54 protein-coding genes (1 of these 54 running past the window's edge) are annotated in these 57671 nt (G+C 56.7%); 15 read left to right on the top strand and 39 right to left on the bottom strand.

Annotation, left to right across the window (positions count from 1 at the left end; genetic code table 11):
• Positions 1 to 539, bottom strand: the 5' portion of a protein-coding gene (gene nadX / locus B0B07_RS09635) for an aspartate dehydrogenase (protein ID WP_076758558.1). It extends 241 nt beyond the left edge of the window; the window shows 539 of its 780 coding nt (coding positions 1–539); the start codon lies at positions 537 to 539; its stop codon lies beyond the left edge, outside the window.
• 389 nt (positions 540 to 928) lie between these two features.
• Here nadX and B0B07_RS09630 point away from each other — a divergent pair, with 389 nt between their 5' ends.
• From B0B07_RS09630 to B0B07_RS09615, 4 genes are all read left to right on the top strand, one after another.
• Complete coding sequence (locus tag B0B07_RS09630) at positions 929 to 2248, top strand: purine/pyrimidine permease (RefSeq protein WP_076758557.1); 1320 nt, start codon at positions 929 to 931, stop codon at positions 2246 to 2248.
• 172 nt (positions 2249 to 2420) lie between these two features.
• Positions 2421 to 4046, top strand: coding sequence for an ATP-binding protein (locus B0B07_RS09625; RefSeq protein ID WP_076758556.1), 1626 nt, complete (start codon positions 2421 to 2423; stop codon positions 4044 to 4046).
• Complete coding sequence (locus B0B07_RS09620) at positions 4043 to 4729, top strand: response regulator (protein ID WP_076758554.1); 687 nt, start codon at positions 4043 to 4045, stop codon at positions 4727 to 4729. The genes B0B07_RS09625 and B0B07_RS09620 overlap by 4 nt, the downstream gene beginning before the upstream one ends.
• A gap of 124 nt (positions 4730 to 4853) precedes the next feature.
• Entirely contained in the window at positions 4854 to 6191 is a 1338-nt protein-coding gene (locus B0B07_RS09615; RefSeq protein ID WP_076758553.1) for a CitMHS family transporter, read from the top strand.
• 55 nt (positions 6192 to 6246) lie between these two features.
• On the opposite strand, the gene B0B07_RS09610 is transcribed toward B0B07_RS09615, so the two are convergent.
• From B0B07_RS09610 to B0B07_RS09585, 6 genes are all read right to left on the bottom strand, one after another.
• The gene (locus tag B0B07_RS09610) at positions 6247 to 7044 is read right to left on the bottom strand and encodes an ABC transporter ATP-binding protein (RefSeq protein WP_076758552.1); all 798 of its coding nucleotides are present in this window, start codon (positions 7042 to 7044) and stop codon (positions 6247 to 6249) included.
• Between the two features lie 195 nt (positions 7045 to 7239).
• Positions 7240 to 7908: a phosphate signaling complex protein PhoU gene (gene phoU / locus B0B07_RS09605; RefSeq protein ID WP_076758550.1), complete on the bottom strand. Its 669-nt coding sequence runs from the start codon at positions 7906 to 7908 to the stop codon at positions 7240 to 7242.
• A gap of 12 nt (positions 7909 to 7920) precedes the next feature.
• Complete coding sequence (gene pstB, locus B0B07_RS09600) at positions 7921 to 8739, bottom strand: phosphate ABC transporter ATP-binding protein PstB (protein ID WP_076759235.1); 819 nt, start codon at positions 8737 to 8739, stop codon at positions 7921 to 7923.
• Positions 8740 to 8769: 30 nt separating this feature from the next.
• Positions 8770 to 9675, bottom strand: a complete 906-nt coding sequence (gene pstA, locus B0B07_RS09595) for a phosphate ABC transporter permease PstA (RefSeq protein WP_084186644.1) — start codon at positions 9673 to 9675, stop codon at positions 8770 to 8772.
• Position 9676: 1 nt separating this feature from the next.
• Positions 9677 to 10624: a phosphate ABC transporter permease subunit PstC gene (pstC, locus tag B0B07_RS09590; RefSeq protein WP_076758548.1), complete on the bottom strand. Its 948-nt coding sequence runs from the start codon at positions 10622 to 10624 to the stop codon at positions 9677 to 9679.
• A 55-nt stretch (positions 10625 to 10679) separates the two neighbouring features.
• Complete coding sequence (locus tag B0B07_RS09585) at positions 10680 to 11651, bottom strand: PstS family phosphate ABC transporter substrate-binding protein (protein ID WP_076758547.1); 972 nt, start codon at positions 11649 to 11651, stop codon at positions 10680 to 10682.
• 200 nt (positions 11652 to 11851) lie between these two features.
• Between B0B07_RS09585 and B0B07_RS09580 the strand changes: the two genes are divergently transcribed.
• Positions 11852 to 13006 carry a lactate 2-monooxygenase gene (locus B0B07_RS09580; protein WP_076758545.1) on the top strand — a complete coding sequence of 385 codons (1155 nt, stop codon included), beginning with the start codon at positions 11852 to 11854 and terminating at the stop codon, positions 13004 to 13006.
• A 279-nt stretch (positions 13007 to 13285) separates the two neighbouring features.
• Positions 13286 to 13831 carry an ECF transporter S component gene (locus tag B0B07_RS09575; RefSeq protein WP_076758544.1) on the top strand — a complete coding sequence of 182 codons (546 nt, stop codon included), beginning with the start codon at positions 13286 to 13288 and terminating at the stop codon, positions 13829 to 13831.
• A 189-nt stretch (positions 13832 to 14020) separates the two neighbouring features.
• On the opposite strand, the gene B0B07_RS09570 is transcribed toward B0B07_RS09575, so the two are convergent.
• On the bottom strand, positions 14021 to 15523 hold the full coding sequence (locus B0B07_RS09570) for a malate:quinone oxidoreductase (protein WP_076758542.1): 1503 nt from the start codon (positions 15521 to 15523) through the stop codon (positions 14021 to 14023).
• A 313-nt stretch (positions 15524 to 15836) separates the two neighbouring features.
• On the opposite strand from B0B07_RS09570, the gene B0B07_RS09565 reads away from it, so the two are divergent.
• Positions 15837 to 16259: an organic hydroperoxide resistance protein gene (locus tag B0B07_RS09565; RefSeq protein WP_076758541.1), complete on the top strand. Its 423-nt coding sequence runs from the start codon at positions 15837 to 15839 to the stop codon at positions 16257 to 16259.
• Between the two features lie 68 nt (positions 16260 to 16327).
• On the opposite strand, the gene rlmH is transcribed toward B0B07_RS09565, so the two are convergent.
• The 17 genes from rlmH to rpsF form a co-directional block, all read right to left on the bottom strand.
• The gene (rlmH, locus tag B0B07_RS09560; protein ID WP_076758539.1) at positions 16328 to 16807 is read right to left on the bottom strand and encodes a 23S rRNA (pseudouridine(1915)-N(3))-methyltransferase RlmH; all 480 of its coding nucleotides are present in this window, start codon (positions 16805 to 16807) and stop codon (positions 16328 to 16330) included.
• A gap of 80 nt (positions 16808 to 16887) precedes the next feature.
• Positions 16888 to 17061, bottom strand: a complete 174-nt coding sequence (locus tag B0B07_RS09555; protein WP_076758537.1) for a CxxH/CxxC protein — start codon at positions 17059 to 17061, stop codon at positions 16888 to 16890.
• 185 nt (positions 17062 to 17246) lie between these two features.
• Positions 17247 to 18413: a S1C family serine protease gene (locus tag B0B07_RS09550; RefSeq protein WP_076758536.1), complete on the bottom strand. Its 1167-nt coding sequence runs from the start codon at positions 18411 to 18413 to the stop codon at positions 17247 to 17249.
• Positions 18414 to 18552: 139 nt separating this feature from the next.
• On the bottom strand, positions 18553 to 19341 hold the full coding sequence (locus tag B0B07_RS09545; protein WP_076758534.1) for an MBL fold metallo-hydrolase: 789 nt from the start codon (positions 19339 to 19341) through the stop codon (positions 18553 to 18555).
• Positions 19342 to 19355: 14 nt separating this feature from the next.
• Positions 19356 to 20168, bottom strand: a complete 813-nt coding sequence (locus B0B07_RS09540; RefSeq protein WP_076758532.1) for a two-component system regulatory protein YycI — start codon at positions 20166 to 20168, stop codon at positions 19356 to 19358.
• Positions 20155 to 21489 carry a YycH family regulatory protein gene (locus tag B0B07_RS09535; protein WP_076758530.1) on the bottom strand — a complete coding sequence of 445 codons (1335 nt, stop codon included), beginning with the start codon at positions 21487 to 21489 and terminating at the stop codon, positions 20155 to 20157. Before B0B07_RS09535 ends, B0B07_RS09540 begins: the two co-directional genes overlap by 14 nt.
• On the bottom strand, positions 21480 to 23303 hold the full coding sequence (walK, locus tag B0B07_RS09530; protein WP_076758528.1) for a cell wall metabolism sensor histidine kinase WalK: 1824 nt from the start codon (positions 23301 to 23303) through the stop codon (positions 21480 to 21482). The genes B0B07_RS09535 and walK overlap by 10 nt, the downstream gene beginning before the upstream one ends.
• Before the next feature lie 5 nt (positions 23304 to 23308).
• Positions 23309 to 24016 (bottom strand): response regulator YycF, encoded by a 708-nt coding sequence (gene yycF / locus B0B07_RS09525; protein WP_076758526.1) that lies wholly within the window; start codon positions 24014 to 24016, stop codon positions 23309 to 23311.
• Positions 24017 to 24324: 308 nt separating this feature from the next.
• A complete protein-coding gene (locus B0B07_RS09520; protein WP_076758523.1) occupies positions 24325 to 25788 on the bottom strand; it encodes a M23 family metallopeptidase in 1464 nt (487 codons plus the stop codon).
• 219 nt (positions 25789 to 26007) lie between these two features.
• Positions 26008 to 27294 carry an adenylosuccinate synthase gene (locus B0B07_RS09515; RefSeq protein ID WP_076758521.1) on the bottom strand — a complete coding sequence of 429 codons (1287 nt, stop codon included), beginning with the start codon at positions 27292 to 27294 and terminating at the stop codon, positions 26008 to 26010.
• Between the two features lie 129 nt (positions 27295 to 27423).
• On the bottom strand, positions 27424 to 28773 hold the full coding sequence (gene dnaB / locus B0B07_RS09510) for a replicative DNA helicase (RefSeq protein WP_076758519.1): 1350 nt from the start codon (positions 28771 to 28773) through the stop codon (positions 27424 to 27426).
• Positions 28774 to 28784: 11 nt separating this feature from the next.
• Entirely contained in the window at positions 28785 to 29231 is a 447-nt protein-coding gene (rplI, locus tag B0B07_RS09505; RefSeq protein WP_076758517.1) for a 50S ribosomal protein L9, read from the bottom strand.
• On the bottom strand, positions 29228 to 31204 hold the full coding sequence (locus B0B07_RS09500) for a DHH family phosphoesterase (RefSeq protein ID WP_076758515.1): 1977 nt from the start codon (positions 31202 to 31204) through the stop codon (positions 29228 to 29230). Before B0B07_RS09500 ends, rplI begins: the two co-directional genes overlap by 4 nt.
• A gap of 11 nt (positions 31205 to 31215) precedes the next feature.
• Positions 31216 to 32157, bottom strand: a complete 942-nt coding sequence (locus tag B0B07_RS09495; protein ID WP_076758514.1) for a YybS family protein — start codon at positions 32155 to 32157, stop codon at positions 31216 to 31218.
• A gap of 170 nt (positions 32158 to 32327) precedes the next feature.
• Complete coding sequence (rpsR, locus tag B0B07_RS09490; protein WP_076758512.1) at positions 32328 to 32561, bottom strand: 30S ribosomal protein S18; 234 nt, start codon at positions 32559 to 32561, stop codon at positions 32328 to 32330.
• 44 nt (positions 32562 to 32605) lie between these two features.
• On the bottom strand, positions 32606 to 33133 hold the full coding sequence (gene ssb, locus B0B07_RS09485; protein ID WP_076758510.1) for a single-stranded DNA-binding protein: 528 nt from the start codon (positions 33131 to 33133) through the stop codon (positions 32606 to 32608).
• 45 nt (positions 33134 to 33178) lie between these two features.
• Positions 33179 to 33466, bottom strand: a complete 288-nt coding sequence (gene rpsF / locus B0B07_RS09480; RefSeq protein ID WP_076758508.1) for a 30S ribosomal protein S6 — start codon at positions 33464 to 33466, stop codon at positions 33179 to 33181.
• Positions 33467 to 33863: 397 nt separating this feature from the next.
• On the opposite strand from rpsF, the gene B0B07_RS09475 reads away from it, so the two are divergent.
• Positions 33864 to 34469: a DUF3267 domain-containing protein gene (locus B0B07_RS09475; RefSeq protein WP_076758507.1), complete on the top strand. Its 606-nt coding sequence runs from the start codon at positions 33864 to 33866 to the stop codon at positions 34467 to 34469.
• A gap of 52 nt (positions 34470 to 34521) precedes the next feature.
• Here the strand turns inward: B0B07_RS09475 and ychF are convergent, their stop codons facing one another.
• The 3 genes from ychF to B0B07_RS09460 form a co-directional block, all read right to left on the bottom strand.
• Positions 34522 to 35622 (bottom strand): redox-regulated ATPase YchF, encoded by a 1101-nt coding sequence (gene ychF, locus B0B07_RS09470; protein ID WP_076758505.1) that lies wholly within the window; start codon positions 35620 to 35622, stop codon positions 34522 to 34524.
• Positions 35623 to 35729: 107 nt separating this feature from the next.
• Entirely contained in the window at positions 35730 to 35933 is a 204-nt protein-coding gene (locus B0B07_RS09465) for a DUF951 domain-containing protein (RefSeq protein WP_076758503.1), read from the bottom strand.
• A gap of 50 nt (positions 35934 to 35983) precedes the next feature.
• The gene (locus tag B0B07_RS09460) at positions 35984 to 36913 is read right to left on the bottom strand and encodes a mechanosensitive ion channel family protein (protein ID WP_084186641.1); all 930 of its coding nucleotides are present in this window, start codon (positions 36911 to 36913) and stop codon (positions 35984 to 35986) included.
• Between the two features lie 90 nt (positions 36914 to 37003).
• Here B0B07_RS09460 and yyaC point away from each other — a divergent pair, with 90 nt between their 5' ends.
• Positions 37004 to 37594 carry a spore protease YyaC gene (gene yyaC, locus B0B07_RS09455; protein ID WP_076758501.1) on the top strand — a complete coding sequence of 197 codons (591 nt, stop codon included), beginning with the start codon at positions 37004 to 37006 and terminating at the stop codon, positions 37592 to 37594.
• Here the strand turns inward: yyaC and B0B07_RS09450 are convergent.
• The 11 genes from B0B07_RS09450 to rpmH form a co-directional block, all read right to left on the bottom strand.
• Positions 37529 to 38266: a DUF554 domain-containing protein gene (locus B0B07_RS09450; RefSeq protein ID WP_076758498.1), complete on the bottom strand. Its 738-nt coding sequence runs from the start codon at positions 38264 to 38266 to the stop codon at positions 37529 to 37531. The genes yyaC and B0B07_RS09450 overlap by 66 nt on opposite strands.
• A 68-nt stretch (positions 38267 to 38334) precedes the next feature.
• Entirely contained in the window at positions 38335 to 39177 is an 843-nt protein-coding gene (locus B0B07_RS09445) for a ParB/RepB/Spo0J family partition protein (protein ID WP_076758496.1), read from the bottom strand.
• Positions 39158 to 39931: a ParA family protein gene (locus tag B0B07_RS09440; RefSeq protein WP_076758494.1), complete on the bottom strand. Its 774-nt coding sequence runs from the start codon at positions 39929 to 39931 to the stop codon at positions 39158 to 39160. Before B0B07_RS09440 ends, B0B07_RS09445 begins: the two co-directional genes overlap by 20 nt.
• Before the next feature lie 156 nt (positions 39932 to 40087).
• The gene (noc, locus tag B0B07_RS09435; protein WP_076758492.1) at positions 40088 to 40957 is read right to left on the bottom strand and encodes a nucleoid occlusion protein; all 870 of its coding nucleotides are present in this window, start codon (positions 40955 to 40957) and stop codon (positions 40088 to 40090) included.
• Positions 40958 to 41045: 88 nt separating this feature from the next.
• The gene (rsmG, locus tag B0B07_RS09430; protein WP_076758490.1) at positions 41046 to 41765 is read right to left on the bottom strand and encodes a 16S rRNA (guanine(527)-N(7))-methyltransferase RsmG; all 720 of its coding nucleotides are present in this window, start codon (positions 41763 to 41765) and stop codon (positions 41046 to 41048) included.
• A 73-nt stretch (positions 41766 to 41838) separates the two neighbouring features.
• Positions 41839 to 43728: a tRNA uridine-5-carboxymethylaminomethyl(34) synthesis enzyme MnmG gene (gene mnmG, locus B0B07_RS09425; RefSeq protein WP_076758488.1), complete on the bottom strand. Its 1890-nt coding sequence runs from the start codon at positions 43726 to 43728 to the stop codon at positions 41839 to 41841.
• 56 nt (positions 43729 to 43784) lie between these two features.
• Positions 43785 to 45170, bottom strand: a complete 1386-nt coding sequence (gene mnmE / locus B0B07_RS09420; protein WP_076758486.1) for a tRNA uridine-5-carboxymethylaminomethyl(34) synthesis GTPase MnmE — start codon at positions 45168 to 45170, stop codon at positions 43785 to 43787.
• Positions 45171 to 45489: 319 nt separating this feature from the next.
• Entirely contained in the window at positions 45490 to 46428 is a 939-nt protein-coding gene (gene jag, locus B0B07_RS15430; RefSeq protein WP_076758484.1) for an RNA-binding cell elongation regulator Jag/EloR, read from the bottom strand.
• Positions 46425 to 47282, bottom strand: a complete 858-nt coding sequence (gene yidC, locus B0B07_RS09410) for a membrane protein insertase YidC (protein ID WP_076758482.1) — start codon at positions 47280 to 47282, stop codon at positions 46425 to 46427. Before yidC ends, jag begins: the two co-directional genes overlap by 4 nt.
• Positions 47283 to 47378: 96 nt before the next feature.
• On the bottom strand, positions 47379 to 47723 hold the full coding sequence (rnpA, locus tag B0B07_RS09405; RefSeq protein ID WP_076758480.1) for a ribonuclease P protein component: 345 nt from the start codon (positions 47721 to 47723) through the stop codon (positions 47379 to 47381).
• Positions 47724 to 47854: 131 nt separating this feature from the next.
• A complete protein-coding gene (rpmH, locus tag B0B07_RS09400; protein ID WP_076758479.1) occupies positions 47855 to 47989 on the bottom strand; it encodes a 50S ribosomal protein L34 in 135 nt (44 codons plus the stop codon).
• A 535-nt stretch (positions 47990 to 48524) separates the two neighbouring features.
• Here rpmH and dnaA point away from each other — a divergent pair.
• The 6 genes from dnaA to gyrA all read left to right on the top strand — a co-directional run bounded on the left by dnaA (position 48525) and on the right by gyrA (position 57348).
• Complete coding sequence (gene dnaA, locus B0B07_RS09395) at positions 48525 to 49874, top strand: chromosomal replication initiator protein DnaA (RefSeq protein ID WP_076758477.1); 1350 nt, start codon at positions 48525 to 48527, stop codon at positions 49872 to 49874.
• A 168-nt stretch (positions 49875 to 50042) separates the two neighbouring features.
• Positions 50043 to 51179 carry a DNA polymerase III subunit beta gene (gene dnaN, locus B0B07_RS09390; RefSeq protein ID WP_076758476.1) on the top strand — a complete coding sequence of 379 codons (1137 nt, stop codon included), beginning with the start codon at positions 50043 to 50045 and terminating at the stop codon, positions 51177 to 51179.
• Positions 51180 to 51341: 162 nt separating this feature from the next.
• Complete coding sequence (gene yaaA, locus B0B07_RS09385; protein WP_076758474.1) at positions 51342 to 51581, top strand: S4 domain-containing protein YaaA; 240 nt, start codon at positions 51342 to 51344, stop codon at positions 51579 to 51581.
• A complete protein-coding gene (recF, locus tag B0B07_RS09380; protein ID WP_076758472.1) occupies positions 51571 to 52698 on the top strand; it encodes a DNA replication/repair protein RecF in 1128 nt (375 codons plus the stop codon). The genes yaaA and recF overlap by 11 nt, the downstream gene beginning before the upstream one ends.
• Positions 52699 to 52794: 96 nt before the next feature.
• Complete coding sequence (gyrB, locus tag B0B07_RS09375) at positions 52795 to 54720, top strand: DNA topoisomerase (ATP-hydrolyzing) subunit B (RefSeq protein ID WP_076759231.1); 1926 nt, start codon at positions 52795 to 52797, stop codon at positions 54718 to 54720.
• Positions 54721 to 54744: 24 nt separating this feature from the next.
• Complete coding sequence (gyrA, locus tag B0B07_RS09370) at positions 54745 to 57348, top strand: DNA gyrase subunit A (protein ID WP_076758470.1); 2604 nt, start codon at positions 54745 to 54747, stop codon at positions 57346 to 57348.
• The last annotated feature ends 323 nt before the right edge of the window (positions 57349 to 57671 follow it).

The raw sequence follows: 57671 nt of genomic DNA, 5'->3' as shown, positions 1-57671 counted from the left end.
ACGTTTTTCGGAAATTTGCCGATCGCTTCTCCTGCGGGACCGTCAAACAGCAGTTCTTTCCTGTCCATCGGTTCCAGACCGAGTGATTTTGGCGACTTTCGTGTCTCGATCGTCACTTGTTCAAGGCCGCCCGCCGCATGGGCCGACTGCAGCAAGTCCAGGCCGCCGATGGCCCCGGACGGCAGGAAAACCGACCGGCCGTTCTTTTCCGCCGTCCGCCGCACCGCTTTCAGGAAAACGGGGTCCCTGAACGCCCCGATGCTGCTGGCGACGAAGTCTTTTTTCTCCTCCAGCACGCCAATCGCATGGGCAGTCACAACTTCAATGGCTGCCGCTTCGATCACCACATCCACAGGAGACTCGATGAACGTTTGGAAATCCATATGAAACCGGGCGTCGTGCTGCTCTGCCAGACGCTCTCCGGCTTCACGGTTCCGTCCGAACAATGAAATGACTTCCCCCTCGACGAGTTTTTCGTCATTGATGCACTTCAGCAGATAAGAGGCAATGTTTCCCGTTCCCATCACACCGATCTTCAATGCTTCCCCTCCCCTTTCTGTTGGTTCATGGGTGGACATCCGGTTCAAAATAGCGGTCCGGCCGACGCCGGCTCACCCCGGACTCCGCAGTATGCCGATTAAGCTCAGGTTATCAATCCCGAAATCCCGATGCAAGCCGGTTCCAGCCGTGCACGGCGTCCCGGCAGGTCCTTGCAAGCCGGTCCATTGGCTCGAATTTCCGGCGGCCCCAGCGGCAAATGAATCCACTTTTCAAATATGAAAGGCGTCGACAGACAGATTCCTGCTACTTTCTTTTTTGAATCCGGTCCCTTGCTTATTTCCTCAAACTTTCCATTTGCCACTCTCCAATATTTCGTTATACTAAGGAATGGATTTTTTACACCAGAAAACGGAAAGAAGAGGTTCTCATGAAACACATTTTCCCTGCCCTTCAATGGGCGTTATTCATCCTGATGAGCAGCGTGGTCATTCCGGTGACGATCGCGGCATCCTACGGGCTCGATACTGGGGACGCCATCGCATTCGTCCAGCGTTCCCTCTTCGTGCTCGGCATCGCCGGGCTGCTCCAGACGTTCTTCGGCCACCGGCTCCCGATCCAGGAAGGCCCGGCCGGACTCTGGTGGGGCGTGTTCACGCTATACGCAGGCCTCGGCACCGTCCTGTTCGGTTCTCCGTCCGAGACGCTCCGCGTGCTTCAGTTCGCCTTCCTGCTGAGCGGTGTGATCTTCATCGTGCTGAGCCTGTTCGGGCTCGTTGAAAAGCTCTCCGGCCTGTTCACGCCGACGGTCACCGGCATCTATCTGATCCTGATGGTCATCCAGCTGAGCGGCTCGTTCCTGAAAGGGATGTTCGGCCTGAGCGGAGGATCGACGGTGGTCCAGCCGGAAATCCTGCTGATGTCCGCACTGATCATCATCTTCTCGTATGCCTTCAGGCGGGTGCCGAAAGTCGGCCATTATTCGGTCTTGGCAAGCATCATCTTCGGCTGGTCCGCGTTTGCCCTTCTCGGACTGTCCGAACCGGTCGCCCGGGCGGGACAAGTATTCAATCTGCCCCGGCTGTTCGCGTTCGGCGCCCCCCGGATGGAGGCGGACCTCGTTCCGATGGTGCTCTTCATCACCCTCCTGCTGCTTGCGAACATGCTGGCAACGGTGAAAGTCGTCCAGGGCGTGCTCGAGCGGCAGGGCAAGAATGTCGACCGTTCCAGGACGCGGCAGACCGGCCTCGTGTCGGGGATCAACCAGCTGCTCGCCGGCTCCTTCTCGGCCATCGGTCCCGTGCCGATCTCAGGGTCCGCAGGATTCATTGCGACCACGCGCATCAGCGAGCGGCTGCCGTTCATTCTCGGATCGGCCACGATTGTGGCGATCAGCCTGTTCCCGCCGATCACGGCGTTCTTTTCCGCGATTCCGGTAGCAGTCGGGTATGCGGCCATCTTCCCGGTGTTCGCAAGCACGATCAGCCTCGCATTCAGGGAATTTGAATCACTCGAAGACAAAACAAACTTGTTCCAGGTTGCCGGTATTTCGCTGTTCGCCGGGGTCGGCTCGATGTTCGTCCCCACGGAAGCCTTCTCTTCAATGGCCCCCGTCCTCACCTCGATCATGAGCAACGGCCTCGTCCTCGGCGCCATCATCGCCGTCGTGGCGGAGCGGGTCCTCATGAGCCAGGCACGGCCGCAGAAAAAACCGGAAGCCCGGCACCAGGAATTGCGGAAGCATCTTTGAATTGATCATCTCACCTTCCATTGAGTCAGCAAAGTTCCCTGCGGGACTTTGCTGTTTTTTTATCGGGCCGATGGGGCTGCCGCCCGGATGCGCCCGTCCGCATGCCTGTTCATGTATAATCAACATAACTTTATGTCCGGTTTTTCAGTATCCGATAAAAGAGGTACTTCCCATGACAGCAAGCACTTACTCCAGCACTAAAAACAGATCCAATAAGCCGAAACTTGGCCTCCTCATGCGGATGATCGGCCTGATCAGCCTGCTCGTCATCGTCATCTGCCTCGCATTCGGCCTGTTCCTCCGCCACTTCCTTTCCGAAAGCACGGAAGACCAGGTGGGCAGACGGGCACTCGGCATCGCAGAGACCGTGGCGAACATCCCGGAACTCCGGGAGGCATTCAGCCTCGGGGATCCCGCAGCCGTCATCCAGGGCATCGTCGAGCCGATCCGCAAGAAGACCGGCGCCGAGTTCATCGTTGTCGGCAACCTGGACGGGATCCGGTATTCCCATCCTGATCCGTCAAGGATCGGCAATGAAATGGTCGGCGGGGACAATGACCGGGCGCTCCTGTCCGGCGAATCGTATGTTTCCAAGAAAGAGGGATCGCTCGGCCTGTCCATCCGCGGTAAGGTCCCCGTCATTTCAGAGGGGGAGGTGGTCGGGGTCGTATCGGTCGGCTTCCTGAACGACAATGTGCAGGCGATCGCCCGCGCACAGAGCCGCTCGATCTGGCTCACGCTCACATTTGTGGTCATCGCCGGATTGGCCGGATCGGTACTGATCTCGCGCCATATCAAATCCCTTCTCCGAAACATGGAGCCGGAAGAGATTTCACGCCTGTACGATCAGAAAGAAGCGATTCTCCAATCCGTGCGCGAAGGCATCATCGCCGTCGACGGGGAGGGGCGGATCACGTCCGTGAATGCCGCTGCGGGTGAGATTCTGACAGAGGAAGGGCTGGCGGGCTCCGACAGGATTCCCCGGCTGCCGGTCAGGGAGCTTCTCCCCTCGATCGGCGATCTGCGGATGAGGCTGGAAGACCGCGAAATGATGCTCGGCCGCCAAGTCGTCCTTGTGAACCAAGTTCCGTTCACGAGCGGCGGCACCGGTGCGGTCATCACGTTCCGGAAGAAGAGTGACCTGCAGAAAATGACGGAGGAACTATCGAGGATCCGCCAGTATGCGAACACCCAGCGCGCCCAGACCCATGAACATTCGAACAAACTGCACGTCATCCTCGGCCTGCTCATCCACGGGCAGACCGAAGATGCGATCGAGTTCATCAAAAAGGAAGAGAACATCCGGAGCAGCCGGACAAAATTCCTGTCCGAAAATGTGTCAGACCCGCTCATCGGGGCGCTGATCCAAGGGAAATTCGTACAGGCGCAGGAACTCGGGATCGACCTGTCGCTTGATCCGTACAGCCGGCTCGGGCAGCCCTTGTCAGAAGACGCACAGGACGCCCTTCTCACAGCACTCGGGAATGTCATCGAGAATGCTTTTGATGCAGTGCGGGGAAATGGAGAAGGGAACCGCCGCGTCCGGCTATACTTCACCGATGTCGGGGACGATCTGCTGTTTGAGGTGGAAGATTCCGGTGCAGGGATCCGGGAAGAGGATGCACAAAACATCTATCGGGCCGGATTTTCAACGAAAGGCGACGGTCGGGGCAACGGGCTTGCGCTGGCAATCGAGGCGCTGGGCCGGACGGGCGGCGAGCTGCTCATCGAAGACGGGGATATGGGCGGTGCCTGCTTCATCATCAGCATTCCGAAGAAATCGGGGGTAGACCAATGAACGACGATTATACCGTACTCATCATCGAGGATGACTTCCGGGTCGCCGAGGTGAACCGTCATTACGTGGAAAAAGTGGACGGATTCCGGGTGACCGGCATTGCGCGGAGCGCAAAGGAGGCGATCGGACTTCTGGAGAAGTCGGTGCCCGATCTGATCCTGCTCGACTTTTACATCCCTGACACGGACGGAGCCGGACTGTTCCATGAGATCCGCAGCCGATATCAACAGGCGGACATCATCGCCGTGACCGCGGCGAATGAGGCGGAGACGGTCCGGGAACTGCTCCGCGGGGGCGTGTTCGATCTTATCCTGAAGCCCTTTGACGACGGCCGTTTCAAAAGGACACTGGAGAGCTACCGGGCCTATCGGGAGCGGCTCTCCGGGCGCGTCGGGCTGAGCCAGGAGGAAATCGACGGATTCACCGGGCACCGGGGGCGCAGTGACACGGATGCAGCGGGACTGCCGAAGGGAATCGATCCGATCACGCTCAATGAGATCAACCGGCTGTTCCGCGAAGAAGCGATCGGCGGAATCACTGCCGCCGAGCTGAGCAGGCAGATCGGCACGAGCCGCTCCACCGCCCGGCGATATCTGGAATACCTCGTTTCGGAAGGCCTGCTCACGACGAAGTCCATCTACGGGACCGTCGGCCGGCCGGAAAGACAGTACCTTCCAAAGTGAAACTTATGAACTTTATTCCCCTTATGGAACCTATCTGATTTATGTGAAGAAGATATATTCCCCCCATGACGATATGTTATTTTCAGACTACTGAAAACGCATTCAAGCATAGGGGGTTTTAACATTGAGTCTCAGCCTTGTCGGCTTTCTCATTATCCTGGTCATCGTGGCCCTGCTCATCAGCGGGCGTGTGACCCCGATCGTGGCAATGGTATTGCCGCCGATCGTCGGGGCGATGATCGCCGGATTTGCTTTCTCCGAGATCGGTGACTTTTTCAATGACGGTGTGAAGTCCGTCATTTCCGTCGCCGTCATGTTCATCTTTGCCATCATCTTCTTCGGAATCCTCCAGGACGTCGGACTGTTTGAACCGATGATCAACAAGATGGTCGTCTTCTCCAAAGGGAACGTCGTGGTCGTCAGCCTCGTCACCGTCCTCGTGGCGATGGTCGCCCACCTGGACGGATCGGGCGCCTCCACCTTCCTGATCACGATTCCTGCGCTCCTGCCGGTCTACAAGCGGCTGAAGATGAATCCGTATCTGTTGCTCCTGCTCGTCGGCGGTGCGGCGAGCATCATGAACATGGTGCCTTGGGCAGGCCCGCTCGGCCGGGTGGCTTCGGTTCTCGAAATGGACGTCACCGAACTGTGGCGCCCGCTCATCCCGGTCCAGATCATCGGCCTCGTCGTCATGGTGATCATCGCCGTCCTGCTCGGATTGCGGGAACAGCGCAGGATCACCAGACAGTACGGGTCCCTTGAAGCCGCCGCTGCCCTCGACATTCCTGCAGAAGATCCGTTCTCGGGTGTGGCGGAAGCCGGCGAAGAAAGCGGTTCACTTGCCAGACCGAAGCTGATCTGGTTCAACGCCGTCCTCGCGGTCGCCGTCATCGGCCTCCTCGTCTGGGGAATCATCCCGGCCGGGCTCGCCTTCATGATCGGTGTGGCCATTGCACTTCCGGTCAACTACCCGAGCGTCAATGACCAGATGGACAGGATCCGCGCACACGCGCCGAGTGCGCTCACAATGGCCTCCATCATCCTGGCTGCCGGCCTGTTCCTCGGCATCCTGAACGGCACCGGCATGCTCGATGCCATCGCGGGTGATGCGGTCGGGGTCCTGCCGTCTGCGATCGCACCGTACCTGCACATCATCATCGGGGTCCTCGGCCTTCCGTTCGACCTGCTGCTCAGCACGGATGCCTACTACTTCGGCCTGTTCCCGGTTGTTGAGCAGATCGCCTCGGGCTTCGGGATCGATTCCCTGTCGACCGCCTACTCGATGATCGTCGGGAACATCGTCGGCACATTCGTGTCCCCGCTTGCGCCGGGCGTCTGGCTCGCCCTCGGCCTCTCCGGCCTGGAGATGGGCAAGCACCTCCGCTACTCGTTCTTCTGGATGTGGGGCATCGCCCTCATCCTGCTGTTCGTGTCGGTGCTGATTGGGGTTATTGCGATCTGAATAAAGGAAACAGCACAGTCCCCGGTTTGGGACTGTGCTGTTCTTTTGTCTGGGATCACTTCCGGCTCACTTCGGCCTGCTTTTTAGTCAGTGACGGACGTCCTTCCTGCCAGTCCACGGCAACCGGCAGCCCGAAAAATCCGGAGAGGCATTCGGAGCTGATCAGATCGGAAGTATGTCCGGCATCAAACACCCGTCCTTCCTTCAGAAGGAGCGTTTTATTGAACTCCGGCAGGATCTCCTCCACGTGGTGGGTGACATACAGGATTGTCGGCCCGTCCGGACGCCGGGCAATGCGGGCGACCGAGTCCAGCAGTTCTTCCCGCGCGATGAAGTCCAGGCCGTTTGTCGGCTCGTCCAGGATGAGGAGCGAGGGGTCGGCCATGAGCGCCCGGCCGATGAGGACGCGTTGCCGCTCTCCCTGCGAGAGCGTATGGAAGTTCCGGTTGGCGTAGTCCAGGCATCCGAGCTCCCGAAGGATGTCCACGCCTTTGCGGTCGATCTCCTCGGTGGTGTCCTCATACAGGCCAATCGAGGAGAACGCCCCGCTCAGCACGACTTCGTAGGCATTGTCGTCCGGCCGGAGCTTATGGGCGACCGATGAGGAAACGAAGCCGATCTGACTCCGCAGCCGCTCCGCCAGGTAGGTCTTCCCGAACTCCATCCCGAGCACCCGCACCGTCCCCTCAGTCGGGAACAGGTAGGCATTGATCAGTTCGAGCAGCGACGTCTTGCCCGAACCGTTCAATCCGTACAGCACCCAGTGGTCGCCTTTTTCCACCCGCCAGTCGATCTCCTTCAGCACCCAGCGTCCGTCGCGTTTTCTCGAGACGCCTTCCATTTCAAGAATCATGGCCATCCCCTTCTTGCAATTCTGACTTTTACCGATTTTACACCAACTCCGATGCATTCGAAAAGCCCTCCCGGCGCAGGGAGGGCTTTCTTCACATTCAAGAGAGTTTTCTTAACATACAGAAGGCCTTCCTTAACATTCAGTCGGTCTTTCTTTACATACGGACCGCTTTTCTTAACTTTCGTCCACCGGCCATCAATTCAGGTGATATTGCTCGCCCTTCGTCAGATAGAGGATGCTCTCGGCCATGTTCACCGCGTGGTCGCCGACCCGCTCAAGGTTGCGGCAGATGAACGCGAGCTGGGTGATCTGATTTACCCGCCGGGGGGTGAGGGTCATGATCTGCATGAGTTCACGGATCCGTTCACCGTACAGCCGGTCGACCCGGTCGTCGGTTTCGGCGATTTCAAGCGCGAGGCGCGGGTCTTCCAGGTCATAGGCATCGAACGACTTGCGCAGCATTTCCTGGACGATCGAGGCCATCTTCGGGATGTCGACGATCGGCTTGATGAGCGGTTCGTCCCCGATATGGAGCGTGCACTTGGCGATGTTCGCCGCCAGGTCCCCGACCCGCTCCACGTCCGTCGAAATCTTGAGTGCGGTGATGATCTTCCGGAGATCCGTCGCCACCGGCTGCTGCTGGGCGATCAGCTGGATCACCCAGCCGTTGATCTCTTCGTCGAGCCGGTTGATCTCGGCGTCGCTGTCGATGACGACTTTGGCCAGCAGCAGATTCTGCTCTTTGAGTGCCATCATCGAATCTTCCAGTGCCCGCTCCGCAAGGTCCACCATCCGGAGCAGGGTCTGCTTCAGCGCCTCGAGTTCCTGGTCGAATGTCTTCCTGACACTTTCCGTGCTTCTCATCCGCTCTCCTCCTCAGCCGAACCGGCCAGAAATATAATCCTCCGTCCGCTTGTGCTCCGGGTTGGAGAACATCTTGTCCGTCTCATCAAACTCCACGACTTCCCCGCTCAGGAAGAATGCCGTCCTGTCGGAAATCCGAGCGGCCTGCTGCATGTTGTGGGTCACGATGACGATCGAATAATCTTCCCTCAGTTCCTGTACAAGCTCCTCGACCTTCAGCGTGGAAATCGGATCCAGCGCGGAAGTCGGCTCATCCATGAGGATGACGTCCGGCTCGATGGCCAATGCACGGGCAATGCAGATCCGCTGCTGCTGGCCGCCGGAGAGCGAGTAGGCGTTCGTGTTCAGGCGGTCTTTCACTTCGTCCCAGATGGCAGCCCCGCGCAGGCTCTTCTCGACGATCTCATCGAGGATCTGGCGGTTCCGGATCCCGTGGATGCGGGGACCATAGGCGACATTGTCATAGATCGACTTCGGAAAAGGATTCGGCTTCTGGAAGACCATCCCGACACGGGTGCGGAGCTCCTCGACCGGGTAATTCCGGTCGAAGATATTGCGGCTCCGGTAAAGGATCTCCCCGGATGTCCGGACATCATCGACAAGTTCGACCATCCGGTTCAAAGTTTTGATATACGTTGATTTGCCGCACCCCGAAGGGCCGATGATCGCGGTCACTTCGTTTTCCCGGATCGGCAGATCGATGTTTTTGAGCGCATGGTGATTGCCGTACCAGAGATTGAGCAGCTTCGTATCATAGACGAGCGGCCGGACATCGGGCACCGCCGGAGCGGCGGTCTGTTTCAGCCCTGCCCGTTCGCGTGTCCGTTCCATCACTTGGACCATCTGGCATGCCTCCTTTGATTAATATCGCTTCTGGAATTTGTTTCGGATGAGCACGGCGACGGAATTCATGGCGAGCAGCAGTGCAAGCAGGACAATGATGCCGGCGGACGCAACTTCCTGGAAAGCGGCCTGCGGGCGTTTCGCCCAGTCGTAGATCTGCATCGGCAGCGCCGTGAACGTGTCCAGGACGCCCGCGGGCAGGAATTGGATGATCACCGGCACTCCGATCACGATGAGCGGTGCCGTCTCCCCGATTGCCCGGGAAAGCGCGAGGATGCTGCCTGTCAGGATGCCCGGCACGGCACCCGGAAGAACGACCCGGATTATGGTCTGCCACTTTGTCGCGCCCATCCCGTAGGACGCCTCACGCAGCTCCCGGGGAACCGAACGGATCGCTTCCTGGGCGGCCACGATGATCACCGGAAGGATCAGCAGGCTCATCGTGAAGCCGGCAGCGAGGATGCTGTTGCCGAGGGCGAGTGCCCGGACGAAGATCGTCAGGCCGAGCAGTCCGAACACGACCGACGGCACACCGGCAAGGTTGGAAATGTTCATCCGGATAAAATCGTTGAGCCGGTTCTTTTTCGCGTACTCTTCCAGATAGACCGCCGTCCCGATCCCGAGGATCAGGGAGACCGGCGCAACAACCGCCATCAGCCAGAGCGACCCGACAAGGGCAGCCTTGACGCCGGCCTTCTCCGGCATCCGCGAAGCGAAGTTCTCAAAGAAAGCAGGAGACAGATGGCCGAACCCCTGTGAAACGATGCGGTAGAACAGGACGCCGAGCACGAGGAGGGCCAGCAGCGTCGCAGACAGGAACAGCACGCTGAACGCGGCATTGACCGCTTTTCGGAAACCCATCCGGCCTGCGACGGCTTCGCGGTCGATCAGGACACGGGCCGGCGGCTTTTCAGTGATCCTCATCTTAATACGCCTCCCTGAATCTCTTCGTGATGCGGTGGGCGATCCAGTTCATGAGGAGTGTGAACAGGAACAAGGTGAATCCGACCGCATAGATGGAATAATAGATCGGCGTCCCGTAACCGGCATCGCCCGTTGAAACCTGGACGATGTAAGCCGTCATCGTCTGGATGGAATCCGTGAAGCCGAGATTGAACGCCGGGGTGGCCCCTCCGGCAAGAGACACGATCATCGTCTCTCCGATCGCCCGGGAGGTGGCCAGCACGACCGAGGCCAGGATCCCGGACAGCGCTGCCGGCAGGACGACTTTCACGGCCACTTCAAACCGGGTGGCCCCGAGGGCGAGTGCCCCTTCACGGATCGGATTCGGCACGGCCGACATCGCGTCTTCGGACAGGGAAGCGATCATCGGAATGATCATGATGCCGACGACGATGCCCGGGCTGAGTGCATTGAAGATCTTCAGGCCGGGGATCACCGTCTGAAGCAGCGGTGTGACGAACGTGAGTGCGAAGAATCCATAGACGATCGTCGGGATTCCCGCGAGCACTTCAAGCACCGGCTTGATGATGCGGCGGGTGTTGTCGGAAGCGTACTCGCTCAGATAGATTGCCGCGGACAGGCCTATCGGGACGGCCGTGATCACCGCAATGAACGTGACTTTGAGCGTACCGATGATCAGCGGGAGAATGCCGAACTGCGCATCCTTGTTCGAGAATGGCAGCCACTCTCTCCCGGTGATGAACGACCAGAACGGGACTTTTGTAAAGAACGTCACCGTTTCTGCAACCAATGTGCCGACGATGCCGATGGTGGTGAGGACGGACACCGCGGCGATCAGAAAGAGGACGACGGGAACCGCCCGCTCCGCCGCCCGTTTTCGTTTATTTCCTGCGGACTTTGCAATCATCTGCCGGACTGTTGCCCGTTTCGGGGCAGCGGGATTTCCCATCGCTGTACCTCCTGTTTTTTGCGGCTATTGTGCCGGGACTATTTCAAATGGAGATTTACTTCTTGAACTGTTCGAGCTGTTCTTTTCCTTCTTCATACTTCTCTTCAGGCAGGCTCACGTAACCGACAGACTCCGCCATGTCTCCTGCCTGGTCAAGCACGAATCCGAAGAAGTCGTATGTGGCGGCGTCTTCAGAGAGCGCTTCATTGCTCACGTAAGTGAAGAGGGGACGGGACAATGGCTCATATTCTCCCGACTCGATCGTTTCGTTGTTCGGCTCGACACCGTTGATCGAGACAGCTTTCAGGGAATCCTGGTTCGCCACATAGTAGGCGTAGCCGAAGAATCCGATGGCATTTTTGTCGCTCTGCACGCCCTGGACAAGCACATTGTCGTCTTCGGAGAGCATGACGTCCTTCACCATGTCTTCCTCTTCAAGGATCACTTCATTGAAATAGTCGTACGTACCAGAATCGGTGCCCGGTGCATAGAAGACGATTTCCTCATCCGGCCACTCCGGATTGATGTCCGACCATTTTTTCTTGCTGCCGTCTTCGACCCAGATCTTTTTAAGGTCTTCCACAGTCAGGTCGGACGCCCAGTCGTTTTCCGGATTGACCGCGACCGTCAGGCCGTCATAGGCGAGAAGGAATTCTGTATAGTCGATGCCCGCTTCTTCCAGCTTCTGTTTTTCTTCATCTTTGATCGGACGGGAGGCGTTCGAGAATTTTGTTTCTCCTGCAGCGAATTTCTCAAAGCCGCCGCCTGTGCCGGACACGCCGACGGTGACTTTGACGTCCGTCCCGGTCCCGGTATATTCCTCAACAAGGGCTTCCATGATGGGTGCTACTGTACTGGATCCGTCACCGGCGACGCTTCCCTCAACCTTGGCGTCCTGGGATGTCGAGGCGCCGGCAGTTCCCGTCTCGGCCGATGCGCCCTCCTCTGCCGTGTTTCCGCCGCATGCCCCGAGAAGCAATGCAGAACCGACCGCCGTCAAACCGAGATAGTATTTCCAGCTTTTCATGTGTTTGTTCCCCCTGGGTTTCGTATTGTTTGCAGTTCCAACTTTAACTGCGCCATGTTGAGGAGAAATGAACGGAAAGTAAAGGATTGTAAATTAGCATGGAGTTTCGTTTACAAAGAATTAATAGAGGAATGAATCATGCTGTGTTATGGTGGATTTGTATATGTATGCGCTTTCAATATGGAATGGGGGAATGAATGATGAGGAACTTCGGCAATCAGGTGCAGTTCACCGTCTATCAGCAGCTGGAGAAAAATCTTGTCCCGGTTTCCTATGAAGAGCTGGAAGCCCGGGCAAAAGAGGAGCTGGAGGCGAAGCCGTTCGACTATGTGGCCGCCTCCGCCGGAATCGAGGACACGGCGAGGGAGAACAATCTCGCTTTCCGGAAATGGAAGATCGTCCCCCGGATGCTGCGCGACACGTCCGATCGGGACATCGGCATCGAGCTGTTCGGTCGGAAGCTGAACGTGCCGCTCCTGCTTGCCCCGATCGGCGTCCAGTCAATCGTCCATCCCGAGGGAGAGATTGCCTCCGCCCGCGCCGCGGCATCCATGGGGGTCCCGTTCATCGCCAGCACCGCGTCTACATACAGCCTGGAGAAAATCTCCGAAGCAACGGAGGGGGCTGAGAAGTGGTTCCAACTGTACTGGAGCAATGACCACGAACTGGCGGCCAGCATGGTGAAGCGCGCGGAATCCGCCGGTTACGGGGCGATCGTGATCACACTTGACACCCCGATGATGGGCTGGCGAGAAAAGGACATCCATCATGCCTACCTGCCGTTCCTCGAAGCGAAAGGGATCGGCAACTACCTTGAAGATCCGGTGTTCCGCTCGAGGCTCGAACGCTCCCCGGAAGAAGATATCCGCTCCGCGATCATGCACTGGGCCCAAATCTTCGGCAACCCGTCGCTCACGTGGCGCGATCTCGAATTCATCCGCTCCCAGACGAACCTGCCGATTTTACTGAAGGGGGTTCTCCATCCGGATGATGCGCGGCTCGCCGTCGAAAGCGGTGTGGACGGCCTCATCGTGAGCAACCACGGCGGACGGCAGGTGGACGGATCCATCCCGGCCGTCGATGCCCTCCCGGATGTCGTGGACATCGTCCAGGGCGACATACCCGTCCTCATGGACAGCGGAATCCGCCGCGGGGCCGACATTGTGAAGGCCCTCTCACTCGGTGCAAGCGCCGTCCTCCTCGGCCGCCCGTATATGTACGGCCTCGCCCTCGCCGGAGAAGCCGGCGTCCGCCAGGTGCTCCGCAACCTGATCGCCGACTTTGACCTGACGATGGCGCTCTCGGGGAGCCGGTCGGTCGACGGGCTGGGACGGGACTTGCTCAAAAAGGTGTAGATGCACGAAAAAGGACTGGCCTGTGAAGGCCAGTCCTTTCTTGTGCATATTGGCGTTCGATCGTCAGAATGTGGCCGTCCATCCGCCCTATCCGCCGATGACGATGCATTTAACGAAACCCGAATCGTCTGGAGCAGGGAATAGGACAACATGGATTGACGGCCCGGCAACGCCCCGCGAAATCTGACCTTATAACTTTCACGTTAACTGAACCTTTTCAAAAGCCAGTCCTCTATATATGATTTTTACATTCTCATACAGACAGGGAAGGTTGACATCATGCAAAAGGCTTCTGGCATTCCGGCTTCTTCCACGAGCTTGAAGACGCGGGATCTGATCATCTCCGCCATGCTCGTGGCGCTCGTTTTTGTCTCCACTGTGTTTCTGAACATCAAGCTGCCGATCACGGCGAACGGCGGGCTCGTCCATCTCGGCACAGCGATGCTGTTCATCGCGTCCATGCTGTTCGGACCGAAAAAAGGCGCCATCGCAGGAGCGGTCGGCATGGGGTTGTTTGACCTCATCTCCGGCTGGACGCTCTGGGCGCCGTTCACGTTCTTCACCCGTGCGCTTCAGGGCTACATCGTCGGGAAGATCGCCTGGTCCGGCGGCCGCAACGGCGGCAGCCCGGTGTTCAACATCATCGCGGCAGTCGTGTCAGTCCCGTTCATGCTCGGCGGCTACTACCTGTGTGAAGGCGTTTTGTTCAGCAACTGGATCGTGCCGGCTGCCTCCATCCCGGGGAACATCGCCCAGAACGTCGTCGGCCTCATCGTGGCCATCCCGGTCGCCATCGCGCTGAAAAAAACCCCGCTGTTCAAGTGAACGGAGGGAGGCGGCGAATAGATGGTAACGCCGGATGAATGGACAGAAAGACGCTATGAATGGATAGAAAGCACGCTCGAATAGTTGGAAAGCACGCTCGAACAGACAGAAAGACATCATGAATAGGCCGAAACGATAAAACCCCTTCGCCCGGAGCCTGTCCGGTGAAGGGGTTCTTTGTTGAGCCGTTTATACAGTTTGCGGATCTTCCTCTTTCAGCCCGAGCACTTCAGAGGTGGATTCGAAAATCTCTTCGAAGAGTTCCGGATTGTCCGCGAGCGAGATGCCGTATGACGGCACCATTTCCTTGATCTTCGGCTCCCATTCCTCAATGTGGTCAGGGAAGCACTTGTTCAGGATATCGAGCATGACGTGGACAGCGGTCGACGCACCCGGTGAGGCGCCGAGCAGGGCTGCGACCGAGCCGTCGGAGGCCGTGACGACTTCCGTGCCGAACTGGAGCGTGCCTTTGCCGCCGGCTTCGGTGTCCTTGATGACCTGGACGCGCTGTCCGGCGACCACGACTCTCCAGTCCTCGAGTTTGGCGGTCGGGATGAACTCCTTCATCTCTTCCACACGTTTTTCATTCGACAGCATGAGCTGTTCGATGAGGTATTTGGTGAGCTTCATTTCCTTTGCGCCCGCCGCGAGCATCGTGAAGAGGTTGTTCGGCTTTACGGACGTGATAAGGTCCATGTAGGAGCCGGTCTTCAGGAACTTCGGCGAGAAGCCGGCATAAGGTCCGAACAGAAGGGACTTCTTGCCGTCAATGTAGCGGGTGTCGAGGTGAGGCACGGACATCGGCGGTGCCCCGACCTTCGCCTTTCCGTACACTTTTGCATTGTGCTTCTCAACCATTTCCTCGTTGTCGCAGACGAGGAACAGGCCGCTGACCGGGAATCCGCCGATGTGCTTGGATTCCGGGATGCCGGTCTTCTGGAGAAGGTGCAGGCTGCCGCCGCCCGCGCCGATGAAGACGAACTTCGCGGTATGCGTCTCCAGGCGTTTGCCGTCCAGGTCGGTGACTTTCACTTCCCAGCCGCCTTCTTCCTTGCGCTTGATGTCATCGACGCTGTGGCGGTAGTTCAGTTCCACGCCTTCCTCCTGAAGATGATCAAACAGGATGCGCGTCAGCGACCCGAAGTTCACATCCGTGCCGGAGTCGATTCTCGTGAGGGCGATCGGCTCGTCCGATTTCCGTCCCTCCATCATGAGCGGGACCCATTCTTTCATCTCTTCGGGATTATCCGTGAATTCCATTCCCTTGAACAGCGGGTGGTCTTTGAGAATGTCATACCGCTTTTTCAGGTACTCGACATTCTCCTTGCCCTCGACAAAACTCATGTGAGGAAGCGGCATAATGAAGTCATTCGGGTTTTTGATCAGATTGTTGCGGACAAGATGTGCCCAGAACTGGCGGGACAGCTGGAACTGTTCGTTGACCTTGACCGCTTTCTCGATTTCCAGTGTGCCGTCTTCTTTTTCAGGCGTATAGTTGAGCTCGCAAAGAGCGGAGTGGCCCGTCCCGGCATTATTCCATTCGTTCGAGCTTTCTTCTCCCGGTTCCGCCAGCTTCTCGAACACTTTGATCTCCCATTCGGGAACAAGTTCCTTCAGCATCGAACCAAGCGTGGCGCTCATGATCCCTGCACCGATTAAGATCACGTCTGTTTTCTTATTCATGCTGCTCATGACAACCTTCCTTATCCCGTGTATTTGCAAAAGAATTGATCCAACAGCTCCGGTGCCAGAACCTCATGACACCACCCCAAAAACATTCCATCCTATATTATAGCAATCCTATGTCGAGAATGATTGCTTTTTGTCCAAAATAGCGATAATGCAATTATAAACTGTTTTTGGCTGGTAAAAAAGTGAGAAGTCTTTCCCGGTCCTTCGGTTCATCCTGCCGGATCGGACATTTTTTCCCCGGTTGGACCACATATAAAAGTGTTTTCCGGGTAGAGGAAAGTGTACGGAATAAAAAGCAAGGAGATGAAGATCCATGGGAACTGTACAATTCACTTCTTCTGCCACGGCTCACGGCGGCCGGGAAGGACATGTCCGGTCGTCCGACGGCGTCGTCGACTTTGACACATCGATGCCCGGCACACCGAGAGCCAAGAAATTGGACAACAGCACGAACCCGGAGCAGTTGTTTGCTGCCGGCTATGCAGCCTGCTTTGACAGCGCGCTGGCCCTCGTTTCCGCCAAGGCAAGGGTAAAATTCGATTCCGAAGTCACGGCCAACGTCAGTCTGATGAAAGATGAATCCGATAACGGTTTTAAAATCGGCGTCAAACTGCAGGTCAAGGGGACCGGGATCGAGAAAGACCAGTTGGAGGAGCTCGTGCACCAAGCCCATCAAGTCTGTCCGTATTCCAAAGCCACCCGCGGGAACATCGACGTTTCACTGGAAGTCATCTGAATACAGGCAATCAAAAAGCACCGATCCGGGGCAAGGACATCCGGATCGGTGCTTTTTCTGTTCCGCCCTCACTTGTGATAGGGCTCATTCTTCATGATTTTGAACGCCCGGTAGATCTGTTCGATCAGGATCAGCTTCATCAGCTGATGCGGAAACGTCATCCGGGAGAAGCTCAGCTGCTCGTCGGACCGCCGGAGGACATCCTCATGGAGACCGAGTGATCCCCCGATGACAAATGCAATTTTGCTTTTTCCGTACGTCATCAGCCTGTTGAGCGTGTCGGCGAGTTCCTCGGACGACTTCTGCTTTCCGTTGATGGCCAATGCGATCACATGGGCATCCGGCGGCAGCTTCGATAAAATCCGATCCGCTTCCTTCTTCTTCACCATTTCCATCTCCGCCTCGCTCAGCTGCTCTGGCGCTTTTTCGTCCGCCACTTCAATGAGCTCGATTTTGGAATAGGATCTGAGCCGTTTTTCATATTCTTCGATGCCGGATTTCAAATATTTTTCCTTGAGCTTTCCGACTGTAATAATTGTAATACTCACAGCTTGTCCACCTTCATGTTTTAGGTTATTCACAGAGTTTATACACATATCCACAACCAAAAACAACATATGGTGTCCGACTATCTGTTCGACACAACATATATTGCGGGCTGTGTACAGTAGGCACACGTTGTGGATAACTCTTCTTCCGTGTGGATTTTCTCCATGTCCGGAAAGCTTTCCGTTTTAGCCGTGACTTCATCCAAAGCCCGGTATATGTGGGTTTCACAGCTGTTGATCCGGATATTCTCCATTCCGTCCCCTCCTTTTATCCTACATAAAGTTATGAACATTCGCTCGCAGTTATCCACAATGTGCACATTGCAACGATTAATCGCAAAAACATGAGCAGCCGGCCGGATTGTCCACCGTGCTGCCCGTTGTGGATATTAATATTTGTAACATTCGAAGAAAATTTCTGTCTATTAGTTGCAAACCGCTACAAAGTAAGGTCCTTCGTCTCTTGTTTTCCGTTCCGGTAGAAGGTGACGCTCATCTTGTCTCCCGGTTTCTTCTCATTGTACAAGTGTTTGCGAAGTTCGATCGTATCCGCCACTTTTTTCCCGTCCAATTCCACGATGACGTCAAATCGCTGAAGGCCGGCCTTTGCAGCCGGTGAACCAGCCGATACATCATCGATGACCACACCTTCGGTCACATCCTTGGGAAGTTTCAGCGTATCGCGCTGGTGGACTGCCGGGACACTGAGCAGGTCGATCAGCGTGACGCCCAGCTGGGCTCTCCGGACTTCGCCGTGCTTCTCGAGATCCTCGATGATCGGCACTGCTGAATTGATCGGAATGGCCAAACCGATTCCCTCTACGGTTTCCTCCGATATTTTCATCGAGTTGATGCCGACAAGCTGGCCTGCAAGATTGATGAGGGCGCCGCCGGAATTTCCCGGGTTGATCGCCGCATCCGTCTGCAGGACATCGGCGTTCCAGTCTACCCGATTATCCCCGTTCAGGTCAACCGGGATTGAGCGGTTCGTGCCGGAAATGACCCCGACCGTCACGGATCCCGAAAACCCGAGGCCGAGCGGGTTGCCGATCGCGATGACGGACTCGCCTCTCTTCAGGGCGTCCGAGTCGCCGAACTCGATGACGTTTTTCACGTTCTTGTCCTCCATCTCAATGACCGCCAGATCCGTCCAGATATCCCGGCCGAGCAGATTCCCGTCCACTTTCGTCCCGTCATCAAGCGTCACTTCCAGCTCGGTGGCATTCTCAACGACATGGTTGTTCGTGACGACATAGGCTTTGCCGTCTGCTTTTTTGTAAATCACACCCGAACCGACCCCGACCGGGACCGGTTCGGTCGTATTCGTCCAGTAGTTTCCGGATGTCTGGAGGTTCGTCACCCCGACAACGGTCGACGATGTCTGCTCAACCGCTTCCGTGATGCCGGTATTGATGTCCATGGAAACGGTTTTCGTCTCTTTGCTGTTCGCGGCTTCCGGGTTTTCGTTTTTTTGTCCCTCGTCGGGGTCCTTTCCGTCCGTCGTATTGCCCGGCATGAGGCACCCCTGCAGCAGCAGGGCAGCCAAAACCGCCCCGGCCGCCCCGGTGCGCCGGACATATCGGGAAGGGTGATCCGGTTTTTGCATAAAAAATCTCCTCCTCGTCGTTGCAGATGCCCTTAGAGTACCCGAATCCGTTCGATTGAACACAACAGGTAAACACAACAGGGATCCGCCGCCGGAGGACATGAAAAAGGACCTGTCCCAAATCGGGACAGGCCGCGGGTCAGACCGGGACAAGTTCTGTCGGCTGCTCTGCATCCGTATCAAACAGATGAACGTATTCACCGACCCGGATGCCGCATGTCTCAAGCGTCTGCGACACGCTCAGCCTTGCCAGGTCCTTCATATTATTGTCCTTGGACAAATGGGACAGATAAATCCGGGTTTCTTTCTCCGAGACGACTTCGCTCATTGCGACCGCCGCATCTTCGTTGGATACGTGGCCGACATCGCTCAGGATCCTGCGCTTGATGTTCCACGGATAGCGGCCCATCTGCAGCATGCTGACGTCGTGGTTGCTCTCAAACACGTAGGCATCGGCCTCGCGGATCCAACCCTTCATCCGGTCGCTGACATACCCGGTATCCGTGATGAGGACCAGCTTTCTTCCATTCTCATGGAAGATATAGAACATCGGATCCGCCGCATCGTGGGAAACCGCGAACGACTGGACATCGAAGCTGCCGAACGTCTTCACGGTCTCCATGTCGAAGACGAATCGCTGCTCTGCCGGAACATTGCCGACGAGCCCGTCCATCGCCTTCCATGTTTTTTCATTCGCATAGATCGGGACACCGTACTTCCTGGCCGTCACGCCGAGTCCGCGAATATGGTCGCTGTGTTCATGTGTAACAAAAATGCCGTCCAGTGCCTTCATGTCACGGCCGACTTCACCGAGAAGCTTCTCCAGCTTCCGTGTGCTCAGTCCCGCATCTACAAGAAAAGCATGTTCGTCATTCTCAATATAAATGGAATTGCCGGTGCTTCCACTGGCCAATACACTAAAACGCATATCGGGCCTGCCTCCTAACCGTCTTCCTCGATGATCTGCTCGGGAAGCTTATCCAGGACTTTTCCGTCGACCGCATTCACAAAAAAGTCTTCGGAAGTTCCATCATTCAATTTTACATGAATATGCCAAGTCGGGGCAAATACTTGCGTCTTCGTGAGCTGCACAAGCGGCGAGTAGCCCATTTCGACTTTCGTGATGGTCGAATCCGTCTTCAGATATCCCCGGGAATAGAGGGCGTTGATCGCCTGTATCGGCGGGAACAGATCCTTCTCCTGGTTGAAGAGGACAATTTCATCCATCATCCGCTGCTGGTAGTCCGTCACCTCCAACGCCTCGTTCCAGTGGACGGTCAGCGTGGACGATTGATTGAAATAGAAGGGCAGGGAATCGATGGTCTGGAAAAAGACCGCCTCGCGCTTTTTCTCATCGGCTTTCCAAAGTTTATAATCGGACCCGTTCTTCACATACTTGTCGAGCAGGCCGCCGAAGTCCAGCTTGCCGTCTTCTCCTTTGATGCTCACAGGCTCCTTGGGAACACCGACGATGGTGCCTCTGTCGTCCGTCAAACGGAGTGTCTGGCCCTTGGCATCTTTCACTTCCTTCGGATCAAACACCCACACTTCTCCCGAAGCGAATGAGGCGGTTTCAATTTCAGGGAGCTTTGGATAGGTGATGCCGTCCATTTTGAGCCGTTCTTCGATTTTCGTCTCACCCTGCACGTCAATCCGCTTCACTTCGGTGTAGCGGTTCACATAAAGGGAGTAGAGGAATACGTTCAGGATGGCAAACACGATGATGAAGATCGTCTTCGTCTTATTCCAATCCATTTACCGCACCCCCCGAGTCCGCTCCGACCTGGTGCCACTTGCCGTTTTCCTCGTAGTACCAGGCGGGCTCAAGCAGGTACAGGTTCTGTTGTTCGTCCTGACGCATTGTATAGGCCTGCATGATCTCCCCGATTTTGGAGAAGTCCTCGCCTTTCTCTGCCCGCAGCCATTCGGCTTCTTCCACTCCCGAATCGAGCTCGCGCCGGTTCTTTTCAGGGAATGGAACATCAAGCGTGTAATACGGCCGCTGATAGCGGAAGATGCGGCCGTCCCCCCATGTCTGCCTGATCTCCGTGGATGTTTCTTTTTCCTCGCTGAATACCGGGAGTCCGCCTACCTGAAGGCGGTAGGTAATCTGTTTTTTCTCCGGCTCCATCGACGCAAACAGGAAGTTGTTGGTCCATCCCCCGTGCTCATTGACGAAGTCCAGACTGTTGAGGAGAAGCTCCGACGGAATGGATACTTCCTTGCTCTCGGCCGTAGGGTGCGGATGGACGAAGGAAATTGTCTTCATCCTCGTCTCCACGGTCATGATGGATGAGTTATCGCTGTATTCCTCCCGGGTCAGGCCGGTCTGCTCCCGCTTGACATCGCTCTTGTCCGGGAACAGGGCATCCTTGAACTTGGAAGGGCTGACTTCTTCCATATTATAGATCAACGCATCGACGGAAACCGGTTCGGCCGGCAGATAAAGAGAGCCGGCCCCGTCGCGCCTGACGGCAGCGTAGGTCGGGAAATTCTTCTCGGCTTTGCCGACAAACTCCTTCATCGCCTGCTTGTCCACGCGGGAAGCCGAGGCGGTATATCGACGGCCGCCTTCCCTGCCGACGAAGTGGACCAGCATCTGACCGTCCGCATCGCTTTTTTCAATAATGATCCGTTCAAACGTGGACTCGTTCGAAATCGTGTCCGAGAACTTGAACAGATTGTCGATCACTTCAAACGGGATCGGCGACGGATAGAAAATGACGATCCGGCCCGGCTCTTCGGTGAGCTCATTCAGTTCGCCGGCCGTCAATTCGGGGTCCGACAGGGTGACATTGCGGAGTGACCACGTCTTGACCAGGTCCACGGCTTCGGTGAGCATGTCCGGATCCGTCGTCCCCGTCATTTCATCGTCCCGGTTGACCAGCAGCTTGTATGGCTGGACGACGTCCGAGATTTTCCTTTTATCCACGATGGCCGTATCGACATTCGGGGTCTTTTCGATCGTTTTATAGTTCGGCTTGTAGGTCCAGATGGAGAAAGTCAGCGTCACGCTCAGCACAATCAACAGGATCAGCACGGCCGTCTTCACTTGTTCGATGTACTTCAATCCCATTCACCCGCCTCTTCCAGCTCAAACGGCAACGTGAAGAAGACCGTCGTTCCCTTGCCTTCCTCGCTCTCCGCCCAAATGTTTCCTCCGTGGGCGTTGATCATCTCCTTGGCGATCGCCAGGCCGAGTCCCGTGCCGCCCATGGCACGGGAACGGGCCTTGTCCGCCCGGTAGAACCGTTCGAATATCCGCTTGACGTTCGCTTCAGGGATGCCCATCCCGTCATCGGAAATGGCCACCTTCAGATGGTCATCCTCCACGAGGATAGAGAATCGGACATTCCCGCCGTCCGGCGAATATTTCAATGCGTTCGAGATGATGTTGTCGATGACCTGAGTCATCTTATCCATGTCAATTTCCGTGTAGAGCGGCCCCGGCGGGATGAGCCGGATGAACTGGACATCTTTCGACTTCATGAGCTCGAACCGGTCAATGATCCGGTGGAGGAACTTGACGAAGTCGACAATATCGACGTTGAGTTCATATTCCCGGCTGTCCATCCTCGACAGCTGCAGAAGGTCCGACACGAGCCGGATCATGCGTTCGGTCTCGGTCTGGGTCACATGGAGGAAGGAAGGCGCGATCTCCTCGTCTTTCCACGCCCCATCCGCAAGCGCCTCCAGATAACTCCGCATTGAAGTCAGCGGGGTCCGGAGTTCATGTGAAACGTTCGACACAAACTCGCGCCGCTCTATCTCGATTTTTTCCTGCTCGGTGATATCGTGCAGGACGACGATGAGACCGTTCACAAACCCCGTCTCCTTCTGGATGACCGAGAAGTTTGCCCGGAGGATGTACGGCTGCTCGTCCGTGCTGAAATCAATCGTGACCGGTTCCTTCTGGTCGACCAGATCTTCGAACGTATAATCCTGTTCCAGGCCGAGCACCGTCGGGACCGGCCGGTTGAGCACGTGTTCGCGGGGCACCCGGAGCATGCCGAGTGCCGTGTCGTTGATCAGGATGATCCGCCCCTTCCGGTCGGTCGAAATGACGCCGTCCGTCATGTTGGAAAGGACGGACGCAAGCTTGCGCCGCTCCGACTCAGTGGATGACTGGGCCTCCTGCAGCCGGGTCGTCAGGTGGTTGAACGCCTTGGCGAGTTCGCCGATCTCGTCCTGGCCGTAAACCCGGACCTTTCGGGCAAAGTTCCCCTTTGCCATTGCAGTCGCCTGCTTCGTCATGTCCGCAATCGGACGGGTGATCGTCTGGGCGATGAGGATGCCGAGCACGACCGTGATGCCGAGCGAGAAGGCGGTTCCGCCGGCGAGGATCTGGTTGATTTCATTGATCTGTCCGAACACCTTCTCGATGTTCGACTGGATGTAAAGGGCGGCGATCACTTCTCCGTCCGAGACGATCGGCTCCGCCAGCATCCACACCCGCTTGTTCGTCTTTTCATCAAGCTGCGTGGTCTTGAACTCCGATTCGGCATTGATCGAGTTCCGGATCAGGTCGAGGTTCGTCCGCTGTCCGACAAGCGACTGATTGTCGAGCTCCGAAGTGGCGAGGATGCTGTATTTTGCATCGATCACACGCACCTCGATGATATCTTCGGAAGAAAATCCGGTCAGCACGGTCCGGAGACTCTGCTCGAGCGTCGGATCTTCCTCGGAGCGCTGCCTGAGCATTTCTTCCCTTACACTGAATTCCAGCAGGTTCACCCGGTCCATGATGGACGTCTCGAAGTTGTGTCGGAGCGTCTGCTCAAGTTCCCGCGCAAAGTAGATCCCGATAATCTGCATCGCGATCAGGATGAGCAGAACGTAGATGATGACGAACTTCACATGGATGGACCTGAAAAAACCGACTTTCTGCATCCCGGTTACTCCTGTTCAGGGTTGCGCAAATAATAACCGACCCCTCGGCGGGTGACGATCCAGGCCGGATGGCTTGGATTGTCTTCAATCTTTTCGCGCAGCCTCCGGATGGTGACGTCAACTGTCCGCACATCCCCAAAATAATCATATCCCCACACCGTCTGGAGCAGGTGTTCACGTGTCATCACCTGGCCGATGTGCTTGGCCAGATAGTGGAGCAGCTCAAACTCACGGTGAGTCAGCTCGATCTGTTCCCCGCGTTTAAGGACAAGGTAGGCGTCGGGCTGGATCGTCAGGTTTCCGATGACGATGTCATTCGACACTTCTCCTTCGTCCTCTGCCGGCGCGGCCTGGTGCCGGCGCATATTCGCCTTGACGCGGGCAATCAGTTCACGGGTGCTGAACGGCTTCGTTACGTAATCATCGGCGCCGAGCTCGAGCCCGAGCACTTTGTCGATTTCCGAGTCTTTCGCCGTCAGCATGATGATCGGGAAGTCATATTTCTTCCGCAGCTCGCGGCACACTTCCATCCCGTCTTTTTTCGGCAGCATGATATCGAGAAGAACAAGATCAGGCTGTACTTCCTCTGCCTTTGCAATCGCTTCTTCTCCGTCATAGGCAGTGATGACCGAATAGCCTTCTTTTTTTAAGTTGAATTGGAGAATATCCGCAATCGGCTTCTCATCGTCCACTACAAGAATCGTCTTGTTCATGTGAATTTTACTTCCCTTCCGCATAGGCGTTCTACGAGTCCTTTATTCTTCCTATGCTATCATGAGTTGGGCGGTTCCGCATCCGTCCGTGATCTTAATCGGCGGGGGAAATTTCCCCGCCAATTATTTCCCGGGCAATATCCGTCATTTCCCGACATATTTCCCCGGGAATTGCGCGAAAACGGCCGGTGGATGAGCGATCGGACGCGTTATTCACGCCTGTCCGCCGATCATTGCCCAAACAAAATACCCGGCCGGTGAAGCGGATGAGGCTTCTCCCTGGCCGGGCCTATTCATATTCTGTGCAATTATTGGCTCACGACCGTGAGGGGGTCGATCAGGCTGCCGTTCTTCTTCACTTCAAAATGAAGATGCAGTCCGGTAGAGTGGCCGGTGGATCCCATGACGCCGATCTTTGCGCCCTTTTCAAGCTTCTGGCCCGGTTTGACCCCGATGGAAGCGAGATGGCCGTATAAGGTCGTGTAGCCGTTCCCGTGATCGATCTCAATCCGGTTGCCCAGCCCGCCGAGGGGGCCTGCCGCCTTGACGGTTCCGCCGTCGGCTGCGAGGATTGCCCGGCCGGACGGGCGGGCAATGTCGATGCCGTTGTGCTGGCGTCCCCAGCGTTCGCCTTTCCTGCTCGAGATATAGCCGCCCTGCACGGGCCACATGAACATCCCCGACCCGTGTCCGATGGCCGCCTTGGTGCCTTCCCGGACGATTTTATCAACCGGTTCGACCATGACTTTTTCTCCGGTCACCCGTTCTTCAACCATTCGGCCGTTCACCTTGCGCATCACTTTTGACAATTCCTTCGTGCCGTCGCTTCCTGCCTGCTTGACGTCCGTTTCTCCCTTAAGCAATGTGCCGTCTTTTTCCGTCACTGTCCGGCGGGGAAGGGGAACGGCTTCTTTTGACTCCCGGGTCACCGCCACCTGAACGTACGGCTCGCTGTCCGGCACTTTCAGAACTTCCCCTGGATGAATCGGGGCTTCCTTCTTGAGGTCCGGATTCATGGAGAGAAGACGGTCTGTATTGACGCCGCTCTTCCTGGCGATCTTTTCAGCAGCATCTCCCTGCCGGACCTTATAATCTTTTGTGACTTCCTTGCCCTTCAACAGGATCGATGCCGCTTCATCGGCCGGAAGGACATGCCCGGGCTCCGTGAATACGTCATCCGATGAGATGTCGGTCAAAATCTCGACATCCGTCACACGGGTTTCTCCATCAGCCAAGGGAGCCGGATCCGCCCCTTCCTTTTCTGCCTGCTCGAACGCGGCCAGTTCATCTTCTTTTACATTTGCCAGCTTGATCTGCCGCATCATGTCCGAGTAGGCGGCCCCGTCCTTTACATGGGTGACCGTTTCACCGCCGACGACGACTGCCACCGCTTCGGTCTCCACCGACACGTTGTCCTTCAGTTTCCTGCGCACGGCCTCGTCGCTGTCCGGCTCCTGCCCGAACACTTTCTCCTGGACGACGGATACATCCCGTCCGGCGACCAGATCGAGGTCACCGTGTTTGCCTTTCACCGTCTGCAGCTTTTCTTCCTTCACCTGGTCGACAATCTCCGGATTCCCGACGGTGCCGATATACCGGCCGCCTTCATACACATGGTAGAGGTCACGGAGATTCTCTTTCGCAAAGCCGGTGCCGGTGAAGAGCAGCAGTCCGACCATCACGGCCGCACCGGTCCGCCTAACTTTTAAAGAAGCCTTTTTCCTGCTGTTTATGTAATGTCTCGAAGACGGGTGTTTCATTTTTTTGTTCATCTCATTCCGTTTCCCTTCTGATTTCTCTCTATCTTTGTTTATATATTTAGTCATTCAGCTTTCTCACCTTAACAGTTAATAAAGTTGGGAACAATATTCTTTCATGATTTGTAATCCAACTGTAAATCGCGGACCAAATCCATCGCCCGTTTCCAGTTCCTTGAATACAATGCAAAAAACCGCCCTTCCCGGGCGGGAAGGGCGGTTGGATTGTCCGGCTCAGCGCCAGACGCTTTTGATGATATTCGTCTGAGTCCGGTCCGGACCGACAGAGAAAATGGAGATTTGTACACCGGTGAGCTGTGCAATGCGCTCCAGGTAATGGCGGGCGGTTTCCGGAAGCTCATCAAGGGACTTGCAGCCCGTGATGTCTTCGCTCCAGCCCGGCATCTCCTCATAAACCGGCTCGCACTGGTCAAGCACTCTGAGGTTGGCCGGGTATTCGGTCAGGAGCTCGCCGTTATACCGGTAAGCCGTACAGATTTTCACCGTTTCCAGGCCGGTGAGCACGTCGATCGAGTTGACCGTCAGATCGGTCAGCCCGCTCACACGGCGTGCATGGCGGACAACGACCGTGTCGAACCAGCCGATGCGGCGCGGACGGCCGGTTGTCGTGCCGTACTCCTTGCCGACTTCACGGATCTGGTTGCCGACCTCGTCGAACAGCTCCGTCGGGAACGGGCCGTCGCCGACACGGGAAGTATACGCCTTGCAGACACCGACGACATGATCGATTTTCGTCGGACCGACGCCCGCGCCGATCGTGACGCCTCCTGCAACCGGATTGGACGACGTGACGAACGGGTACGTCCCCTGGTCGATGTCGAGCATGACGCCTTGAGCGCCTTCAAACAGGACACGACGGCCTTCGTCGAGCGCGTCGTTCAATACTTTCGATGTATCCGTCACATATTGTGCGATCTTCTGCCCGTAGCCGAAGTACTCCTCAAGGATCTCCTCGACGGTGAAGCCGCCGGTCTCATAGAACTTCTCGAGCAGGCGGTTTTTCTCTGTGAGGTTTCGCGTGAGCTTCTCCTCGAACACTTCCTTGTCAAGCAGGTCGGCAATCCGGATGCCGATCCGGCCGGCCTTGTCCATATAGGCCGGTCCGATGCCCTTCCCGGTCGTGCCGATCTTGTTTGCCCCCTTGCGGAGTTCCTCGACTTCATCCAGCTTGATATGGTACGGCAGGATGACATGCGCGCGGTTCGAGATGCGCAGGTTGTCCGTGCGGATGCCGCGGCTGTGGAGCCCCTCGAGCTCATGGACGAGCGCTTTCGGATCGACGACCATCCCGTTTCCGATAACCGAGATCTTATCCTCGTAAAAGATTCCGGACGGGATCAGGTGAAGCTTGTATGTCTCGCCGCCGAATATGATTGTATGGCCGGCATTGTTCCCGCCTTGATAGCGCGAGATGACTTCTGCATGCTCCGACAGGAAATCGGTGATTTTCCCTTTCCCTTCGTCTCCCCACTGCGTTCCGACTACCACCACTGATGGCATAGATCTGCACCTCCGTTGGACGGATTCGTTCACGTCCGATTTCAAACAGATTCAGTGTATCAGTGTTGTCCGCAGAGGTCAAGAAAAAACACGAACGCATGGATGCAAAGTTGCACCCAACGTTCGTGTTTAGGCAGGAGGCGCTTCGTGCTGGCTCCAGTCGACGTTGACGAATTTATTGTATTCCTTCACAAAGGCCAGCTTGACGGTGCCGGTCGGGCCGTTCCGCTGCTTGGCGACGATGATTTCAATCATGTTCTGATCTTCGGTTTCCTTGTCGTAGTAGTCCTCACGGTAAAGGAACGAAACGATGTCGGCATCCTGCTCGATCGAGCCCGACTCCCGAAGGTCGGACATCATCGGGCGCTTGTCCTGCCGCTGTTCGACACCCCGTGAGAGCTGGGACAGGGCGATGACCGGAACCTGGAGTTCACGGGCAAGTCCCTTGAGTGAGCGGGAAATCTCGGACACTTCCTGCTGGCGGTTGTCCCGGGAGCTGCCGCTGCCCTGGATGAGCTGGAGATAGTCGATCATGATCATGCCGAGACCGTGCTCCTGCTTCAGCCGCCTGCATTTCGAGCGGATTTCGCCCACCCGGATCCCCGGGGTGTCGTCGATGAAAATCCCCGCGTTCGACAGGCTGCCCATCGCCATCGTGAGCTTCCGCCAGTCTTCCGCCTCCAGTGCCCCTGTCCGGAGCACTTGGGCATCTATATTGCCCTCTGCGCAGAGCATCCGCATGACGAGCTGGTCCGCGCCCATCTCCAGGCTGAAGATGGCGACGTTCTCGCCGGCCTTTGTCGCGACATTCTGCGACACGTTCAGCGCAAAGGCGGTCTTCCCGACGGACGGGCGGGCGGCGACGATGATCAGGTCATTGCGCTGAAACCCGGCTGTGATGTGGTCGAGGTCACGGAAACCGGTCGGAATCCCGGTCACGTCGCCCTTCCTTGTGTGGAGGAGTTCGATGTTGTCGTAGGTCTGGACGAGCACGTCCTTGATGTGCTTGAAGTCGCCCGAGTTTTTCCGGCTTGCGACCTCCATCATTTTTTTTTCGGCTTCGGCAAGGACATCTTCCACTTCGTCCTCGCGCGTGAAGCCGTCTTCCACGATGCCCGTCGCCGTACGGATGAGCCGGCGGAGGAGCGCCTTCTCCTCGACGATGCGGGCGTAGTACGTGACGTTTGCCGCCGTCGGGACGGTATGCGCCAATTCGGTCAGATAGGAGATTCCGCCTACGTCTTCGAGTTCTTTCTTTGCCGACAGCTCCTCGGTGACCGTGACGACGTCAATCGCCTCTCCGCGTTCGCTGAGGGTCACCATCGTCCGGAAGATCTTCTGGTGTGCCACCCGGTAGAAGTCGTCCGGGACGAGGGTCTCACCGGCCGTGATGAGCGCCTGGGGCTCCAGGAAGATGGCGCCGATGACCGACTGTTCGGCTTCGTTGTTATGCGGCGGGGTCCGGTCGAATGTTTCCATTGCGTTCTCCCTTACTCTTCCGTCACATGTACCTTGAGTGTCGCTATGACATCAGGGTGGAGCTTGACCGGAACGTTCGTGTAGCCGAGGGCCCGGATGGCATCCGGAAGTTCCATCTTCCGTTTATCGATCTTCATGCCGTGCTGCTTCTCGAGCGCGGAGGCGATCTGCTTGGATGTGATGGATCCGAACAGGCGCCCGCCCTCTCCGGACTTTGCCTTCAGACCGACGGTGACGGCCTCCAGCTTTTCTTTGAGGCGCTTCGCTTCGGCCAGTTCTTCGGCAGCATCCTTTTCGGCCCGTTTTTTCTGGCCTTCTAGTTTGCTGAGGTTTGCCGGGGTCGCTTCGACGGCCATATTGTTCTTGAACAGGAAATTCTGTGCGTAACCGACGGAGACTTCTTTGATCTCCCCTTTTTTCGCCGTGCCTTTGATATCTTTCAGGAAAATGACTTTCATTGATCGGTTCCCCCTTCTGTAGATTCATTTATGGCTTCCTTGAGCATGCTCAGTGCCTCTGCGATCGAGCCGGCTTCAAGCTGTGCGGCGGCATTCGTCAGATGCCCCCCGCCGCCGAGACGTTCGGTGATGACCTGGACATTCAGATCGCCGAGTGACCGGGCGCTGATGCCGATGCGCCCTTCAGGCCGGTCCGCCACGACAAACGAGGCGTTGACCCCTTTCATCGTCAGCAGCGTGTCAGCCGTCTGGGCGATGAGGACGGGGCTGTGAGGCTCGCCGTCTTCGCCGTGTGCGATCACAATGCCCTCGCCGAAGAACTCGACGGTGCGGATAATGTCCGCCCGCTCCAGATAGGTCGCGATGTCCTCGCGCATGAACCGCTGGATCAGGACTGTATCGGCCCCGTTTGAACGCAGGTAGGAAGCGGCCTCAAATGTCCTTGAGCCGGTCCGTAGGGTGAAGCTCTTCGTATCGACGATGATGCCCGCAAGCATCGAGGTCGCCTCGAGCATCGACAGCCTGTCGCCCTTCGGCTGGTATTCAAGGAGCTCGGTGATAAGTTCCGCAGTGGACGAGGCATAAGGTTCCATATAAACAAGCAGCGTATCTTCGATGAACTCCTCACCCCTGCGGTGATGGTCGATGACGACCGTCTTTTCCGCTTTCTGAAGAAGGCGTTCCTCGATGACGAAGCTTGGCTTATGCGTATCGACGATGACGAGCAGCGTGCGTTCTGTGATGAGCGAATGCGCCTCGTCCGGTGTGATGAAGTGACGGAACAGGTCGGGTTCGGACCGGATCTGTTCCATGAGCCGGGTGACGCTCGGATCGAGCTCGTCAAAATCGATGACGACGTAGCCTTCCACATTGTTCATCTGCGCCATGCGACGGACGCCGACCGACGCTCCGATCGCATCCATGTCCGGGAGCTTATGTCCCATGACGATGACTTTGTCGCTTTCTTGTATGAGGTCCCTCAGCGCATGGGAGATGACCCTTGCGCGCACGCGGGTGCGTTTCTCGACAGGATTGGTCTTGCCCCCGTAGAACTTCACGCGTCCGCTCGGCTGCTTGATCGCCACTTGGTCGCCGCCCCGTCCGAGGACGAGGTCAAGCCCAGACTGCGCCAGTTCCCCGAGCTCCGGCAGGGAACCGGAGTCCGCGCCGATTCCGACGCTGAGCGTGAGGGCGGAGCTTTCCCTGGCCGTTTCCTCTCGGATGGCGTCCAGGATGCGGAACTTATCCTTTTCCAGCTCATGAAGGATGGACTCGTTGAGCACGGCCAGGAACCGGTCCGAGCTGAACCGCTTCACATAGATGCCGTATTCGGCCCCCCAGTCGTTGATGAGCGTCGTGACCAGGCTGTTCAGCCGGCTCTTCGTCTGGTCGTCCATGCCGGACGCCAGTTCGTCGTAGTTGTCGACAAGAATCATGCCGAGGACGGTCCGGTCCGCATAATAAAGCGTTTCGATTTCGAGCTGCTCGGTGATGTCGAACAGATAAAACAGCTTCTCTTCCGGCTTGTGGACCACCTTGTATTTCCGGTTTCCGAGGGAGACGACGCCTTCATGCTCTGCGTCTTCTTTTGCAAAGCTCCGGAAGTCTTCCGATAGCCCAGACAGTTCCTCGCCGATGAGCGTGTCATACTCGAGAAGCTGGGTCATGAACGGGTTTGCCCATTCAATCGTAAACCGGTCGTCGACGAGCAGGATCCCGATCGGCATTTCGAGCAGTGCTTCCTCGCCGACCTTCTTCATCCGGTACGATAAGTTCTCGATGTGCCTCTCCGTCTCTTTGTAGGTTTTCTCCTCCATCCGCCAGGCGGCGGCCAGTGCGGCGGCCGCCACGACGGCGAACAGAACACCCGCCCATTCGCGGTAGGCCCAGATCGGCACCACGGCGGCCGCCGCGATGACGGTCAGGACAAGAAGCGGAATCCGTATTGGTCGTTGTCTGAAAAAAGTTCCCATTCGTCAGCCACTCACTTTCCTTTGCTTCCCGTGATGAACCCCCTGATGTTGAACCCGACATCAAGAATCCCGAGCAGGACGACAATCGGCGACAGCGGGATGGCGAGCAGCACCGCGGGCACGAACAACCATTTCGGTATGCCGGTTGCATGCACGGCGAACGCCAGAAGCGAAAGCCCCTGCATGAAGAACAGCACCCTGAGGATGAGCATGGCGTTGCCGATGATCAGGTAGCCCGTGGAGCCTGCCTCCGGCTTTGCCAGGAGCGAGACGATCAGGATGATCGCGTAGTAGAAGAGCAGGACGACCGGGAACTTCAGGTTGCGGAACTTCCCGAATTTCGGAACGTCCGTGCCGAGCTTTCTCATCAGCGGAAAAATGATCGAGACCGTGATGAACGCCGTCAGGTAGGATACGATGATGAACATGGAAGGGATGAGGGTCTGGACCATCAGGATCATCTGATTGACAATCTGGTCATAGTCATCCGGCAGCATATCGAACCTTTTCATCAGTTCGCCCGTCTGTTCATAGTACGCACGGAGTGAATCGGTCAGCTCCGAGATGATGTTGATGTTCATGAACGCCGCGGCGGCTGCGAACTGCAGGACGCCCATGATGAGGACGGCCAGGCCCGACGCCATGAAGATATATAGTTTTGTTTTGCCGGTCCGCACGCCGTCCCCGATGATAAATCCGACCGGTGCGTTGAGGAGGGCAAGCAACAGCCCGCCCGGACCGGCGATGAGGAATGAAAGGACGACCCCGGCAACCGAGACCGTCAGCGACGGACCCCGGCTGTATCTGGCCCCATAGAGGGCGAGCGGGAGCGGGATGACCAACACTGTGATCGCACCGATGACCGGCACGTAGTAGGTCAGTGCGGTCAACAGGGCGAACAGGGCGGCCATCATGGCTCCGAAGGTTAGCCTTCTCGCTTGATCGTTGCCCATTGTCAGCCTTCTTTCAAATTGGATGCCCATTGATAAGACAATGGAATCTTCCTCTCATTGTACCATGTTTCACATGCGGGACCAAAAAGGGACGGCAACCCGCAGCCGGTGCGGATTCCGTCCCCGATATGAAAAGGAAGCCCCGGCAGTGCCGGGGCTTCCTCGCTGTATTACCGCTCTTCCGAAGTGAATGGGAGAAGTCCCATGATCCGGGCGCGTTTGATAGCAACAGTAAGTTTACGCTGCCATTTCGCGCTTGTGCCCGTCACGCGGCGAGGGAGAATTTTCCCGCGCTCGGAGATGAACTTTTTAAGCAGATCGACATCTTTATAGTCGATGCGCGTAATGTTGTTGGAAGTAAAGTAGCAGACCTTGCGGCGTCTGCGTCCACGACGTGGTGCCATGCGATTCGCCTCCTTTTCCTGTTAGATGGATAGACGCTCCTTGATCAGAACGGCAGGTCGTCGTCCGATACTTCGATCGGTCCGCCGCCCGGCGTGAACGGATCCTCGTCGGTGCGTGTATAGTTATTTTGGTTCGGGGTTTGCCCCTGATAATATGGCTGCTGGTTCTGGTTCTGCTGGTTTCCGTAGGACGGTGCGCTCTGCTGGTTGCCATACGACGGTGCGCCGCCCTGCTGGCGGTCCGGCGAAGCGCCCCGCGGTTCCAGGAACTGGACGCTGTCCGCCACGACTTCCGTCATGAAGACGCGTTTTCCGTCCTGGCCGTCGAAACTGCTCGTCTCGATGCGGCCGTCGACGCCTGCGAGGCTGCCCTTGCGGAGGAAGTTGGCCACGTTCTCGGCCTGCTTTCTCCAGGTCACCACGTTGATGAAGTCCGCCTCGCGTTCCCCCCGCTGGTTCGTGAACGTGCGGTTCACGGCCAGGGTGAAACGGGTCATGGCGATGCCTGACTGGGTGTACTTCAATTCAGGATCCTTCGTCAACCTTCCGACTAGAACAACACGGTTGATCATCAGACAACAACCCCCTTTGTGATAGTCTGGCGTATCGTCAATTCATCAGTCTTCTTCGCGGATCGCGATGTGACGGATGATATCTTCGTTGATGTTCGCGAGACGCGTGAACTCATCGATCGCTTCGATAGGAGCGCTGAGCTTCACGATCTGGTAGATACCTTCACGGAAGTCGTTGATCTCGTAAGCGAGACGGCGCTTGCCCCATTCCTTCGACTCGATGATCTCCGCGCCGTTCGTGGAGAGGATTCCGTCAAAACGCTCAACAAGCGCTTTTTTCGCCTCGTCTTCGATCTTCGGCTGGATAATGTACATGATTTCGTACTTATTCATCAAGATGTCACCTCCTTGTGGACGTATGGCCCGGCCGCATTGCGGCGGGCAAGGAGTAAAATAATCAATTACTTACTCACATCGGTTTATTCTACCACAGGGCCTGTCCGATTTCAACCGGGAATCCGATAGGCAGGATGCATTTTATATGGCCGGTGATTTCGATTCAGCCGGACGAGTCTCCGGACTGTCTTGCAGTCCGCAGGGGCCCCGCGCGGGTGAGCATCCATCACGATGCCGCCTGCCGGCATTGCATGGCCACAATCTATTTTTCAAGCTTCCGGAAGTCCTTGGTTCATTTCCCGGGAAACTGAGTGCGGGATTGGTAGGGAAGGGGGCAGTCGAGTATGATTTAGATAGAGAGGAAATGACTTTTCCGAAGAAAGGAAAATGATCCATGGATTTTTCACAGCTGGAAGGGCGGAATCCGGACCGGGTGATTGAACTTGATCTGCCGAAGGTGGCGAAGGAAAGCCTGTGGCTGACCCTCCTGTCCGCGGTTATCCTGTTCCTGGCGAATGCCTTGCTTCACGGGGTTTTTCGGCAGGGCGGGTTTGAAGTGACTTTTTCACTAAAGGGCATCATCGTCGGAACACTCCTGTTCATCGCCGGCTATGCCGTGCTCATCGTCGTCCATGAGGCGTTCCATCTGCTCGGGTTCCGGCTGTTCGGCGGCGTGCCGTTCAAGGAGATGGCATTCGGCCTCAATCTGCAGGCAGGCATCGCCTATGCCACGACCAAAATTCCGTTGCATAACCGGGGAATGCGGAAAGCGCTTCTGCTGCCGCTCTGGATGACCGGCATCCTGCCCGCGGCGATCGGCCTCTGGACCGACAGCTATCTGGTGCTCTTCCTGTCTGCCTGGCTGATCGGCGGGGCGGCGGGGGACCTGGCGATGGACCGGGAGCTCAAGACCCTTCCCGGAGACTGGCTCATCCGCGACGACCCCGAAGAACCGAAGCTCTATGTGTTCAGCACGGACCCCGGTCCGGACGATAGATAAAATGAAAAGGCTTTGCGGGACCGTTCTCCGCAAAGCCTTTTCTTGTTGTCCGTCAAACGTTGAAGCGGAACAGCATGACGTCGCCGTCCTGCACGACGTATTCTTTCCCTTCAAGGCGGACCTTGCCCGCTTCCTTCGCAGCCGCCATCGAGCCGGCTTCGAGCAGGTCGTCATAGGATACCGTTTCCGCACGGATGAACCCGCGCTCGAAGTCGGTATGGATGACGCCCGCACACTGCGGCGCCTTCATGCCTTTGCGGAACGTCCAGGCGCGTACTTCCTTCTCGCCCGCGGTGAAATAGGTGGCCAGGCCGAGAAGCCGGTAAGATGCCCGGATGAGCTGGTCAAGCCCGGCTTCCCGGATGCCGAGTTCCTCGAGGAACATCGCCTTTTCCTCGTCGTCCAACTCGGCCATCTCTTCCTCGATTTTCGCACAGACGATGATCACTTCGGCGCCGTCTTCCTTCGCATATTCCCGCACCTTCTGCACGTACTCGTTGTCTTCCGGATCTGCAATTTCGTCCTCGGAGACGTTCGCCACGTACAGCATCGGCTTGATCGTGAGCAGGTTCATGCCTTTGATGATCTTTTTCTCGTCGTCCGTGAACTCAACGGAGCGTGCAGGCTTTTCATTCTCGAACGCTTCCTTGAGGCGCACGAGGATCGGCTCTTCCAGCATCGCTTCCTTGTCCTTGGACTTTACCATCTTGGACACCCGGACGAGGCGCTTGTCGACGCTTTCCAGGTCTGCGAGGATGAGCTCGAGATTGATGACTTCGATGTCATCGATCGGATCGACCTTCCCCGAGACGTGTGTGATGTTTTCGTCGGCAAAGCATCGGACAACCTGGCAGATGGCATCCACTTCACGGATGTGGGAAAGGAACTTATTCCCCAGGCCTTCGCCTTTGCTGGCCCCTTTGACGATGCCCGCGATGTCGGTGAATTCAAAGGCCGTCGGGACGGTCTTCTTTGGATTCACGAGTTCGGTCAGTTTCTGGAGCCGCTCGTCCGGCACTTCGACGATGCCGACGTTCGGGTCGATCGTGCAGAACGGATAGTTGGCCGCTTCCGCACCTGATTTCGTAATGGCGTTGAACAGTGTCGACTTCCCGACGTTCGGGAGCCCGACAATTCCGGCAGTTAATGCCATGGTTTTCCACAACCTTTCGATCTATGCAAATCAATACGGGGATCCCCCCGCTTCAAGACAGTTTCCACAACTTTTTCATTATAGGAAATTAAGGCCTGCCCTGTCCATCATTCGCCCGCATCCGCCCGCTCGAGAATCCGCTTGATCTTCTTCTCGAACTCCCTTCTCGGGATGAGGACGCTGTGCTGGCATCCGGTGCACTTGATCCGGATGTCCGCCCCCATCCGGATGACCTTCCATGCATTCGTTCCGCACGGGTGCTGCTTCTTCATCTCCACGACATCGCCGATGCCATACTGTTTGTTCTCCATCGCCGCCATTCACCTCCGGATCTGCAGGATTGCCGGACCATGAAGCCGTGTCATGAATCCGTACTTTTGGGCGATTCTTTGTCCACCATGACCATTTTCGGGTAGGCGGTTTCAATATGATTGTCTTCCAGGAACTGTTTCAGGTCTTTCCGGAGCTTGCGCTCGGCCGCAAACTGCATCATCGGGGCCGTTTCCGCGATGATCCGCAGGATGACTTCATGCGCTTCCAGTCTCTGCACGCCGAGCAGTTCCGGCGGCGACAGGATTTCCTCATACTCTTCCTTGCCCATGATTTCCGAGAGGAAGGACCGGATGAGCGACTCCGTTTCCTGCAGATCCGTCTCCCTGGCGATGCTGATGTCGATGATCGCGGTGGAGTTATAGATCGAGGAGTTTACGACTTCCGTGATCGATCCGTTCGGGATGATGTAGAGCTCACCCGTGGCCGTTTTGATCTTCGTCGTGCGGAGGCCGATCTCTTGCACGGTTCCCTCCGCTTCCCCGATCTTTACGTAATCCCCGACCGAGAACTGGTCTTCAAAAATAACGAAGAAGCCCGAGATGACATCCTTCACGAGGCTTTGTGCCCCGAAGCCGACGGCGAGACCGAGGACCCCTGCACCCGCCAGCAGTCCGGCAACGTTTATTTCAAAGATTGAAAGGATTGCCATGATGGCAGAAAAGTAGACCACATAGGCAAGGATATTCTCCAGCAGTTTGATGAGCGTCCGTTCACGCCGCTCCGAAGTCCGGATCGGCCCCTTCAGCTTGATGCTGAATGCCCGCCGGATGACCGTCTTCCCGATCCGGACGAAGAGGGCCGACAGAAGGATGATGACAAGGATCTTCAGCCCGATGAAGCCGACCCGGATCCATGTATCTTCGCTGAAGACCATTTCTTTAAATGAGTTGATCATATCAAATGTTTCTTTGACGTTTTCGCTTACTTCCTCTGAAACCGGCGTTTCCGGCTGCGCCATCCCAATCTACCTCCTTCTTTTAATCCTCGTATATCGTCTCATCTTTTTGCGTATACTTCCAAAAACACGCATGGAGGAAATGAGGATACTATGACGACCATCACGGCTCTATCCGTTCAGGAACGTTTCCATCACTCGGAACCGGGCTGCGCATGGCGCCTGTCCAGCGCCCTTCTTCGCCATGTGCCGTTTGGGCGTCAACCTGTCCGATTCGTCTGCATCGGCACAGACAGGTCAACGGGAGATTCATACGGACCGCTGACCGGCACTGCGCTGGGGGAACAGGCTGATTTCCCGTTTCCGCTCATCGGCACGCTTGAACAGCCGCTGCATGCCCTGAATCTCGAACAGAAGCTGAATCCCGTCGGGAACCCGGCGGACGTCTTCACGGTGGCCATCGATGCCTGCCTCGGCAAAGCCGCGAATATCGGCCAGATCATCGTGGAGGACCGGCCGCTCATGCCCGGACGGGCTGTCGGAAAATCACTGCCTCCGGTCGGCGACCTGTCCATCAAGGGCGTCGTCAACGCCGCGCTCGGAGACGGTCACGAGGCATTGAGGAATACCCGGCTGCATCTGCCGTTTATGATGAGCCGTCTGACCGCCCGTGCCATCCTACTCGCCTGGCACCGGCATGAATCCAAAGCCGTACAGGACGCCCGTCACAGCGGCAACGACTAGGATGCCCGGTATCAGGTTGGCGACGCGGATTTTTGTCAGGCCGATCAGGTTCAGGCCGATGGCGATGATCATCAGACCGCCGGTCGCCGTCATTTCCCGGATGAAGAACTGGAGCATGTCATCCGGAATGAATGCGCTGATCTGAGTGGAGAGAAGCGTAATGACTCCCTGATAGACGAATACCGGCACGGCGGCCAGGATGACACCGATCCCGAGAGTGGAACTGAGGATCAGCGCGGTGAATCCGTCGATGATGCCTTTAGCGATCAGGACATCATGGTCATTGCGCAGACCGCTGTCGATCGCACCGATGATGGCCATCGATCCGATCACGAAAATCATGGTGGCGGTGATGAACCCTTGGGAAATGCTGCCGAGGCTGCTTTCCTGTTTGCCTTTTCCCGCCTTTGATTCCATCCAGGCTCCGAACCGGTTGAGCCGGCCGTCCAGGTCGAACCATTCTCCGATTGCCGCCCCAAGCACGATGGATATGATGACGATGATGATCTGCGAGGTTGCAAAGCTCATTTGGACGCCGATCGCCAAGACAGCCAAAGCGATTGCATACGTCACCGTCTCTTTCACACGCTCGGGAATGTTGCTGAGGAATCTCCCAATGATTGAACCGATGATGATGAGTGCCACGTTGATGAGTGTTCCGAAAAGCACCATGGGAATTCCCCCGTTCCATTAAAAAATAGACCCGCCCTTCCTCTCGGGGGAAAAAGGGCGAGTGTCTGTTAATCCTGTTGTTCGAGAAGTTCAAGTATGCGCTCAAGATCCTCCTCGGAGAAAAAGTCGATTTCAATCTTTCCCCGATTCTTCGATTTCCGGATGGTGACACTCGTTCCGAAATAATCGCGCAGTTCCGATTCCTTTTCGGCGATGAAGATATCTTTCTTTTCTTTCTTCGTTTCACGTGGAACATTTTCGTTCATCCGCTGGACAAGTGCCTCGAGCTGGCGGACGTTCAGGCCATCCGCAGCCGTCTTCTGCGCAAGGGGAAGGATCTGGGCTTTTTTCTTCAGGCCGAGCAACGCCCTTCCGTGGCCCATCGTCAGCTTGCCGTCGGACAGCATGCCCCGCACCTCATCCGGGAGCGCGAGCAGGCGGATATGGTTTGCGATATGCGGCCGGCTCTTCCCGAGACGGAATGCGAGCTGTTCCTGGGTGAGTCCGAGGTTTTCCATCAGTTGACGGTAGGCTTCCGCTTCCTCAATCGGCGAGAGGTCCTCACGCTGGAGGTTCTCAAGGATTGCGAGTTCCATCATCTGCTGATCCGTCATCTCGCGGACCACGGCCGGGATCGTATCCAATCCGGCTTTCCCGGAAGCCCGGAAACGCCGTTCACCGACGACAATTTCATATTTCTTCCCTTTTTTGCGGACAATGATCGGCTGGAGAACACCATGTTCCCGGATGGAATCCGTCAGTTCGGCCAGGCCGGCCTCGTCGAATATCTTTCTCGGCTGATACGGATTCGGCTTCAGAAGTTTCAGGTCCAGCCGGTCCACATTCTCCGTCTGCTTCAGCGACTCTCCGGGGAAGAGTGCATTCAGCCCCTTACCTAACCCTTTCGCCATTGCGGATCACTTCCTTCGCCAATTCTAGGTACACTTCCGCACCGCGGGACCTCGGATCATAGACGATGATCGGTTCTCCATGGCTCGGAGCTTCGCTGAGCCGGACATTGCGGGCGATGATCGTGCTGAACACCTTGTCCTGGAAGTACTTTTTCACTTCTTCGATGACCTGGATGCCGAGGTTGGTCCGGGCATCGAACATCGTCAGCAGCACGCCGTCGATCATCAGCTCCTGATTGAGGTGTTTCTGGACAAGCCGGATGGTGCTGAGCAGCTGGCTCAGTCCTTCCAGCGCATAGTATTCGCATTGCACAGGGATGATCAGCCCGTCGGAAGCCGTCAGGGCATTGAGTGTGAGCAGGCCCAGCGACGGCGGACAGTCGATGATGATGTAATCGTAGTCATCCCGGATTTCATCCAGCGCGTGCTTCAGCCGGACTTCCCGGGAAATGGTCGACACCAGCTCAATCTCCGCTCCGGCAAGCGAGATGGTGGCCGGTATGATGCTGAGGTTGTCCACCGCCGTCGGAAGGACGGCGCTCCGGACCTCGGCATCGTCTATCAAAATATCGTAAATGCAGTTCTGGACATCGCCTTTGTTGATGCCAACGCCGCTCGTTGCGTTGCCCTGCGGATCGGTATCGATCAGCAGCACTTTCTTGCCGATATGAGCAAGGCACGCACTCAGGTTGACGGATGTCGTTGTTTTTCCGACACCGCCTTTCTGGTTGGCGATCGATATGATTCTTCCCACAATGCACCTGCTTTCCAACTGCTGTTGTTGCGGCAGTGAACCGGCACGGCCGGCTGTTTCACTTTCACGATTCTATTCTATCAAAAAACCCTTTGTTCTGCCTTTTGTCCAATGGCAAAAAACTCTTGCCCGGCAGCAGCCCGGCAAGAGAAGGAGTCACTTCTTTTTCGGTATCCTGACCGTGATCTTATAGAAATCTTCTTCGTCCTCTTCTTCGGTCTTCAGATGGATCCCGCTCTGTTTGACGAGGGAGAGCGACTGGCGGATGGTATTGAGCGCAATCCGGACGTCTTTGCTCACGGCCTTCCGCTTTGTCTTCGGCTTTTTCTCTTCTTCCTCCTCGTCTTCCTCAGGATTGAGGATTTGATGGATCCTTTCTTCCAACTGCTTGACGTTGTACTCCTGCTCCTTTATTTCTTCAAAAAGCTGCAGCTGGAGTTCTTCGTCTTTCAGTGCAAGAAGAGAGCGGGCATGACGCTCGGAGATCTGCCGGTCGAGGATTCCCCGCCGGACCGGATCCGGAAGCTTCAGCAGCCGGAGCTTGTTGGCCACGGTCGACTGTCCCTTGCCGAGCCGCTGGGCAAGCGCCTCCTGTGTAAGCGAATGGAGCTTCAGCAATTTGTCGTAGGCCATCGCCTCTTCGATCGCCGTCAGTTCCTCCCGCTGAAGGTTTTCGATCAGTGCGACGGAGGCCGTTTCCTTGTCGTCCATGTCCCGGACGATGGCGGGCACTTCCGACCATTTCAGCTTCTTCATCGCACGGTAGCGCCGCTCTCCGGCGATGATTTCATATTTCCCGTCTTCGATCGGCCGGACGACAATCGGCTGGATCACACCATGAATATTGATCGTCCTGGCCAGTTCGTCGATTTTTTCTTCATCAAAAATCGTTCTTGGCTGAAATCGGTTCGGTATGATATCGGCAAGCGGAACCTTGATGACATCCTCGGATCGCTCTGCCGTGTCCGTCTCAAGCAACTCTTCTTTTTCGCTGTTCCCGAAAAATCGTGAGAACGTGCTCTTCAAACCGGGCACCCCCTTGTGGACATCCTAGCTCTTTAATCAATTCGATAAGCAGCTTGGAAATCCTTCAATCGCGTTTCACGTGAAACAATTATCTGACGAGCGGCTGCTTGCCGGGCGTTCCTGGCTTTCTCGGATACTTTTTCGGTGTCTTGGCCACTTTATCAAAAACAAATATATTTCGTTCGCTTTCTTCAACCGGCAGGAGGAACGAGTAGGAATCGGACAATCGGCCGCCGAGTGTCTTCACGGCGAATTGCGCTTCATCCAATTCCTCCTCAGCGGCGGCAGCCTTCATGGAGATGAACCGGCCCCCTTCTTTGACGAGCGGGAGGCAGAGCTCCGCAAGAACCGGAAGACGGGCGACTGCACGGGCGGTCACAACGTCGAATGCTTCGCGGAACTCCGGATTGCGTCCGGCTTCTTCAGCACGGGCGTGAACGAACCTGACCCCGTCGAGTCCAAGCTCTGTCCCGAGTTCATTGAGGAACGTGATCCGTTTGTTCAGCGAATCGATGATCGTCACCCGTAGTTCCGGGAAGCATATTTTCAGCGGGATGCTCGGAAAACCTGCACCCGCACCGACGTCGCAGACGGTGAGCTTCCCGTCAAACGGCGTACGGAACGCGACACTCACGGAATCCAGGAAATGCTTGAGGTACACCTGGTCCCGGTCCGTAATGGCGGTCAGATTCATTTTCTCGTTCCATTCGACGAGCAGCTCGTAATACCGCCGGAATTGACGGATCTGCTCTTCGCTGAGTTCGATGCCCCGCTCGGCAAGATGGCGGAGGAATTGTTCTTCGTTCATGACGGTGCCCCTTCCATGGCACGGGCCGATGCGAATTCTTTCACATCGGCCCGTTTTGCCCGTATTTGATTGATCAGCTGGATACTTTCGCAATTTTACCATGTTCGATATAGACAAGGAGGATCGAGATGTCAGCCGGGTTGACCCCGGAAATCCGGGAAGCCTGGGCGATGGAGAGCGGACGCACTTCCTTGAGGTTGTGACGGGCCTCCGATGCGATGCCCTGGATGGCGTCATAGTCGATGTCTTCCGGAATCTTCTTGTCTTCCATCTTTTTAAGCCGTTCCACCTGCTGCATCGATTTGTCGATATAGCCCTCGTACTTGATCTGGATTTCCACCTGCTCCTTCACGTCATCCGGCAACGCGACCGGAGAAGGCGTGGCGCCTTCAACGAGTCCGTAATGGATTTCCGGACGCTTGAGCAGATCCGACGCATGGACGGCTTCCTTCAGTTCGGTTCCCCCGATTTCGCGGATGGCGTTTTGGATCGTTTCATCCGGCTTCAGGACGACGGACCGGAGGCGCCTGATTTCGTCTTCGATCATTGTCTTTTTCTCCATGAACGCTGCGTAGCGCTCCTCACTCTGCATGCCGATCCGGTAGCCGAGCTCGGTCAGCCGGAGATCCGCGTTGTCATGGCGGAGGAGAAGGCGGTATTCGGCGCGGGAAGTGAGCAGCCGGTAAGGCTCGCTCGTCCCTTTCGTCACAAGGTCATCGATGAGGACGCCGATATACGCATCGGAACGGCTCAGAATGACTTCATCCTGTCCAAGCACGCGGGCTGCGGCATTGATGCCGGCCATGATGCCCTGCGCGGCCGCTTCTTCGTAGCCGCTCGTCCCGTTGATCTGGCCGGCGGTGTAGAGACCGCGGATCCGCTTCGTCTCAAGCGTCGGCCAGAGCTGTGTCGGCACGATGGCGTCGTACTCGATTGCATAGCCGGCCCGCATCATTTCGGCTTTTTCAAGACCCGGGACCGTTTCGAGGAGCCGCCGCTGGACATGTTCAGGCAGGCTGGTCGACAGTCCCTGCACATACACTTCGCGCGTGTTGCGGCCTTCCGGCTCCAGGAAGATCTGGTGCCGCGGCTTGTCCGCAAACCGGACGATCTTGTCTTCGATCGACGGGCAGTAGCGCGGTCCCTTGCCTTTGATCATGCCCGAGTACATCGGGGAAAGGTGAAGGTTCTCGTTGATGATTTCGTGTGTTTCAGCCGTAGTATACGTCAGCCAGCACGGCAGCTGGTCCGTGATGAATTCCGTGGTCTCGTAGCTGAAGGCACGCGGTTCCTCGTCTCCTGGCTGTATCTCCGTCTTGCTGTAGTCGATCGTCCGGCTATTGACGCGCGGCGGCGTACCGGTCTTGAACCGGACCAGGTCGAAACCGAGCGCTTCCAAGTTTTCCGCCAGTCCGATCGACGGCTGCTGGTGGTTCGGACCGCTCGAGTATTTCAGGTCGCCGATGATGATCTCTCCGCGGAGGAAAGTCCCGGTTGTCACGACGACCGTGTCCGCACGGTAAACCGCGCCGACCTGCGTGATGACGCCCCTGATCTCATCATCCTCGATGATCAATTCTTCGACGATCCCCTGGTGAAGCAGGAGATTTTCCTGTTCCTCCAGAAGCCGCTTCATCTCCTGCTGATAAAGCACTTTGTCGGCCTGTGCACGGAGTGCACGGACGGCAGGCCCTTTCCCGGTGTTCAGCATGCGCATCTGAATATGCGTTTTGTCGATCACTTTCCCCATTGCACCGCCGAGTGCGTCGATTTCGCGCACAACGATCCCTTTGGCCGGACCGCCGATCGACGGATTGCACGGCATGAAGGCGATCATATCGAGGTTCATCGTGAGCATGAGTGTCTTTGCGCCCATCTTCGCGGCCGCGAGTCCGGCTTCCACGCCGGCATGGCCCGCTCCGATGACGATTACGTCGAACTTGCCTGCTTCGAATTGCGGCATGTTCGTCACCCTTCCTGATTTAAGAATATATAAAGCCGGTTATGACCGGCATTGGTTCATTTTCCGAGGCAGAACTGCGAGAACAACTGGTTGATGAGACTGTCCTGCAAGGTGTCGCCGACAATTTCACCGAGGATTTCCCATGCACGGGTCACATCGATCTGCACCATGTCCACAGGAACTCCCGACTCGGCCGCGACGATTGCATCCTCCACGGCTTGGCGGGCGTTGTGGAGAAGGGACACATGACGGGCGTTGGATACGTATGTCATATCCTGCGATCCGGTATGGCCGCCGAAGAACATCGAGGCGATCGCTTCTTCGAGTTCGTCGACCCCTTCATCCTGAAGGAGGGAAGTGGTAACGAGCGGTGCGCCGGGCGCCTGCTTCCGGATCTCATCAAAATCCACCATGCGCGGAAGATCGGTTTTGTTCGCCACGATGATGACGTCCATCCCGCGGACCGCTTCAAACAGCCGCATGTCCTCTTCGGAAAGCCCTTCGGAGCTGTTCAGGACGAGCAGGATGAGATCGGCTTCCTTCAGGACTTTCCGGGAACGCTCGACACCGATCCGTTCAACGATATCTTCCGTTTCACGGATGCCGGCCGTATCGACGAGTTTAAGCGGCACGCCTCTGACGTTCACATATTCCTCGATGATGTCGCGAGTCGTTCCGGCAATATCCGTGACGATTGCCTTGTTTTCCTGCAGAAGGCTGTTGAGCAGGGATGATTTCCCGACGTTCGGACGCCCGATGATCGCAGTGGACAGCCCTTCCCGCAGGATCTTGCCCTGTCCGGATGTCCGGATGAGCTGGTCGATCTCCGATTTCACCCACGTGCACTTTTCCACCAGCACCGGAAGCGTCATTTCTTCCACATCGTCATACTCCGGATAGTCAATGTTCACCTCTACCTGGGCAAGCGTCTCGATGAGCGCCTGCCGGAGGCTGCCGATCAGCCGGGACAGCCGCCCTTCCATCTGCCCGAGCGCCACATCCATCGCCCGGTCCGTCTTTGCACGGATCAGGTCGATGACCGCCTCCGCCTGTGACAGGTCAATCCGGCCGTTAAGGAACGCCCGTTTCGTGAATTCACCGGGTTCTGCCAGCCGTGCGCCGCTCCTGAGCGCAAGTTCAAGCACCCGGTTCACCGACACGAGGCCGCCGTGGCAATTGATCTCCACCACATCTTCCCTCGTGAACGTCTTCGGTGCCTTCATGAGCGACACCATCACTTCTTCCGCAACCGAGCCGGTTTTGGGGTCGACGAGGTGTCCGTAATGAATCGTATGGGAGGCCATCTCCGACAGCGGCTTCCCCGAGGGCGCACGGAACAGTTTGTCCGTGATGGCGACCGCCTCATCCCCGCTCAGGCGGACGATGGCAATCGCCCCTTCGCCCATCGGTGTGGATATCGCCGCAATCGTATCAAATTCCATCCTGGCCACCCTCTCTCCTTCTATATGTCCGGCGGTGCGCAGCCAAATGCCTTCAAAGCTGATTTGGGGCGACCGCTTTTCTCTGTCCACATGTGGATAACCTGCAGGCAGGCATGGTTATCTAACGTAATATAGTACCATAAATGCGTCCATTTAAAAAGTGGCGCTTTCCGGAAAACTGCAGGAAGCCCTCCGGCAGGCCCCAAGCCGGCCATTCTGCCCTGATTCCGAAGAATAGCCGCTGCAGGGCAAACAGCCACCAATCCGCACACAAAAAGCCGGTCAGCTATGGCTGACCGGCTTTTCATGGATACCTGGTTCATTTATGCGGTTCGATAACGAGGTGACGATGCGGCTCCTTGCCCTCGGAGTGCGTATCGACGTCAAACCGTTCCGAAAGCACATGGTGGATGATCTTGCGCTCGCTTGACGGCATCGGTTCAAGCGCGACCCTCCGGCCTGTCCGGACCGCCTGGTCGGCCTTCCGCTCCGCGAGGATTTCAAGTGTTTCTTTTCTCCTCAGCCGGTAGTCTCCCGCATCCACGGTGACAAGAAGGAACTGTTTCGCGTAATTGTTGGCCACTACCTGGACGAGTTGCTGAAGGGCGTTGAGCGTCTGTCCGCGCTTGCCGATCAGAAGTGCCGCATCCGGGCTGTGGAGGCTGAACTCGAGGTTCTTTCCGTCGAGCATGTGGACCACCTTCACGTCCTTTGCCCCCATCTCCATGGCGACCGCCCTCAGATAATCGGCGGTATCCGCAATCGCTTCATCAAGCAGCCGGATGTCCTCTTCGGGATCAGGATGGTCCGGCTCCCCGGGACGGACCGGCTCCAGCGGCTCCGCTGCCACAACAGGGCTGACCGGCCCCGTCATATCCGCCTTGCCGCCCGCCGACAGGTCCGGCACATCCGGCTCTCCGTGTTCTGCAAGGACTGTTTCCTCTGCTGCATGATCTTCCGGTGGCTCCGGCGCGGTCTGACCGGCCGGTTCCCCTGCCGGAACAGTCGGTGCCGGAGCTTCTTCCGCGGCGGTTCCGCCGGCCGTGCCCGCATGACCCTCCGCTTGTCCACCTGCCGGTTCCTCGATGCCGGCGGCCGTGACGCGCACCTTGGCATCCCTGGCACCAAATCCCAAAAACCCTTTTTTGCCTTCGTCAATGATGTCGATGCTCACTTCATCACGGGCGAGGCCGAGTTCTTTCAGCGCATTGGAGACTGCCTGATCGACCGTGGCGCCCGTCGCGACCGTCTGCTTCATTTTTTCTTACCTCCCGATTTGGGGCCGCCTTTCTTTCCGCCCTTGGCGGCTTTCGGCTGTCCGGCCGGCTTCGCGCCCTGCCGGTTCCCCTTGTTGGCTGCCGCGGCAGCGGCGGATTCCGACTTTTTCTCCCAAGGCTTATAAAGGAAGAGGTTCGTAATGAATGAGATGATGTTCCCGACAATCCAGTACAGCGTGAGCGCGGCCGGCAGGAATGTACCGAAGAAGAAGATCATGACCGGCATGAAATACATCATGACCTTCATCTGCGGATTGTCCATCGCAGGTCCGGTGCGGAGCACGATGAACTGCATGGCTGCCGCAAGAAACGCGAGAATGATGCTCGGTTCGGCGAGCTGGAAACCGAGGAAGCTGCCGAGCGTGATCTCCGGTGTCGCATTCATCCGGCTGATCGCATGATAGAAGCCGATGAGGATCGGCATCTGGACAATGACCGGGAAGCAGCCGGCGGCCGGGTTGACCTTCCGCTCCGACAGCAGCTGCTGGAACTCCTGCTGATATTTTTGCTGAGTGACTGCGTCTTTCGACTTGTATTTTGCCTGGAGCGCCTTGATCTCCGGCTGGATCTCCTGCATCCGTTTCGAGCTTTGCGTCTGCTTGATCATAAGCGGAAGGAGCACTAGGCGGATGATGATTGTCACCGCGATGATCCCCAGCCCGTATGTCCCGAGCAGGTTCTTGAATGCCGTGATGATGGAGACGAGCGGCCAGACGATGAAGCGGTTCCAGAACCCTTCGCTGTCCTCGTAGATCGGTTCACTGAACTCGGTGCATCCCGCGAGGAATGAAGCGAGCAGTGCGACCATGAGGACGAGCAGCAACTTCTTCTTCAAAATCGTTCCCCCAGACTGATATCTTCTATTATTCTTCTGCCGGGCGGGTACTTCCCGCCCTTTCCCCCCATCGTAACATGGAGGCTGCCGGCGGTTCTACTTCTTTCTCAGCACTTTGGCGATCCGCATCACATGGATGAGGCTTTTCTTCGTCGTGTGGAAATCGATGGCCGCCGCCTGGTGGCGGGCGATGATGATATAGTCCATGTCCGGCCGAAGATCATCGCCGAGCTCGAGGATCGTCTGGCGGACATAGCGCTTGATCCGGTTGCGTGTGACGGCGTTGCCGATCTTCTTGGAGACCGAAATGCCGACCCGGAATTCCTGCTGGTCCTCTTTTCGCAAAGAATAGATGACGAATTGCCGGTTTGCGAACGACTTCCCCTTTTTGAACACCTTCTGGAAGTCTTCATTCTTCTTTACCCGCTGGTGTTTATTCATTCATTCCACACCCACCTGTTTCATTTACTTCTTGACCGGTGCACCTCCAGGCATTCTGCCCGGATCTTTGCTTCCTGCATCCGGTTTCTCGCTGCAAAACGAAAAAAAAGACCACTGAGTGATCAGTGGACTTATGCCGAAAGTACTTTTCTTCCTTTGCGACGGCGTGCTGCGAGGACGCGGCGGCCGCTCTTCGTTTTCATGCGTGCGCGGAATCCGTGTACTTTGCTGTGCTTACGTTTATTTGGTTGGTACGTGCGTTTCATCTATAAGACACCTCCTGGTCGTTGCCGATTAACTTCAGACAGTCTTGCATATTATAATTTAGCAACTTCCATCTGTCAACCATATCCGGCGGAAGTCTCCCCATCCCTCCGATCTGCCTCTCCCTTTGTTCAGGCATTTCCTTCTGTCCCCGCGGCCGTCCCGGATCCGGGAGTTATCCACGGCACGGCCCGGCACCCCTGTGAACACCATTCGACAAGAAAAAAGTTATGCACACCATTTATCGACAAGTTCCGCACAGCTCCACCCCTTGTGGATAAGCGGTTTGTGCACAGTTTCCGGCCGTGTGGATAAGTGCGGCGGAGTGTTGTGCTTTCCGGTTTTTTTTGTTACGATGTTGGAGCATAACTTTTCTCCGGAAATAGCCGGTAAAATTCTTATCCACAATTGTTAATATGTTGTGGATAATTTTTTCCGCGTTTTTTGATAAGCCCTATCCACAGCCTGTGGATTTGTGAGCAAATTCGCCGGCTTGATTGATATTCCGACAAAATAATAAGCAAAGGAGGCTATGTGTTGGAACAGTTCGAGGATTTATGGAACCAGGTGCTGGCCCGGGTGGAGCAGAAGATTTCCAAGCCGAGTTTCGAAACGTGGCTCAAATCGACCCGGATGATCGACTACCGGGGGGATACAGTCGTGATCGGCGCCCCCAACTCATTCACGAGGGACTGGCTTGAGAATCACTATGTCCAGCTCATTGCGGGCATTCTCGCCGAACTGACCGGCGAAGACGTACATATCCGCTTTACCGTGCCAAAAGATGTCGATGAAGAGCAGTTCGATATGCCAAAGCCGAACGCAAAGCCGAAGAACGGCCGCCATGTGGACCCGTCTCCCGGCATGCTCAACCCGAAGTACACGTTCGACACATTCGTGATCGGGAGCGGTAACCGGTTCGCCCATGCCGCTTCGCTGGCAGTTGCCGAAGCACCCGCCAAAGCCTATAACCCGCTCTTTATCTACGGGGGAGTCGGGCTTGGCAAGACGCACTTGATGCACGCCATCGGCCATTACGTCCGGGAGCATAATCCGGACTCCAAAGTCGTTTATCTGTCTTCCGAGAAGTTCACCAATGAGTTCATCAACTCGATCCGCGACAACGAGGCGGTCGAATTCCGCGATAAATACCGGAATGTCGATGTTCTTCTCATTGATGATATCCAGTTCATCGCCGGAAAAGAACAAACACAGGAAGAATTCTTCCACACATTCAATACGCTGCATGAATCGTCCAAGCAGATCGTCATTTCCAGTGACCGTCCGCCGAAGGAGATTCCGACGCTTGAGGATCGGCTGCGCTCCCGCTTCGAATGGGGCCTGATCACCGATATCACGCCGCCTGATCTGGAAACCCGGATCGCCATTCTCCGAAAAAAGGCGAAGGCGGACGGGCTTGTGGACGTTTCAAACGACGTCATGCTCTACATCGCCAACCAGATCGACACGAACATCCGGGAACTCGAAGGCGCGCTCATCCGGGTTGTCGCCTATTCCTCCCTCGTCAATGAGGACATTTCTCCGCAGCTGGCGGAAGAGGCGCTCAAGGACATCATTCCGAACGCACGGCCGCGCCAGGTGACCATCCTGGACATCCAGAAGGCGGTCGGAGAGCATTTTCACGTGCGCCTGGAAGACTTCTCTGCAAAAAAACGGACCAAGTCGATTGCATTCCCGCGTCAGATCGCGATGTATCTTTCACGCGAACTGACCGAATCCTCCCTGCCCAAAATCGGTGACGAATTTGGCGGCCGGGATCACTCAACGGTTATCCATGCCCATGAAAAGATCTCCAAAATGCTGAAGGAAGACGAAAATCTGCAGCAGGACGTCAAGGAGATCAAGGCGGCACTCGGCAAAAACTGAGTGTGGATAAGCCGCTTTTCGCGTGCACGCCGGTACACAGTTTGTGCACATGTGGACAACCTTGGCATCCGGGCGTCAACGGGGCTTATCCACAAATCCACAGGCCCTACTACTATTACTATTATTCTTTTTTACTTTTAAATTAAATATATATGCGGAGGTATGAAGATGAAATTTGAGATTGCGAGGGACCGGCTGATCGACGCCTTGAGTGATGTCATGAAGGCGGTCAGTTCAAAAGCCACTGTCCAGATCCTGACGGGGATTAAACTGGAAGTTGACGATGAAGGTCTCTACCTGACTGGGAGCGATTCCGATATCACGATCCGGACATTCGTTCCGGCAGAAGAGGATGGAGAGCAGCTGATCCGTACGGCCCGGGGAGGTTCGATCGTCCTCCAGGCAAAATACTTCAGCGAGATCGTACGGAAGCTCCCGACGAACGAAGTGGAGATCGAAGTGAGCAATCATCTCCAGACCCATATCCGGTCCGGCAAATCCGAATTCCATCTGATCGGCTCCGACGCCGATGATTATCCGCTGCTTCCCGAGATCGACGACGACCGGCATTTTGCGATTCCCGGAGACCTTCTGAAAACGATCATCCGGGAAACCGTATTTGCGGTGTCGACATCGGAAAGCCGGCCGGTCCTCACCGGTGTCCACTGGCAGGTGAAAGACGGGGAGCTCGTCTGCGTCGCAACGGACAGCCACCGGCTTGCAAGAAGAAAAACCCGGCTGGAAAACGCGCCCGAAGACGAATACAGCATCGTCATCCCGGGCAAGAGCCTCCAGGAGCTCAATAAGATCCTGGCTGATTCCGGAGATCCGGTCGGCATCACGATGAGCAACAAGCAGGTACTGTTCCGTGCGGGGCATGTCCTTTTCTATTCACGGCTGCTTGAAGGGAACTATCCGGACACGTCCCGGCTCATCCCGTCGGAATACAAGACGGACATCACCGTGAACGGACGGACGCTCCTGCAGTCGATTGACCGCGCATCGCTCCTCGCCAGGGAAGAACGCAACAATGTCGTCCGCTTCATGGCGGAGGGGGGCAATACGGTCGAGATCTCGTCCAATTCACCGGAGATCGGGAAAGTCGAGGAACTTGTCGAAACCTCTTCGATCGAAGGCGAAGACCTCAAAATCTCGTTCAGCGCGAAATACATGATGGATGCGCTCCGTGCAATCGAAGGGCAGGACATCGTCATCCGGTTCTCGGGCTCCATGCGTCCGTTTGTACTCAAATCGGTCGAAGACGACACGCTCCTCCAACTGATCCTTCCGGTCCGCACGTACTGAGGACGAGGCGGTCAGAGAACAGCACGATTCACTGCAAAAGGGACGGCCGGCACGCCGTCCCTTTTGCTTATTGGGGAACATCCGATAAGATTAAGGAAACACGTGAATAGCCGGCAGGACCCGGCAGGCAGAAGACGGAACGAGGAAAGGCGGTAAGCGATCATGGAACAGTTGGAGATCGAAGGTGAATTCATCACACTCGGCCAGGCTTTGAAAATGACCAATACGATCGGCTCGGGCGGCATGGCGAAATGGTTCCTTTCGGAAAATCCGGTCTACGTGAACGGCGAACAGGAAAACCGGCGCGGAAAGAAACTGCGCGACGGGGACATCCTCAATATCCCGGGGACGGGCCGATTCCGGGTGACAGGAGCATCCGCGGGGTCCGCCGATGCACATTGATGAACTGAAGCTGACCAACTACCGGAATTACGAGAAGCTCGCTCTTTCGTTCTCCCCGCAGATCAACGTGTTCATCGGTGAGAACGCACAGGGGAAAACAAATGTCATGGAAGCGATCTATGTGCTTGCGATGGCCAAATCGCACCGGACATCCAATGATCGTGAATTGATACGCTGGGGCGCGGATTATGGTAAAATAGAAGGAGTGGTGGAGCGGAAATACGGACCGTTTCCACTTGAGCTGGTTCTCTCGAAAAAAGGCAAGAAGGCAAAGGTCAACCACCTGGAACAGCACCGCCTCAGCGACTATATCGGGCAGCTGAACGTCGTGATGTTCGCGCCGGAGGACCTGCATCTGATCAAGGGCAGCCCTCAGGTGCGCCGGCGTTTTTTGGATATGGAGATCGGCCAGGTTTCCCGGGTGTATCTCCATGACCTGCTTTCATTCCAAAAAGTGCTCCGGCAGCGGAATTCGATCCTTCGGGCAAACCAGGGCCGAAACGGACTGCAAGATGTCATGTTTGATGTCTATACTGAGCAGTACATCGAGCTGGCCGTCCAGATCATGAGAAAGCGGTTTGCCTTTGCCGAGCTGCTCCAGAAATGGGCGGAACCGATCCATGCCGGCATTTCCCGCGGCAAGGAGGAGCTCCGGGTGATCTATGAGCCGCTCAAGGGCATCAGCCCCGACCAGTCGGCAGGGGAGATGGCCGAGCGTCTGGGATCTAGGCTTGCCGAGCTGAAGAGCCGCGAGCTGGAGCGGGGCGTGACGCTTGCCGGACCGCACAGGGACGATCTGACCTTCCTCGTGAACGGGCACAACGTCCAGACATACGGTTCCCAGGGCCAGCAGCGGACGGCGGCCCTTTCGCTGAAGCTGGCTGAAATCGAGCTGCTGAAGCAGGAAACCGGCGAGTCCCCGGTTCTTCTCCTGGACGATGTCCTGTCCGAACTGGACGACTACCGCCAGTCCCATCTCCTGAATACGATACAGGGACAGGTCCAGACGTTCGTCACGACGACGAACATCGGCGGCATCAATCATGAAACGATCCGGCAGGCCGAACTGTATCATGTCGAGGCAGGGAAGGCCTCAGCGGAAAAGAAAGACGTCTGAACGCGCGGAGGCATGGCCTGCCGCGGGTTTTCACTCATATAGGGATTGCTGCACAAGGTTTTGGGTCATGAAAGGGCAGGTGAGCGGAAATTGGCGATGGATGAAAACCATCTTCACGAAAATGACTACGGAGCGGATCAGATCCAGGTCCTCGAAGGCTTGGAGGCAGTCCGCAAACGCCCCGGCATGTATATCGGGACGACAAGTTCCAAAGGGCTGCACCACCTGGTCTGGGAAATCGTCGACAACAGCATCGACGAGGCACTGGCAGGCTACTGCGACCATATCGAGGTATACATCGAGAAAGACAACTGGATCCGCGTCCAGGACAACGGCCGGGGGATCCCGGTCGGCATCCAGGAAAAGACGGGACGTCCGGCGGTAGAGGTCATCATGACCGTCCTGCATGCGGGCGGCAAGTTCGGCGGCGGGGGCTATAAAGTGTCGGGCGGCCTCCACGGCGTCGGCGCCTCTGTCGTCAATGCGCTGTCCGAGCGGACCGAAGTGACGGTTGCGCGCGACGGACACTCGTATTTCATTGCGTTTGAACGGGGACATATCATCGAAGAACTGCACGTGATCGGAGACACCGATGAAACCGGCACGATGACCCGCTTCAAGGCGGACCCCGAGATCTTCACCGAAACGACCGTTTATGAATATGACATCCTGGCGCACCGGCTCCAGGAACTCGCCTACCTCAACCGCGGCCTCCGGATCTCGATCACCGACGAACGCGGCGAAGAGCAGCGGAGCGACTCGTTCCACTATGAAGGCGGGATCAAGTCGTACGTCCAGCATATCAACGAGAACAAGGAACCCATCCATGAGGAACCGATCTTCATCGAGGGGGAGAAAGACGGCATCTCGATCGAGATTGCGATGCAGTACAATGCCGGATACGCGGCCAATCTGTTCTCGTTTGCGAACAACATCAACACGTACGAAGGCGGGACGCACGAATCCGGATTCAAGACGGCGCTGACCCGTGTCATCAATGACTATGCGAGGAAAAACGGGCTTGTGAAGGAAAATGAGCCGAACCTTTCCGGAGATGACGTACGGGAAGGACTGACTGCGATCGTCTCGGTCAAGCACCCGGATCCCCAGTTTGAGGGCCAGACGAAGACGAAGCTCGGAAACTCCGAGGTGAGCCAGATCGTCAACACCCTCTTCTCCACGGGGCTCGAGCGGTTCCTGCTCGAACATCCGACCGGTGCCCGGACGATCGTCGACAAGGGGCTCATGGCGGCAAGGGCCCGCATAGCGGCCAAGAAGGCCCGGGAGTTCACCCGCAGGAAATCGGCCCTCGAAGTGTCCAGCCTGCCGGGCAAGCTTGCCGACTGCTCTTCCCGGGATCCGTCCATCAGCGAACTGTACATCGTCGAAGGGGACTCCGCGGGAGGGTCTGCCAAGAATGGCCGGGACCGCCACTTCCAGGCGATCCTGCCGCTGCGCGGGAAGATCCTGAACGTGGAGAAGGCCCATATGAACCGGATCCTCGGAAACGCCGAGATCCGCGCCATGATCACGGCGCTCGGAACGGGGATCGGAGACGAATTCACGCTTGAAAAGGCTCGGTATCATAAGCTGATCATCATGACGGATGCGGATGTCGACGGCGCCCATATCCGGACGCTTCTCCTGACATTCTTCTTCCGCTTCATGCGGCCGCTCATCGAAGCCGGATATGTATACATCGCCCAGCCGCCGCTCTATCAGGTGAAGCAGGGCAAGACGGTGGAATACTGCTACAACGATGCCGAACTCCAGGAAATCCTGGGGCGGCTTCCCCAAGTTCCGAAGCCGGTCATCCAGCGCTACAAGGGACTCGGGGAGATGGACGCGACCCAGCTGTGGGATACGACGATGGACCCTGAACACCGGACGCTGCTCCAGGTCTCCCTCGAGGATGCACTCGATGCGGATGCCACGTTTGAACAGCTGATGGGAGATGAAGTGGGCCCGCGCCGGCAGTTCATCGAAGAAAACGCGGAATACGTGAAGAATCTGGATATTTGAGGTTTTTGAAAGGAGTCAACTACCATGGCAGACACGCCGAATCGTGGCGTCCAGCGCATCAACATCAGTACGGAGATGAAAACCTCGTTCCTTGACTACGCGATGAGTGTCATCGTATCGCGTGCGCTGCCGGATGTGCGTGACGGGCTGAAGCCGGTGCACCGGCGCATCCTGTATGCGATGCAGGATCTCGGGAACACCGCGGACAAACCATACAAGAAGTCTGCCCGCATCGTCGGCGACGTCATCGGTAAATACCACCCGCACGGCGACAGTGCCGTCTACGATACGATGGTCAGGATGGCGCAGGACTTCAACTACCGGTATATGCTCGTGGACGGGCACGGCAACTTCGGGTCGATCGACGGAGACTCGGCGGCGGCCATGCGATACACCGAATCGCGCATGTCGAAGATCGCGGCGGAGATGCTGCGCGACATCAACAAGAACACGATCGACTACCAGCCGAACTATGACGGCCAGGAGAAAGAGCCGATTGTGCTTCCGAGCCGGTTCCCGAACCTGCTCGTCAACGGCACGTCCGGCATCGCGGTCGGCATGGCGACGAACATCCCTCCCCATCATCTCGGAGAAACGATTGACGCCGTGCTCGCGTTGGCGGACAATCCGGCAATCACGACGGAAGAACTGATGGAAATCGTGCCGGGGCCGGACTTTCCGACCGGCGGGATCATCCTTGGGCGGAGCGGAATCCGCCGCGCCTATGAAACCGGGCGGGGATCGATCCTCACGCGAGGCAAGGTGGAAATCGAAACGGCATCGAATGGCAAGGAGACGATCCTCGTCCATGAGCTCCCGTACCAGGTGAACAAAGCGCGGCTCATCGAGAAGATCGCAGAACTCGTCCGTGAAAAGCGGATTGACGGCATCACCGACCTCCGCGACGAATCCGACCGGACCGGCATGAGGATCGTCATGGAAGTGCGCCGAGACGCAAACGCGCACGTCATCGTCAATAACCTGTACAAGCATACCGCCCTGCAGACGAGTTTCGGCATCAACATGCTGGCGCTTGTCGGCGGCCAGCCGAAGGTGCTCGGCCTGAAACAGATCCTGTTCCACTATCTGGAGCACCAGAAGGAAGTCGTGACGCGCAGGACCCGGTTTGAACTCAACAAGGCGGAGGACCGGGCGCATATCCTCGAAGGTCTGCGCATTGCGCTTGACCATATCGATGAAATCATCGCGCTGATCCGCGCCTCGAAAAACACCGACGAGGCAAAGGCTGCGCTCATGGAGCGTTTCAATCTGTCGGAGCGGCAGTCCCAGGCGATCCTGGACATGCGTCTCCAGCGCCTGACCGGCCTGGAGCGCGACAAGATCGAAGAAGAGTACAAAGAGCTCAAGATCCTGATCGAGGAACTCCGCGCAATTTTGGCGGACGAGCACAAACTGCTTGCCCTGATCAAAGAGGAACTGTTCGAAGTGAAAGAGCGCTTCTCGGATAACCGGCGCACGGAGATCACATCCGGCGGCTCCGAGATGCTTGAAGACGAGGACCTCATCCCTGTTGAGAATTCTGTTCTGACCCTTACACACAACGGCTATATCAAGCGGCTGCCCGCCAGCACATACCGGAGCCAGCGGCGCGGCGGCCGGGGCGTGCAGGGCATGGGCACGAACGACGATGACTTCGTCGAGCACATGCTTTACACGTCCACCCACGACCGGATCCTGTTCTTTACGAACAACGGAAAAGTCTACCGGCTGAAGGGCTATGAAATTCCCGAATTCAGCCGCACGGCGAAAGGTCTTCCGATCATCAACCTGCTCGGACTCGACAAAGGGGAACAGGTCACGGCGATGCTCCGGGTCGATGAATACGACGAAGAAGCCTTCCTTGTCTTTGCAACGAAGCAGGGGGTTGCGAAGCGGACCCCGGTCAGTCATTTTGCCAACATCCGGTCCAACGGTCTGATCGCCCTGTCGCTCCGGGAAGAGGACGAGCTCATCGCCGTCAAGATGACCGACGGACAGAAAGACATCGTCATCGGCACGCGGGACGGCATGCTCATCCGGTTCGATGAAGAAGATCTGCGTCCGATGGGGCGGAGTGCAACGGGCGTCCGGGGCATCCGTCTGCGCGGGGACGACCATGTCGTGGGCATGGACGTCATCGATGAAGGACAGGAAATCCTCGTCGTCACGGAGCAGGGCTTCGGTAAACGGACGCCTGAATCCGAATACCGAAACCAGACGCGCGGAGGCTATGGACTGAAAACCGTCCACGTCACTGACCGCAACGGCCCGCTCATCTCCATGAAGGCGATCGACGGCACGGAAGACATCATGCTGATCACCATCCACGGCATCCTCATCCGGATGGATGTCGCGGACATCTCGGTGATCGGCCGGATCACGCAGGGTGTCCGGCTCATCCGGCTCGGCGAGGGTGAACAGGTCGCGACAGTGGCCAAAGTCGAGAAGGAAGAAGAAGAGGACATGCCTGAAGGCGAGATGGAAGACGTGCTGGAGGAACAGTTCGACGATCCGGAGAAGCTGGAGCCTGAATCCGCCGTCGACGACGAATTCCCGTCGATCGGGGAAGATGAAGAAGACTTCAGCGAACCGGAAGATGAACAAGAGACAGAAACAGAAGAGGAATAAGATGGTGCAGAGAGCCGGCTGGTGAAGCCGGCTCTTTTTCTTTCGGGAATATATTTTAAAAAAGGGGTTGCGCCTGGGCGTCATAGCAAGTATACTAGGGAAGTTGCTTTTAAAGCCGGCCGTTCAGCTGGCAAGAATCAATCGGAATAAAACAGATTAAATTTCTTGTTGACATTCCACGGCGACGATGATAATATAGTAAAGCGGTCGACGAGAGAGACTGCCGCGAACTGAACCTTGAAAACTGAACAGCAAAACGCTGATAAAACTGTTCCCGGAACCCGGCCCCGTCGGGCGAACGGAACAACTGATTCGGACATATC

This window comes from Edaphobacillus lindanitolerans, assembly GCF_900156305.1.
Taxonomy (GTDB): Bacteria; Bacillota; Bacilli; order Bacillales_A; family Planococcaceae; genus Bhargavaea; species Bhargavaea lindanitolerans.
The sequence above is the reverse complement of the archived record's forward strand: the minus strand, read 5'-3'. Positions and strand labels throughout refer to the sequence as shown.

What these genes read in the sequence shown, in the direction of transcription:
- rplI (WP_076758517.1), bottom strand. Translation starts at nt 29,231, where the DNA reads ATGAAAGTCATTTTCCTGAAAGATATCAAAGGCACGGCGAAAAAAGGG.
- B0B07_RS09580 (WP_076758545.1), top strand. Translation starts at nt 11,852, where the DNA reads ATGAGGAACTTCGGCAATCAGGTGCAGTTCACCGTCTATCAGCAGCTG.
- pstB (WP_076759235.1), bottom strand. Translation starts at nt 8,739, where the DNA reads ATGGAACGGACACGCGAACGGGCAGGGCTGAAACAGACCGCCGCTCCG.
- B0B07_RS09475 (WP_076758507.1), top strand. Translation starts at nt 33,864, where the DNA reads ATGGATTTTTCACAGCTGGAAGGGCGGAATCCGGACCGGGTGATTGAA.
- B0B07_RS09570 (WP_076758542.1), bottom strand. Translation starts at nt 15,523, where the DNA reads ATGAGCAGCATGAATAAGAAAACAGACGTGATCTTAATCGGTGCAGGG.
- gyrB (WP_076759231.1), top strand. Translation starts at nt 52,795, where the DNA reads ATGGATGAAAACCATCTTCACGAAAATGACTACGGAGCGGATCAGATC.
- B0B07_RS09445 (WP_076758496.1), bottom strand. Translation starts at nt 39,177, where the DNA reads ATGGCGAAAGGGTTAGGTAAGGGGCTGAATGCACTCTTCCCCGGAGAG.
- B0B07_RS09585 (WP_076758547.1), bottom strand. Translation starts at nt 11,651, where the DNA reads ATGAAAAGCTGGAAATACTATCTCGGTTTGACGGCGGTCGGTTCTGCA.
- B0B07_RS09545 (WP_076758534.1), bottom strand. Translation starts at nt 19,341, where the DNA reads ATGCGTTTTAGTGTATTGGCCAGTGGAAGCACCGGCAATTCCATTTAT.
- recF (WP_076758472.1), top strand. Translation starts at nt 51,571, where the DNA reads ATGCACATTGATGAACTGAAGCTGACCAACTACCGGAATTACGAGAAG.
- B0B07_RS09520 (WP_076758523.1), bottom strand. Translation starts at nt 25,788, where the DNA reads ATGAACAAAAAAATGAAACACCCGTCTTCGAGACATTACATAAACAGC.
- B0B07_RS09450 (WP_076758498.1), bottom strand. Translation starts at nt 38,266, where the DNA reads ATGGTGCTTTTCGGAACACTCATCAACGTGGCACTCATCATCATCGGT.
- B0B07_RS09535 (WP_076758530.1), bottom strand. Translation starts at nt 21,489, where the DNA reads ATGGGATTGAAGTACATCGAACAAGTGAAGACGGCCGTGCTGATCCTG.
- rpsR (WP_076758512.1), bottom strand. Translation starts at nt 32,561, where the DNA reads ATGGCACCACGTCGTGGACGCAGACGCCGCAAGGTCTGCTACTTTACT.
- B0B07_RS09610 (WP_076758552.1), bottom strand. Translation starts at nt 7,044, where the DNA reads ATGATTCTTGAAATGGAAGGCGTCTCGAGAAAACGCGACGGACGCTGG.
- B0B07_RS09500 (WP_076758515.1), bottom strand. Translation starts at nt 31,204, where the DNA reads ATGGGAACTTTTTTCAGACAACGACCAATACGGATTCCGCTTCTTGTC.
- B0B07_RS09575 (WP_076758544.1), top strand. Translation starts at nt 13,286, where the DNA reads ATGCAAAAGGCTTCTGGCATTCCGGCTTCTTCCACGAGCTTGAAGACG.
- B0B07_RS09540 (WP_076758532.1), bottom strand. Translation starts at nt 20,168, where the DNA reads ATGGATTGGAATAAGACGAAGACGATCTTCATCATCGTGTTTGCCATC.
- ychF (WP_076758505.1), bottom strand. Translation starts at nt 35,622, where the DNA reads ATGGCATTAACTGCCGGAATTGTCGGGCTCCCGAACGTCGGGAAGTCG.
- yyaC (WP_076758501.1), top strand. Translation starts at nt 37,004, where the DNA reads ATGACGACCATCACGGCTCTATCCGTTCAGGAACGTTTCCATCACTCG.
- jag (WP_076758484.1), bottom strand. Translation starts at nt 46,428, where the DNA reads ATGAAGCAGACGGTCGCGACGGGCGCCACGGTCGATCAGGCAGTCTCC.
- yycF (WP_076758526.1), bottom strand. Translation starts at nt 24,016, where the DNA reads ATGAACAAGACGATTCTTGTAGTGGACGATGAGAAGCCGATTGCGGAT.
- dnaN (WP_076758476.1), top strand. Translation starts at nt 50,043, where the DNA reads ATGAAATTTGAGATTGCGAGGGACCGGCTGATCGACGCCTTGAGTGAT.
- ssb (WP_076758510.1), bottom strand. Translation starts at nt 33,133, where the DNA reads ATGATCAACCGTGTTGTTCTAGTCGGAAGGTTGACGAAGGATCCTGAA.
- mnmE (WP_076758486.1), bottom strand. Translation starts at nt 45,170, where the DNA reads ATGGAATTTGATACGATTGCGGCGATATCCACACCGATGGGCGAAGGG.
- rnpA (WP_076758480.1), bottom strand. Translation starts at nt 47,723, where the DNA reads ATGAATAAACACCAGCGGGTAAAGAAGAATGAAGACTTCCAGAAGGTG.
- B0B07_RS09565 (WP_076758541.1), top strand. Translation starts at nt 15,837, where the DNA reads ATGGGAACTGTACAATTCACTTCTTCTGCCACGGCTCACGGCGGCCGG.
- B0B07_RS09495 (WP_076758514.1), bottom strand. Translation starts at nt 32,157, where the DNA reads ATGGGCAACGATCAAGCGAGAAGGCTAACCTTCGGAGCCATGATGGCC.
- B0B07_RS09550 (WP_076758536.1), bottom strand. Translation starts at nt 18,413, where the DNA reads ATGCAAAAACCGGATCACCCTTCCCGATATGTCCGGCGCACCGGGGCG.
- B0B07_RS09620 (WP_076758554.1), top strand. Translation starts at nt 4,043, where the DNA reads ATGAACGACGATTATACCGTACTCATCATCGAGGATGACTTCCGGGTC.
- B0B07_RS09515 (WP_076758521.1), bottom strand. Translation starts at nt 27,294, where the DNA reads ATGCCATCAGTGGTGGTAGTCGGAACGCAGTGGGGAGACGAAGGGAAA.
- gyrA (WP_076758470.1), top strand. Translation starts at nt 54,745, where the DNA reads ATGGCAGACACGCCGAATCGTGGCGTCCAGCGCATCAACATCAGTACG.
- B0B07_RS09625 (WP_076758556.1), top strand. Translation starts at nt 2,421, where the DNA reads ATGACAGCAAGCACTTACTCCAGCACTAAAAACAGATCCAATAAGCCG.
- rpsF (WP_076758508.1), bottom strand. Translation starts at nt 33,466, where the DNA reads ATGAATAAGTACGAAATCATGTACATTATCCAGCCGAAGATCGAAGAC.
- B0B07_RS09630 (WP_076758557.1), top strand. Translation starts at nt 929, where the DNA reads ATGAAACACATTTTCCCTGCCCTTCAATGGGCGTTATTCATCCTGATG.
- B0B07_RS09460 (WP_084186641.1), bottom strand. Translation starts at nt 36,913, where the DNA reads ATGGCGCAGCCGGAAACGCCGGTTTCAGAGGAAGTAAGCGAAAACGTC.
- dnaB (WP_076758519.1), bottom strand. Translation starts at nt 28,773, where the DNA reads ATGGAAACATTCGACCGGACCCCGCCGCATAACAACGAAGCCGAACAG.
- phoU (WP_076758550.1), bottom strand. Translation starts at nt 7,908, where the DNA reads ATGAGAAGCACGGAAAGTGTCAGGAAGACATTCGACCAGGAACTCGAG.
- pstA (WP_084186644.1), bottom strand. Translation starts at nt 9,675, where the DNA reads ATGAGGATCACTGAAAAGCCGCCGGCCCGTGTCCTGATCGACCGCGAA.
- B0B07_RS09555 (WP_076758537.1), bottom strand. Translation starts at nt 17,061, where the DNA reads ATGGAGAATATCCGGATCAACAGCTGTGAAACCCACATATACCGGGCT.
- walK (WP_076758528.1), bottom strand. Translation starts at nt 23,303, where the DNA reads ATGCAGAAAGTCGGTTTTTTCAGGTCCATCCATGTGAAGTTCGTCATC.
- B0B07_RS09465 (WP_076758503.1), bottom strand. Translation starts at nt 35,933, where the DNA reads ATGGAGAACAAACAGTATGGCATCGGCGATGTCGTGGAGATGAAGAAG.
- rpmH (WP_076758479.1), bottom strand. Translation starts at nt 47,989, where the DNA reads ATGAAACGCACGTACCAACCAAATAAACGTAAGCACAGCAAAGTACAC.
- rsmG (WP_076758490.1), bottom strand. Translation starts at nt 41,765, where the DNA reads ATGAACGAAGAACAATTCCTCCGCCATCTTGCCGAGCGGGGCATCGAA.
- pstC (WP_076758548.1), bottom strand. Translation starts at nt 10,624, where the DNA reads ATGGGAAATCCCGCTGCCCCGAAACGGGCAACAGTCCGGCAGATGATT.
- yaaA (WP_076758474.1), top strand. Translation starts at nt 51,342, where the DNA reads ATGGAACAGTTGGAGATCGAAGGTGAATTCATCACACTCGGCCAGGCT.
- mnmG (WP_076758488.1), bottom strand. Translation starts at nt 43,728, where the DNA reads ATGCCGCAATTCGAAGCAGGCAAGTTCGACGTAATCGTCATCGGAGCG.